Raw genomic sequence first — 52,662 nt, forward strand, 5'->3', positions numbered from 1 at the left:
CTCGCTTCATGTCGGCGCTGTGGCGGTAGGCGAAGGCGTTGTCGGTCATGACGCGTTCGATGACGGTGATGCCTTGGGCGGCGAAGTACGCCGCAGCCCGCTCCAGGAAGTCCGCGCAGGTGGGTCCTTTCTCGTCGGGCAGGACTTCGGAGTAGCCCAGCCGGGAGTAGTCATCGATCAGCGAGTGGACGTAGTCGTACCCGATCTTGTCCCGCTTGCCCTTGGCGGCCTGGGTGGCAGCCAACCCGTGAGCGCGCCACCCGCCCCCGTCAGGGATCTTGCCGAGCTTCTTGACGTCCATGTGCACCAGTTCGCCCGGATAGTCGCGTTCGTAGCGTTCCGCGCTCTGTTTCGAGGACCTGATCACCTCCCCGGTCATCGGGTCCAACTCGCGCAGGTACGGCATCTGGTGACGGCGCAGGATCCGTGAGACCGTCCGCGCCGGCACGCCCACCTTCGGTCCCAGGACGTCAGGGCCTTCACGGTCCGTGACCCGCGCTCTCAGGACGGCTTCCTCGACCTCGGGAGCCGTCCTGCGGGGGCTGGTGCGTGGGCGTGAGGATCGGTTCGCCAACCCGCCTTCCCCTTCAGCGGCGTGACGACTGATCCACGTCGCGACGCACTTGCGCGAGACCCCCATCGCCGCCGCGATGTGCGCCTGTTTCCATCCCTGCTGATGACGCTGGACGATCAAGCGGCGGCCATGAACAGTTAAACGGGCATTAGCGTGGGACACGAGAACCTCCGGGTTGGAGTGGGCCTTAGACAAGCCACATCCCACCCGGAGGTTCTCCCGCGTTCAAGCACCCACACTGCTACCAACCTCCTGGCCGGGTACATCTAGGGCGTGGGGCGTGCCGGGCTTCGTGGAACCGGGGAGGCAAACCCGGTTTGCTCGACTAGATTCATGGCCAGCAGATGTACGGCGAGTGAACGCGCCTCTCGCACGCAGGAGATCCATGACAGAGCAGGACCCGGGACCGACCGGCGGCGCCGACCGTCTCGATCGGCACCCGGCCATCGACTACGGGCTCGACGCCAAGGGCGAGCAATGGTTCCTCAAGGCGCTCCAGGCGGCCACGCCCGGGCTGACCTTCCTCCTCCAGCGCTTCCAGCGCGGCTGGCTGCGCACCGACCTGCTCGCGGGTCTCGCCGTCGCGGCCTATCTCGTCCCCCAGGTGATGGCCTACTCGGCGATCGTCGGCGTGCCGCCCGTGGCCGGCCTCTGGACCGCCTTGGCCGCCATGCTGGTGTACGCCGTGATGGGTGGCTCCCGGGTCCTCTCGGTCGGCCCGGAGTCGACCATCGCCCTGCTCACCGGCCTGGCCATCGCCCCGATGGCCGGCGGCGACCCGGGCAAGCTGGCGACACTGGCCGCTGCCCTCTCGCTCATCATCGGCTTCTGGTGCCTGGTCGGCAGGGTCCTGCGCCTGGGCGTGGTGGCCGACCTGCTGTCGCAGCCCCTGCTCGTGGGATACCTGGCCGGGGCGGCCGTGCTCATGGTCGTCGGCCAACTCGGCAAGGTCACCGGCACGACCGTGCAGGGCGAGTCGCTCGTCGACCAGATGGTCTCCTTCACGCGGGGCCTGAACGGCACGCACCTGGCCACGCTCTGGGTCGCGCTCGGCACGCTGGCGCTCATCCTGCTCATCCACTTCCTCCTCCCGAAGTGGCCCGCCGCCCTGATCGGCGTCGCGGCCGCCACGGTGGCCTACGGGGTCTTCGACTGGGGACGGCTGGGAGTCAAGGCGGTCGGGGCCGTGCCCGACGGCATACCGGTCCCGTCGATCCCTGTCCTGAGCGTCGGCGAGCTCAAGGCACTGCTGGTCGTCGGGCTCGGCGTGGCAGTCATGGCCTACAGCGACAACATGCTCATTGCGCGAGGCTTCCCGGCGCCCGCACTGCCCGGTGAGCGGCCGAGCGAGCGGGACGTGGACCCACAGTCCGAGCTCGTCGCCCTCGGCGGCGTCCATGTGGCCGTCGGGCTGATCGGCGGCTTCCCCGTGTCCTCCTCCGGGTCGCGGACCGCCCTGGCCATTGCGAGTGGTGCGCGCACACAGGTCTACTCGCTGGCCGCGGCGGCTGTCGTCGTGGTGGTCCTGCTCGTCGCCGGGCCGATCTTGCAGTGGATGCCGCAGGCCGCCCTCGGGGCCGTGGTGCTTTATGCCGCAACGAAATTGGTCCAGGTGTCGCAGTTCCGGAGGCTGTGGGGCTTCCGTCGCCGCGAGTTCGCCCTCGCGCTCGTGACCCTCTTCGGGACCGTCTTCTACGGAATCCTGGCCGGCGTGGGGATCGCGATCGCGTTGTCGCTGTTGGAGATGGGCATCCGGCTGGCCAGACCACACGACGCGGTGCTGGGTCGCGTGCCCGGCCTCGCGGGGATGCACGACGTCACCGACTACCCCGGCGCCCAGACCCTGCCCGGCCTCATCATCTATCGCTTCGAGGCCCCCCTCTTCTTCGCCAACGTCGGCGAGCTGCGCCGTCGCGTGCAACTCGTCATCGACCGCGAGACCGAGGCCTATCCCGACGCACCACCGCGATGGTTCCTGCTCAACGTCGAGGCCAACACCGAGGTCGACATCACCGCCGCCGACGGCCTGCGGGAGCTGCAGGGCGACCTCGCCGCCCAAGGAGTGCTCCTCGGCCTGGTGCGGCTCAAGCGCGATCTCTACGAGCCGTTGCGTCGCGCCGGCGTCGTCGACCTGATCGGTGAGGACATGTGCTTCCCCACGCTCCCCGTCGCGGAGGAGGCCTTCGTCGAGTGGGCCAGGACTCACCCCCGAGTGGTTGGGTGACCCCGGCCGGACCATTTTGTTTGTATGCCGCGGGGTCAGGTAATCTGCGTGGGCGCGCTCGCGCGCACGGCCAGGTAGCTCAGTTGGTACGAGCGTCCGACTGAAAATCGGAAGGTCGACGGTTCGACCCCGTCCCTGGCCACCACCAACGCCGCTGGTCAGACCGCCTCTGACCTGCGGCTTCCCATCTCCGGGCTCGTTGCGCCGTGGTGCCCGACTGCCCGCGAGTGACCGCCAGAGGCCCCCGTTGGCCGGGAGATGCGGCACGCGCGACAGTTGCTTGGCGGCGATCCGTTCTCCAGCGGCCACCCGGGAAACCGCGTAAGAGCCACCACTCCGCGGGACTCCTACCCTGCGGTGTGCTGCGCGCCCTGCACGACGCCGGCCGGGGCGTGCCCCGTGACGTGAGTGTGGTGGGCTTCGACGACATGCCCGAGTCCGCAAACTTCGTCCCACCGCTCACCACCACGACGCAACCTCACGACGCAGACTTCGCCACCGCGGGGCAACCGACACGGTGCGGCCGGCGACCATAGGCTGTTCAGGTGTCCCAGCCCTTGTCGCCGCGGCCGCTGACCACCCACCGACCACAGCGGGCCCGAGGCCACATCGCCGTCGCCACCTTTCTCGCCTGCGCTCTCAGTGCCTGCTCGGTCACGTGGACACCGGGCACCCAGACGTCGCCGACTGCCAGCACCTCTGCCGAGCCCTCATCCGCGCCGTCCGCGACTCCCACGCCCACCCCCACGGAACCGACCTGGCCGAGCGCGCAGGCCGTTGCCCAGGAGAACGCCAAGCCGGGCGAGGAAGGTTGGCTGACCGGCATCAGCGACCCACCGGGAGGCACGATCGAGGGCTTCACCGATCGGCCCAGTGTCCGCCCGGGTGAGTCGCTCAACGTGCGCATCCGCTCCAGTGATGGTCCGGTGATCGTCACGGCATACCGTTTCGGCCATTACGCGGGTGTCGGGTCCCGCAAGGTGTGGACCTCTCAGCCGGTCACCTCGGTCACCCAGCCGGCAGCCACCTACACGGCGGCCACCCGCTCCTGGTCGGCGTCCAACTGGAGCCCGTCGCTCACGCTCGACACCACCGATTGGCCACCGGGCAACTACGTCCTGCACCTGGCACCGAGCCGGGACCCACTGGCCAAGGGGGGCCTCATCCCGCTGACCATCAGGACCCCGACGATGAGGGGTGCCGTGGTCCTGATCAACGCCAACACCACGTGGGCGGCCTACAACCATTGGGGCGGCACCAGCCTCTACAGCGGCAAGACCGGCTACGCCGACCGTGGGTACGCCGCGTCGCTGGACCGCCCCATCGACTTCGGCGCGGGCACCGGCGACCTCATCGCCAACGAGCGCCCGCTCGTCATGCTCGCCGAGGAACTCGGACTCTCCCTGGGTTATGCGACCAACTCGGACATGCAGGCCGACCCGCACCTGCTCGACGGGGCGACCGCCGTGATCTCGCTCGGGCATGACGAGTACTACAGCCAGGCCATGCGCGACATCCTCGTCAGGGCCAGGGACTCAGGCACCAACATCGCCTTCCTCGGAGCGAACGCGATCTATCGGCAGATCCGTTTCGAGCCCACGCCGCTGGGGTCGGAGCGACTGGTCATCAACTACAAGGACGGGTCGCTGGACCCGATCATGGCGACCAACCCGAAGGCGAACACAGGGTCGTGGCGCTCTCCGCCCTTCTCGCGGCCGGAGAGTGACCTGACCGGGGTCTACTACCAGTGCAACCCGGTCAAGGCGCCCATGGTCGTGGCCGATGCGTCGTCGTGGGTGCTGGCCGGCACCGGTCTGAAGGTGGGCGACAAACTGGCCGGCCTGGTTGGTTCCGAGTACGACCAGGTGACCCCGAGCGCGCCGACGCCACGACCCATCGAGGTGCTCTTCCATTCACCGGTCACTTGCAAGGGGGACGCCCAGTTCTCCGATGTCGCCTACTACACGACCTCTTCGGGCGCAGGCGTCTTCGCCAGTGGTACGAGTTCGTGGGTGTGCGGGATCCAGGCCGATTGCAGCGAGCACGGCAAGGACCCGGGGATCGCCCGCACGATGCGCACCATGACGGTCAACCTGCTCACCACCTTCGCCGAAGGCCCCGCCGGGCGCAGTCATCCAGCGATGGACAACCTCGACGCGCTGAACATCTCGACCCGCACCATCCACGACCGAAAATGAGCGGTGGTGACCGTCGGATGTCTCCGTGGGTGAGACAGCCCCCGGGCTGGGTCATTCCCAACGCATTGCCAGCACTTTCGTCATAGAGTCATCCCATGGGGTTCTTCACCCGTGGGGGGATGAAGCACGCTGCCAAACGTGAGGCACGTGCGTGGTCAGGCCTGCCGGTTCGCGGACTGACAGCCCTGCTTCTCGTCGCGGCAACGACCGGGGTGGTCGTGTCCGCCGTTGGGGACGCCCCGGCGCAGACGACCCCGGATGCCACCGGGTCGTCACAGGCCTCACGCGGGTCCGAGCTCGCCGCCCTCGTCGCCCGCTCGGGCGCGCGCAAGTCGCCAGCATCGATCATCGCAGAGTCGATGGCCCAGGTGGAGAAGGATGCCCTGGCGGCCGAACACGCGACCGACCTCGCCCCCGATGAGGCGATCGTCGCCGATGCGCCACCGACCGCCGGCCACAGCATGCTCTTCCCGCTCGTGGCTCCCGTGACCTCGCCCTTCGGTTACCGCCTGCACCCCATTCTGGGCGACTGGCGACTGCACACCGGGGTGGATTTCGGGGCCCCCTGTGGCACGGCCGTCGTCGCCACCAAGGACGGGAAGGTCAGTTTCACCGGGCCTGTGTCCGGGTATGGCCTGAGGATCGTCATCGACAACGGCACCCTCGACGGCAAGACCCTGCAGACCGCCTTCAACCATCTGTCGGTCATCGGGGTGCGCCCCGGCCAGGACGTCAAGGCGGGTGACCCGATCGCCCGGGTGGGCAACACCGGCCTCTCGACCGGCTGTCACCTCCACTTCGAGGTCATGGTGGGCGGCGCCTACACCGACCCGATGCCCTTCCTCAACGGTTTGCCCTCGACGGCCGTCATGACGGTGCCCACCATCATGACCGCCTCACCTTCCCCTTCGCCCTCCCCTTCCTTGTCGCCGTCGCTCTCGCCGTCACCGAGCCCGTCCCTCACGCCGAGCCCGACACCCACTCCGACGCCGTCCCCGAGCACGACACCCACCCCGACGCCGTCCCCGAGCAAGACACCGACGCCGACGCCGACAGCCACGGCCACGGCCACGACGTCACCAACGCCCTCGACCAGCGCGCGCACCTCGTCATCACCGTCGGCGTCCGGCACCGGCTCGCCCTCCCCGATCGGCACAGCGACCCCCTGAGGTCGCAGGCCATCGACGGCGCCCGTGCCCGATAGTTCCGCACCCCGTCGTCCAGGGTGGGACGAGTATTTCGTCAACATCGCCCGGGCCGTCGCCGAGCGCAGCGACTGTCGGCGCCGCAAGGTCGGTGCCGTTCTCGTCGACACCGGTCGCCGCATCGTCGGCACCGGTTACACGGGGGCGCCGAGTGGTCACCCCGGTTGCCTCGAGGGAGCGTGCCCGCGCGGACTGCTGTCCTACGACGAGGTCAAGGAGTTCAGCGCCTATGACTCCGGCCCCGGACGCTGCATCAGCGTCCACGCCGAGGCCAATGCCCTGCTCTACGCACGCCGCGACCTGCGTGACTGCACTGCCTATGTCACCTGCCAGCCCTGCCCGACCTGTGCCAAGTTGCTCGCCGGCGCCGGCCTGTCGAGAGTGATCTACCCCAGGGACCAGGCCGATTGGCACAGCCCCCTGGTCTCCCTCGACCTCCACGACCCCGACGCGGTGGCCGACCCTCAACGCGCTTCGAGCACCACGTAACGCACGCCGAAGGGATCCCCCACCCAGGAGCGGTATGCCGTGGGGGCCGGATCCCGGCCGTCCGCCAGCAAGGCTCCGGCCAGGACCTGGAGGGGAGCCCGTCCCCCGAACCACAGCTGCTCCGCGAGCGACGGGTCGAGCGCCAGGAGCGCCTGAGGGTCCATCGGGCGGCCCAGCTGCGGATGACGGTCACCCGTGGTCTGCATCGGTGCCGGTGAATCACAACGGAACTCATCAGCGCCGACGGCTCGCGTCCACGCCGCATCCACCGTCAGGGAGCGCCGATCGAGGTGGCCGGGCGCCTTCTCGGTGCGGGTCGCGCAGCCATCAGCGACCACGACCAGGCCCAGCCGCAGATCACGCGGCTCGCCGACGACGAGAGACTCCCCGGCCGAGCGGCAGGCCTCCACCGAGGCATCCCACGGAACCTCGTGCACCCCATCGGCCTCTCGCGGAAGGAGTTCGGTGGCCACCCGCGCGCCGACGGACCGGCCGGAGTGGCGCCGGTCCGGGTCGCTGCCGCAGATCACGACGAGCCGATCCACCTGTGCCGCAACAGATTCGACGGCCTCCACGCAGGCAGACCGCAGGACGGGATCGGGATCGGTGCGGCCGGCATACTCCGGGAGCAGGAAGGGTGGCGAGGGCACCAGGGCCACGGCGGCGATCACATGAGCCCCCGGGTGGTGCGCAGGGGAAGCAGGTCACCGGCAATCACCGAGACCATGTCGAGGACGTCACGGGTCTCGCGGACCTCGTGGACGCGATAGATGTGCGCGCCCTGCCAGGCAGAAATGGCCGTGGTGGCCAGCGTCCCCGGGAGTCGCCCACCGACGTCACGGCCGAGTGACTCCCCGACAAAGTCCTTGTTGGACAACGACACCAGCACCGGCCAACCGAGCGCCACCAGTTCGTCCAGACGCCGGGTGCACTCCACCGAATGCCAGGTGTTCTTGCCGAAGTCGTGCGCGGGGTCGATGACGATCCGTTCCTTCTCGACGCCCGCCGCGAGCGCGCGCTCCGCCTGCCAGGTGAGCGACTCGATGACGGAGGCCACCACGTCGTCGTACTCGACACGATGGGGGCGGGTCCGCACGCGTTGGCCGCCGGTGTGGGTGAGCACCAGCGCCGCACCATGGGCCGCGACGACGGCCGGTACCTCGGGATCGACCCCGCCCCAGGCATCGTTGACGACATCGGCCCCGGCGGTGAGCACCGCGTCGGCCACCTCAGCGCGATAGGTGTCGACCGAGATCGTCAGGTCCCGGAACTCGGCACGGAGCCCTTCGACGAAGGGCACCACGCGCCGCAGTTCCTCGCCCACGGTCACCTCCTCCCCCGGTGCCGCCTTGATCCCACCGATGTCGACGAGGTCAGCCCCCTGGGCGACGGCCTGTCGCACCCGCGCATAGGCGGGCTCGTCCTCCCACGTCGCACCCTTGTCGTAGAAGGAGTCCGTGGTGCGGTTGACGATCGCCATGACGAGGCGGTCGTGCGCGGCATACTCCTTGCGCCGCAGGCGAAATCTCACGAATCGTCCTGGCGTCGCGGGTCGACCTCGGCCAATGGGTCGAGCGAGATCGCGGGTGGCCGTTCCGCGACGTCGACCTGTCGCCACCGCGCGGCGAAGCCGCCCTCGACGGGGTCGAACTGCTGCAACGCGACGACCCCGGCATCGGCGGCGGACCGCTCGCCGAGTCGGCGTTCGACAGCGGCCATGACCTGGACCGCCATCGGGCCGAGTGTGTCGTGACGGTGATGGCGATGGGCGCGGCGGCCGAGATCGACCTGGGCGATCGCCTCCGGCCCATGCGCGCTGGTCGTGTCGAGGAGGGCCGCGATCTCGACTCCGTAACCCACCGGCACGAACATCCGCGCGAACGCTGACCGACGGATCGCCCACTCCCCCGACAGCGGCTGGATGATGTGCGCGAGCTCCGGGGCGTTGAGCGCGAGCAGGGGCCGCGCGACCAACTCGGTGACCCGGCCACCGGTCTCGGCCTCGCGGCCGGTCGCGTCCAGGAGCGGTCGGTGGTAGACCGCCTTGACCAACTGGATGCCCGGCTCGAGGAGCAGTGGGCCCAGCAGGGCGGGCACGAAGTGCGGTCCCCACTCGATCAGATCGGCGTCCAGGAAGGCCAGCACGTCACCGGTCGTGATGTGGAGTGCCTTCCACAGTGCCTCGCCCTTGCCCTGAGCCGGGCCGAGATCCGGCCGGATGTCGCAGGCCCGGTGGACGATCGCTCCGGCCGATCGAGCGCGCTCGGCGGTGGCATCGACGCTGTCCGAGTCGATCACCACCAATTCATCGACCAAGGGCACCTCATCGACCCAGGCCCGGCGCACGACCTCGACCACCGAGCCCACCGTGCTCTCCTCGTCGCGGGCGGGGATGACGACGGTCACGTGGTGCCCGCCGCGGTGCTTGGCGGCGAGCAGGTCCTCGACACTCCACGTCGTCGGGTCGCGCACGTCGTCCGTCGAGGCAGGAGTCACGGGAACCACCCTAGGGTTTGGTATGCCGCGGGGCTCAGCCACCCGTGAATCGCGCCTCTCGCTTCTCGCGAAACGCCATGACACCTTCGAGGAAGTCGTCAGTGCGCAGCAGCGTCGATTGCCCGCGTTCCTCGCGGGTGAGGGTGTCCTCGAGGGACAAGGTGGCGGCGTTGATGGCCCGTTTGGTGGCCGTCGACGCGAGCGGCCCGCGACTGGCCAGAGCGGCGACCACGTCCTCGGCGCGCCGGTCGAAGTCGCCTGCCGGCACCATCTCGGAGACCAGTCCCCACTCCTGCGCGGTCGGACCGTCGAGTTTCTCACCGGTGAGGGCCAGCCGCATGGCCCGGGCCCGGCCGATGTTGGCGGCGACCAGCGCGGTGGCCCCACCGTCGGGCATCAGACCGATCCGCGCGAAGGCCAGCACGAAGGATGCCGCCTCCGAGGCGAGCACGTAGTCGCAGGCGAGGGCGATCGACACTCCGGCACCGGCGGCGACTCCGTGGACGAGCGCGACCGACGGGGTCGCGCCGTGGACGAGGGCACGCACCACCTGCCCAAGTCCCACCAGGGTTGCGTCGAGCTCGCCGGACCCACCCGGCTCGCTGTTGCCCAAGGCCGCACCCGAGCAGAAGCCGCGGCCGGCACCCGCCAGGACGATGACCCGCACCTGCGGGTCGATGTCGAGTCGGTGGATCGCGTCGGCGAGGTCGGCGAGCATCTGCGGATCGACGGCGTTGAGCCGGTCGGGAGCGTTGAGCGTGATCCGTCCGACCCCCGCCCGGGTGTCGACGAGCACGGTGTCTCCGTCGCTCACGAGGCTCCCCGGTTGTGCAGGCGCCGGCGATCGGCGATGAAGAGGTCGAAGGTGAGGCGTTCGATGGTGATGATGGCCGACTGCACCCGCTCGAGTTGGTCGACCAGACCACCCACCCGCTCGGCGCGATCGGGGGCTTCGACGAGGAGCCCGCGGTTGTCCATCATCTTCAGGCCCGTCTCGAAGAGAAGCGCGGACACGGGCTCGGCCGAGTCGATCCGGCGCTGCGCGAGGTACTGCTCACCCAGTGCCAGGGCCTCCTTGACGACGGCCGGGCGATCGATCGGGCCTTCCGTGCGTGAGACGACGTCAGCGACGATGAGGTAGGCCTCGATGAACGGTCGCAGCAGGAAGGACGCCGTCAGTGGAGCACGTCGCATGAGCAGCGCGCGCAGGTCCACCGGGTCGCTGGTCAGCCGTTCCTCCCAGTCCTTGCCGGCCCGATCGGCCTCGGTGCGCACCTGCTCGAGGAACTCACGGCGCTCGGTGAAGTAGAACTCGAACTTCAGCAGGTCGCGCAACTGCTGCACGTCCGCCCAGAAACGCTCGATCCGCTCGGCCGGTGGGGCCTGAGCGGCCATGACGATAGCCATCTCGCACAAGGCGCTCACGAGGAAGACGTGAATGATCGAGTTGCGATAGAAGGTCGCCTCGAGCTGTTTGTCGGTCCCGATGCGCCACACCGTGTCCCGCGCACCATCCACGCGGGTCACGATGCCGCCCGGGACGGCGAGGGCCTTGAGCGTCGACTCGACACCAGCGATGTCCTTGAGGCCCCGACCGCTTCCCACGACGGGCACGCCCCGACGATCCATGTAGGAGACGGCGGTCGACACCGCGGTGTGGACCTGACTGGTCGTCAGCGCCATCCCTCGCGTGCCGAGCAGCACACTCGTGACGAGCGCCACCGAGGTGACCGGGGTGGCCTCGTTGATCCTCCACGCGACCTCGAAGGCGGTCTTCTGCAGGGCGAGGCGGCGGGCATCGGCGTCGGTCGTCGTGGCCCCGCCGGGGGCGCCCAACGCGGCGCGCATCGACACCGGCTCGGGGAAGCGGACATAGATCTTGCCGAAGTTCCGCTCGCCCTGGGCCTTGATGAAACCGAGGAGCCAGGACATACCCTCTGCCGACTTTCGACCGCCCCGGGCGTAGTTGGCATACTCCCCGATCTCGTGCAGCTGGTCGAAGGTGATGGACACCGGCTGCAAGGAGATGTCGTCGACCCGGCCGGCCAGGTAGGCCTCAGCCGTGTAGCCGAGCAGCCCCAACTTGGGCGGGAGCATCTTGCCGGTGCGTGACCGCGTGCCCTCGATCGACCACGAGAGGTTGAAGCGCTTCTCCGCGAGGTATCCGACGAACTCCTTGAGCACGTACTTGTAGAGCTCGTCCCCACCGAAGCTGCGCCGGATGAAGATGGTCCCGCTGCGGCGCAGGACCACACCCAACGGCCCGAACGCCATGTTGATGCCGGCGAAGAGGTGCGGCAGGGGGAGCCCGTTCTCATGGAGGGCGACGTTGAGGACGGGTGTATCGAGGTTGGAGCGGTGCGACCAGAGGAAGATGACCGGAGTCCCGGACACGGTCTGCCGCAACCGATCCAGCTCGGCGGGGACCACGTCGATGTCCGGGTCGAAGCCGCGCTGGAAGACCATCCGCTGGATCCGCGGCACGAGGTCGACGAAGAGTCGACCCCACCCGGTGGCCAGCTCGTCGAGGATCTCCTCGGCCCGCGCCTCGGAGGCCTGATCGGGACCGACTCGCCGGGCGAGCTCCTGCAGCCCGCGGCGGAAGTGCGCCGAGTGGAGGATCTCCTCGGTGAGGAAGCCGGGTGACCGGAACTCCGGCCCGAGCACGGCACGGTCAGCGCGCTCGAGCGCCAGCCTGGCCCGGCGGGCCACGAAGCGGCCGAAGGCCTCGGCGTCGGCCGTTGCGCCCTGGTGCGATTCGGAATACCGCTGCTGCAGAAAGCCCACGGTGCCTGGGATCCCGGCGATGACCGGGGCGCGATCGGGATCGGCATCCGCGATGGAGCGTTGGTTGCGAGAGGCCGGGTCATATGGGTTGCGTCCGCGGAGCAGATCCGAGATGGCCACTCGCCGATTGCCGTCCTTCTCCCCCGGGCGCCACACCACGTGAGCCGGCAACAGCAGGACGTCGGGGTCGTCGAGGAGGGCGCCGAGGGCGGCATACGCCGCCGGTGTCCCGGAGAGCGGCGGCAGGGTGACCACCCGCACGTCACGATGCTCGGGCTCGACCTCCGATCGGACCCAGGCGCGCACCAGGGAGTCCTCGACCGGAGTCCGGGTCGAGGCGAGGACGACGACGTTGTCGTGGGAGCTCATGTCGTCATCCTCCGGTCAGTCGTGGGTCGGCATCGTCGGTCGGCCAGTCAGCCAGGAGGTCGAGGTATGCCGCGCGCACCTCGTCGATGCGCTCCGTGAGTTCCGCGCGGGTCCAGGCGGAGACGTCGATCGGGGGCAGGACCGCGATGTCGATGACCCCACGCTGCACGGTCAGGGAGTCGCGTCCGGCAATGTCGTCGGCGTTGCGAATGACGATGGGCACGATGGGGATGCCCGCCGACATCGCCATGACGAAGGCACCCTTCTTGAAGGGGCCCACCTCGTGCGTGTCCAGACGGGTGCCCTCGGGTGCAACGATGATCGAGAGTCCCTGTGCGGCAAGCTTTTCGACCTCGTGCATGGCGTTGACGGCCTTGGCGCTGTCGGCCCGGTCGATGAAGGCAATGTCCATCAGCCGCCCGAAGGTGCCGAAGAGCGGATTGGTCTTCAGCTCCTTCTTCGCGACCGCGGTGAAGTCGTGCTTGACGACGGCGGCCGCCATGAAGGCATCCATCTGGTTGCGGTGGTTGAAGATGAAGACAGCCGGCCGCTGCGCCTCGGCGTTCGCCGCGCCGAGGATCGTGAGGCTGACGCCGTGGCTGTCGAGGAGGAACTTGGGCCAGGTCGAGGTGAGGACGTTGAGCCCGTCCCACTTCCTACCGGTCATCGCCGCCCGGGCCGTGCCCAGAGCCGTGATCGGCCCGAGAGCGCCGAAGCCCACGGCAAAGCGCGCGGCGTTGGTGACCGCCGACGTCCCCCGGGAGCCATAGCGCGAGATCGGCCAACCCCGCCGCTCGGCCACTTTGGTCAGGTGCGGTCCCGGATTGGTCGGCCGAGGGTGCCCCACGAGATGCATGAGCGCGACGTCCTCGTCCCCGTCGGCGTAGAACCACGCCCGGGTCAGGTCGAGGCCGTGCTCGGCGGCATACCGCTGGGCTGCGGTCGCCTTGCCCTCACCCCAGATGATCGGGTCGACGACCTCGCCGGTGACCCGTCCCTCCTCATCGACGACGAACCGATTGCAGACCACCTCGTCGACGCCCAGGTAGGCGGCGACCGGCTCGACCTGCATCGAGGTCGCGGACGAGCAGAGGACGACGGTGTGCCCGCGCTGTTGGTGGGCGCGCACGAGCGCGCGTGTCTCGGGGTAGAGCAGGTCGGCGATCTGGTGCCGGAAGATCTTCTCCCCCAACGCATCCAGGTCGGTCTCCAACTGCCCCGCGAGCGCGCGCGCACCATCGGTGATGAGTTGGTCGAAACCGGCCCGACCGATCTGGAAGTCGATGGCCGTCGTGATCAGGCGCAGCGCCTCGGCCGCCTTGACCTCCCGCGAGCGTAGCCGCTCCTTGGAGTGCACAAGTGCCGTGAACCCGGCCACCAAGGTGCCGTCGAGGTCGAAGAAGGCGGCGACCGCAGGCCCCTCCTCGGAGGCGAGCACCTCGGCGACCGATCCGGGCCGTCGTGTCGTCGGGCTCATGCGCCGGCCCCCTTGCGGGCGGACGCCTTCTTCGCCGTCGCCTTCTTCGCCGTCGCCTTCTTCGACACCGTTGTCTTCTTCGACACCGTTGTCTTCTTCGGCGCCGGTGTCTTCGATGACGGCGTCTGCGATGCCGTGCTCTTCCGCGCCGACGGCGTGCGTTGGGCGGCGGGGGCAGTTTTGGCAGTCGCCTTGCGGGGGGCGCGAGGAGCAGACGGAGCGGGGGCGAGAACCTGCTCGAAGGCCGCGTCGAGGCACCGCTCGAGCAGGGCGACATCGCGGATCGCCTCCGGGTCATAGCGGACCGCGACGTCCAGTCGCTCGGGAGTCGTGACCGCCACGGAGGTGAGCGCGTTGCCGGGAACGGGCCCCACGGCATACCGCTCGACAACCGTGGCCTTGCCGACCGATCCCGCGGCCGCGACCACATGGCTGACCGCGACATCGGCACCACGCGTCGGGCGGGCAACGACGTCGACGAAGCCGGTGGGAAGCAGCGGCAACAAGCGGCCCAGGGACTCGACCCTGTCCTGACTCGGAGCGAGCGCGCGACGCAGCACGGCGGGGTGGCTGGCCGCCGTGATACCGAGGGAGGTCAGGGGCAGGCCGGACTCGGCGTGATAGGCGATCAGGGCCTCGCGGATCGCCGCAATGTGGGCACGCTGACCACCTCGATGCGTCGGGGCCCCGTCGGCACGGGACCGCGGGTAGGAGCGCAGGATGATGGCCCGTTCGGTCCCACGGCCAGCGAGCAGGGCCGAGCCCTGCACGGCAGCCGGCGGCGTCACAAGGCCCGCAGCACGGTCGACCGCGCCACGCCAGTCGGTGACGGCATGGATCGCGAGACTGCCGACCTCATGAACCCCACTGACCGCGAGACCCGCTGCGCGCCAAGGGAGTTCGCGGACGCCCTCGCGGGCCAGGTCGGCCGGTTCGAGATCGGTGGGCACCGGGATGGGCCCGAGGTCGGCACTGTCGTGGCGACTGTCGAGAGCGATGTCGAGAAGGTCGACGGGCACCTCCTCGACGCGCAGCAAAGGACTCGCGGCGGTGAGGATGGCTCCACCCTGACCGACGCCGTCAACGCAGAGGACTCGCCACAGTGGTGCGGCGGGGTCGAAGGGCTCGGCGAAGAAACGCTCGGCGAGCTCGAGCAGGGCGGCGCGGTCACCGGGTGCGGCCAACGCGATATGGCGCACGTGACGGTCGAGCACGAAGTCAGGGTCGATGACCCACCGCGGCTCGGTCGTCGCAAAACTGGGCTCGACGGGCCGGGACCGCAGCGCGGGGACAGAGCGGCTGGCTCGATCGATGCGCGTCCGCACGAGGGTCCAGTCCGGGGTCGAGTCCAGGACGGCGAGGCCACCGACCGTCGACCGCGAGCGCGGGTCACGGTCGCCGCGGAGCAGCACGCGGTCTTCAGGGCTGAGGCGAGAGGGTGTCATCGAGGCTTCACGGGTCGGGGGAAGGCGTTCCCCAGACCCTAATGGTCCGGGCGTGGCCTGCCCACCGGGTCGCGACGAAACGCACACCGCCAGCCCTCAGGCCTGGTGCAGCACACCGGCTGTGAGCAGGTCTCTCACCTGCTCAGGGTCGAACCCCTTCTCGAGGAGGTATGCCGTGGTGTCGGCTCCCGGCGCACGACCGGGCGTGGGTTCGCCAGGCGGCGTGGCCGAGAAGCGCGGGGCCACGCGCGGCATCCGAGGGCCGTCACCGAGGTCGACGAAGGTGTCCCGGGCCCGGTGGTGGGGATGGTCGGCCACTTCGGAGAGGGCGAGCACGGGTGCGACGCAGGCGTCGGTGTCGGTGAAGATCGCCGTCCACTCGGCGCGGGACCTGGTCAGGAAGCGCGCCGCGATGGCCGCCCGGTGCTGCTCCCAGTGCTCGCGGTCGTCCTGGCCGCCCTCGAGCTCGACCTCCAGGAGTCGCACGAACTCCTCGTAGAACTGCGGCTCGAGGCACCCGACGGCCATGTGGCCACCGTCGGCGCACGCGTAGGTGTCGTAGTAGGGACGCCCGCCGTCGATGACGTTGGCGCGGCGGGCGTCGACCCATTGCCCGGCGGCGAGCATCCCGTGGAGCATGGAGGTCAGGGATGCCGCGCCGTCGACCATGGCGGCGTCGACGACCTGGCCCGCGCCGGTCCGCTCGCGGGAATGGAGCGCGGCCAGGACTCCCATGACGAGGAAGAGCGAGCCACCACCGAAGTCGGCCACGAGGTTGGCAGGCGGCATCGGCTGGTCCGCAGGACCGGAGACGTGGAGGGCGCCGGAGATCGCGGCATACGTGATGTCGTGGCCGGCGCGCCGGCCCAGCGGTCCGTCCTGACCCCAGCCGGTCATCCGCCCGTAGACCAGGCGCGGGTTGCGTGGCAGGAGCACCTCGGGACCCAGGCCGAGGCGCTCGGTCACGCCGGGGCGCAGGCCCTCGATGAACACGTCGGCGGCGTCCGCCAGCCGGCGCACAACCTCGACGCCCTCGTCGGTCTTGAGGTCGACGGCGACGCTGGGGCGGGAGCGGTCGAGGCCGGCGAGGCCGACCTGGGGGGTGCCGTGGGCGGGTGGTCGATCGATCCGCACGACGTCGGCCCCGAGTTCGGCGAGGAGCATCGCGGCATACGGCGCCGGGCCGATGCCGGCGAGCTCGACGACGGTGAGGCCGGCGAGCGGTCCGCGGCGCTGGGTCATGGGGAAAACCTAGCGCGAAGGAAATAGTTGAAGATTCGAGTAAACGGGTCTAGAGTCCATCCTGAAAGTTCAACCGACAACCAAAAGAGGAAACTGACATGAGCGTCCCCATCCCGGCCGGCACCTACGTGATCGACCCGTCCCACACCGAGGTCGGCTTCGTCGCCCGTCACGCGATGGTCACCAAGGTCCGCGGCTACTTCCGCGCCGTCGAGGGTCAGATCGTCGTCGCCGACGAGTTCGCCAACTCCAGCGCCACCGCCACCATGAAGGTCGACTCCGTCGACACCGGCAACGGCGACCGCGACGGCCACCTGAAGTCGGCCGACTTCTTCGACGCCGAGAACACCCCGGAGATCACCTTCGTCTCCACCGGCATCAAGGACGTCAAGGGCGACGAGTTCACCCTCGTCGGCGACCTGACCATCAAGGGCATCACCAAGCCGGTCGAGCTCGAGACCGAGTTCAACGGTGCGGCCACCGACCCCTTCGGCAACGCACGCATCGGCTTCTCCGCCGAGACCGAGGTCGAGCGCGAGGACTGGGGCCTGACCTGGAACGCCGCCCTCGAGACCGGTGGCGTGCTCGTCTCCAAGAAGATCAAGCTCGTCCTCGACATCAGCGCCATCAAGCAGGCCTGAGCACCACCCCATTCGAGGTGTTACCGACACAGGATCTGTGTCGGTAACACCTCGATTCAGTTGGGGTGCAGCTCGCGCAGCCCCGGCAGCACCTGCTCGCCGAGCGTGCGCAGGAAGCGCTCCTGGTCGTGGCCCGGCCCGTGGAGCACGAGGTGGTCGAAGCCGAGGTCGGTGTAGAACCGGACCGCGTCAACGACGTCCTCCGGTCGAGACGCCACGATCCACCGCTTGGCCACCTGCTCGATCGGCAGGGCGTCGGCCGCCTCCTCCATCTCGCGCGGCGAGTGGATTGAGTGCTTCTGCTCAGCGCTCAGCGACAGCGGCGCCCAGAAGCGCGTGTTCTCCAGAGCCAGGTCAGAGTCCGGGTCCCAGGACACCTTGATCTCGATCATCCGCTCGATCGGTTCCCCCGCACGACCAGCCTTCGCGCGACCCTCGGCGACCGCGGGAATGAGCTCATCGGCATACAACTCCCGGCCCTTGCCCGAGGTGCAGATGAAGCCATCACCCACGCGACCGGCATACCGCGCCACCATCGGGCCGCCGGCTGCGACGAAGACCGGCACCGGCTCATCGGGCCGATCGAAGATCCGCGCGTCCACGGTCCGGTAGTAGTCCCCCTCGAAGGTCACCGACTCCTCGGTCCACAGCCGCCGCATGAGCCCGACCGCCTCACGCAGCCGCGCGAAACGCTCCTTGAAGTCCGGCCATCTCCCGTCGGCAACCGACCCGACAGCGATCTCGTTGAGCGCCTCACCCGAGCCGACCCCCAGGAACACCCGCCCGGGCGCCAGGCAGCCCAAGGTCGCGAACTCCTGCGCGACGACTGCCGGGTTGTACCGGAAGGTCGGCGTGAGCACCGACGTCCCGAGAACCACCCGTTCGGTGCGGGCCGCGACGAAGCCCAGCCACGCCAGCGCATTGGGCGCATGCCCGCCCGTCAGCCGCCACGGTTGGAAGTGGTCACTGATCGTCACCGAGTCCAGCCCCACCTCCTCGGCCAACACCGCGTATGCCGCGAGCTCACCCGGGGCGAATTGCTCCGCCGACGCCTTGTACCCGATGCGAATGCCCATGCCCGGTGACGCTACCCGCGGAAGGCAGCCCCGCGGCATACCCGTGAAGGACACCGTCGCGACGGGGCCGCTGAGGCGCGCGGCGGTCCTATCGTGAGGCCATGAAGCGGTCCCGTGTGGTCCTGGTCGTCGCCGCCGTGCTCGGAGTCCTCGCCGGGCTCCTCGTTCCGCTTCCGGACAAGGTCCTCTGGTCCACCCCGTTCCTCGTCGGCCTGGCCGTCGGCGAGCTCGTCTTCGCCGGGGCCACGCTCTGGCACGTCTTCCGGACCGATCAGCCGGAGACCGAGAAGGCGATGGCCGATGCGGACGGCGGCCGGACCGAGACCGACATCGTCGTCGTCATCGGGGCCCTCGCGAGCCTCGCCGGCATCGCCACCGTGCTCGCCTCGTCCGGGGACAAGTCGGTCGCCCCGCTGGAGGCGGCGATCTGCCTGGGCGCGGTCGCGGCCTCGTGGCTGGCGATCCACGCCGTCTACACGATGCGCTACGCCCGGCACTACTACGTCAACGAGCGCGGGTGCGTGGACTTCAACAACGACGACAAGCCGAGCCTGGCCGACTTCGCCTACCTGGCCTACTGCCTGGGCATGACCTACCAGGTGTCCGACACCGACCTGAAGACCAAGGGCGTGCGGCGCATCGTCTTCTTCCACACCCTGCTCTCCTACGTCTTCGGCACGGGCGTGATCGCCTCGACGATCAACCTCGTCATCGGCATGGCCCAGTGACCCGCTCGGCCTGCCCCAGGGCCAGGATCGCGGGCTGAACGGGGCGCGGCGAAATTTGCACCCCGCATGTAGTGTTGGACCCACGACATAACACGATTCCCGGGGCCGCTCCGTGGAGTCGAGACCGCCCCGGGCACTCGACGGGTCGTCTCGATGCTCACGATGCGCCTCCGGCTGATTCCCCAAGGGGGTCACGCCATGGGGCGCGGCCGAGCCAAAGCCAAGCAGACCAAGGTCGCTCGCGAGCTGAAGTACTACAGCCCGGACACCGACCTGTCAGCGCTTGAGCGAGAACTCCACCACTCCACCCCGTCCGAGCCCGTCGCCCGTGAGGACGGTCGCCGGTCCTACGACGAGGACGACGACTACGAGCAGTGGGCCGCCGGACGTCGTTGACGCCGCACCAGGACAAGTTCCGCGTGACGCAGAACTTGGCAGGTCACGCAGCGAGAGCCGCGCGACACGACAGTTTCCGCGTCAGGCAGGAGTTGTGGTTTAGCCGCTGACCAGCGGGTTTCTGCCATGCTCACGCCATGAGCACTGACACCGGGTCCGCCCAGGAGGTCCGTCGCCTCGGCGTCGAGACCACCGGCATCGAGATCATCACCGAGGCCGAGCGCACCGCGGCCCCCCGCGACCTCTTCTGGCCGTGGTTTGCCGCCAACGTTTCGGTCTTCGGCATTTCGTATGCCGCGTTCGTCCTGGGCTTCGGCATCTCCTTCTGGCAGGCGATCCTCGTCACCGTCATCGGCGTAGTCGTGTCCTTCGCCCTCTGCGGCATCATCGCGATCGCGGGCAAGCGGGGTTCGGCTCCCACCATGATCCTGTCGCGCGCTGCCTTCGGCGTGCAGGGACAGAAGGTGCCCGGCGTCATCTCGTGGCTGGTCTCGATCGGCTGGGAGACCTTCCTGGCCATCATGGCCGTGCTCGCCACCGCGACGATCTTCGACCGACTCGGCTGGGGTGGTGGGACCGCGACCAAGGTCATCGCCGCGGTCGTCGTGGCCGCGATGATCGTGCTGGCGTCGGTCGCCGGCTACCACATCATCATGCGGATGCAGTCAGTGCTCACCTGGATCACCGGCGCGATCACCATCCTCTACGTCCTCATGACCCTCACCCACATCGACTGGACCAAGATCTCGGCCATCCCCTCGGGCAGTCTCGGCGCGACGATCGGCGCGCTCGTCATGGTGATGACCGGCTTCGGGCTCGGCTGGATCAACATCGCCGCCGACTGGTCGCGCTACCAGCAGCGCAGCGCCAGCGGTGGCGCGATCGTCGCCTGGAACACCCTGGGCGGCGCCCTCGCCCCGGCCCTGCTCGTCTGCTACGGCCTCGCGCTCGCCGGGTCCGACGACAAGGTCAAGGACGGCATCGCGGCCGACCCGATCGGCACCTTGGCCACTCTGCTCCCGACGTGGGTGCTCGTGCCCTTCCTCACCGCGGCGATCCTCTCCCTGGTCTCGGGTGCGGTGCTCGGCATCTACTCCTCCGGCCTGACCCTGCTCTCGCTGGGTGTGAAGATCCCGAGGCCAGCAGCAGCCCTCGTCGACGGTGTCATCCTCACCCTGGGCACCTTCTACGTCGTCTTCGTCGCCAAGAACTTCCTCAATCCCTTCCAGTCCTTCCTCATCACCCTCGGGGTGCCGTTGGCAAGTTGGGCGGGGATCATGATCGCGGACATCGCCCTGCGCAAGAGCGACTACGACGATGACGCCCTGTTCGACGCGCGCGGCCGCTACGGCGCCTGGGATTGGGTGTCCATCGGCACCATGATCGTCACGTCGATCATCGGCTTGGGCCTGGTCGTCAACAACTTCGCCGCCGACGCCACGTGGAACAACTGGCAGGGCTTCCTCCTCGAGCCGCTCGGCCTGGGCACCTGGAATTCCACCGACGGCTACTGGGAGGGCACGTTCGCCTATGCCAACCTCGGCGTCCTCTTCGCCCTCGTCGTGTCCTTCCTCGTCACCTACGTCGCCCGCCGCGGGAAGGTCGCCGCGCAGGAGGGCCGGGCGTGACGGCATACGAACCCGCGAGCAAGGACGAGTGGCTGGTGATCATCGACCCGCAGGCGATCTTCGCCTCGCCCAAGGCCTCGGCGTGGGGCACCGACGAATGGGCCAAGGCGCAGCCACACGTCGTCGCGCTGGCCGAGGCGTTCGGCCCCTCGCGCACCGTCGTCACCCGCTTCGTCGCCGACCCGGGACTCGGCGGGTCATGGGCTTCGTACTACGACGAGTGGGAGTTCGCGCTCGTCCCCGATGACGACCCCCTGTATGCCGTGGTGCCCGCCCTGCGTGACGCCGCCGACCACGTGGTCACCGAGGCGACCTTCGGCAAGTGGACCCCTGCGCTGTGCGCGGTCATCGGCCACCAACCGTCCTTCGCCTTGGCAGGGGTCTCCACGGACTGCTGCGTCATCGCAACCGCGCTGCCCGCCGCGGATGCGGGTGCAACCGTGCGTGTCATCGCCGACGCCTGTGCCGGGTCCACGCCCGAGAACGGCGAGCGCGCGCTCGCCGCCATGGAACTCTTCGCACCCCAGATCCAGGTCGTCCGATGAGCGACTCCCCCGAGTCGAGGTCTTTGGCGGGGGCTGGGACCCCCGCCAAAGACCACAACTCTGAGGGAGTCGGTGTCGGCCGGGCACGCCAGTCCGCGATCTATCGCGAGGGCGTCTTCGGGCGGACCCCGAAGGTGCCCACCGACGCGGCCGAGCTGGAGATCCGCGCCAAGGGCGCGATGTCCCGCGCCGCGTGGGGCTACATCGCCGGCGGCGCCGGAGAGGGCGCGACGATGCGCGCCAACCGGGCCGCTTTCGACCGCTGGCAGCTGACCCCGCGGATGCTCCACGGGACGACCAAGCGCGACCTGACGACCTCGGTCCTGGGCACGGACCTGCGCGCGCCACTCATGCTGGCTCCGGTCGGTGCCGGCTGCCTGGTCACCGACGACAGCGACGTCAAGATCGCGCGGGGTGCCGCGGCGGCCGGGGTTGCCCTACGTCTTCTCCAACCAAGGCTGCAACGCCCTTGAGGAGTCCGCAGCCGCGATGGGCGACACCCCATGGTGGTTCCAGCTCTACTGGTCGACCGACGAGGGGCTTGTCGACTCCCTGATCGGCCGGGCCGAAGCCGCGGGCGCCCGCGCCCTGGTGGTCACTCTCGACACGACCACCCTCGGGTGGCGACCCCAGGACCTCAACATCGGGCTGTTGCCCTTCTCCCGCGGCCAGGGCATCGCGCAATACACCTCCGACCCGCACTTCCGCTCGATCGTCGCAGGGCGGGTGGGCGCGGCAGCGAACGCGGCCAAGGAGAAGGTCCGCCCCACGATCGGCGCCGTGAAGTCCCTCGTCCAGATGTCGCGGTCACACCCCGGCGATTTCCGCGAGAACCTCACCTCCCCAGAGCCACGCGCCGCCGTCGAGACCTTCCTCGACATCTTCTCCAACCCGGCCCTGTCGTGGGACCACATCGCCACCTTGCGCGACCGCACGACCCTGCCCGTGGTCCTCAAGGGGATCCTGCATCCGGACGACGCCCGCCGCGCCTTCGATCTCGGTGTCGACGGCATCGTCGTGTCGAATCACGGTGGGCGACAGGTGGATCGGTCGATCGCCTCCCTCGATGCCTTGGTCAACATCCGTGAAGCCGTGGGTCGCGAACCCACCGTCCTCTTCGACAGCGGCCTGCGCACTGGCGCCGACCTCTTCGTCGCGCTCGCCCTCGGCGCCGACGCCTGCCTGCTCGGGCGACCGCCCATCTATGGCTTGGCACTCGACGGCTCGGACGGTGTGGCGGCGGTCGTCGCGAACGTCCTGGCCGAGCTCGACCTGACGATGGGGCTGACCGGGGTCGCGTCGATCGCCGACCTCGTGCCGGGACTGCTGACCCGCGCCTGACGCCGACCCGGACCGCTGGGGCGGCAAAGGCCCGGTCCCGGTGAGACGGGCGGCCGGCTCCGCACGGGATGCCGCCCAGTAGCGGCGTTTGCCGCCCCGGCGGTGCACCCAGGTCACCACCTGACGTCGGCCCCGCAGGGCTTCCCCGGTTGGTGGCAGGCTTGGTCCCGTGCCCGGCCCCACCCCCCTTTCTTCGTATGCCGCGTTGCTCGCCGCCGCGGCGGGCGACCCCTTTGTCGAGCACGAGGTCGGGCCTGACCTGCTCGCGCCACCCCTGGCGCTCGGCGGAGCCGTCCTCTACCGCCGGATGACCCAGCTCGGCTTCACTGGGGCGGTCTGCCTGGGGCCGGCGCCCGACGTGCGCGCCCTCCTCCGGTCGGAGTGGCGAGGCCACCCGGGCTGGGCGGCGGAGCGGTCGATCACCGTCGAGGCGACCCACCGCGGGTTGCTCGAGGACCTCGGCGTTCGCGGGCTCGGCGAATGGCACACGATGTCTGCCCTCCCCGGCCAGCTGGACCTGCGGCCCGTCCCGGCAGGCGTCATGGTGGAGCGGACCCTCGCCAGGGATGTCGCCCGGGCGTTTGTCGGGGAGCACCACACGGCCCGCTGGATCACGCCCGACCCCGAGGGCGAGATGTGGGTCGCGGTACGCGCCAGGGGAACTGGGGAGCTGCTGGGCACCGGCCTCGCGGCATACACACCGAGCGGCGCGACGCGGCTCACGAGCATCGCGATCCACCGCGACCGCCGGTGCCAGGGATTGGGACGACTGGTCACCCAGGCGCTGGCCGAGGTGGGGTTCGAGCGGTCACCGGCGGTCGTCCTCGGCGTGGACCAGGACAACATCGTCGGTCGCACCCTGTACGCCGCGATGGGGTTCCGCCTCGACCACGAGCTCGTCAGCGGCATCCTCCCACCGGCTGCGCCTGTCAGTGGTCGTCGGGTAGCGTCGACTGCGACGGGAACGACCCGCGAATCGCAACGACAACGGGGACTGCCATGACCGAGCGCGAAGACCTCATCGAGACCCTGGACCGCCACCGCGGCTTCCTGCTGCACACGGCGGAGGGGCTGACCGAGGAGCAGGGGCGGACGGCGAGCACGGTGAGCGCACTGACCATCGCCAGCCTGCTCAAGCACGTGGCCGACACCGAGGAGCAGTGGATGGCCTTCGCCGCCCAGGGCGCCGAGGCGTTCGGCGGCTCGGGCGTCTACGAGTCCGACGTCGACTGGGACGCGGTCGAGGCCGAGGCGGCGACCAACGAGGGTGACTGGTCGGACAGCGAGTGGGAGGACACCCGCTTCACGCTCAGCGACGAGGAGACCCTCGATGTGTTGCGCGCCCGCGCGACCGAGGTGGGCGCGGCCACCGCTGAATTGCTGCGATCCGCCGACCTCGACCAGTCTCATCCCCTCCCCGAAGCCCCCTGGTTCGAGCCGGGTGCGAGCTGGTCCGTGCGACGAGTCGCCGTCCACATGATCGCGGAGATCGCGCAGCACGCCGGGCACGCGGACATCATTCGCGAGGCCATCGACGGCCAGAAGACGATGGGCTGAGCCCGAAGACTCAGGGACTCAGACCTCGAACCACGCGAGGGCAGGTTCGACCAGGCTGCCCAGCCAGACCTTGCCCTCGTGCTCACGCACCCCCGTCGCCATGTGCCATTTCGTCGCGTCGCACTCGATGTCGTGAACGACCTGGCCCTCGTCGTCGTATGCCGCGACCCGGACGGTCCGCTTCGGCTTGGGCTTGAGGTGCTCCGGTGCCCGCAGCACGGCGAGTTTGACCCACGGCTTGGCCTTGGTCTGCAGGAAGGTGAGCGCCGGATCGGTCGGTGAGGCATAGGTGACCCAGATCAGGCCGTCCGAGCCGCGCGCGATGTTGTCTGGATGCGCCGGCAGGTCGCTCGCGAAGAGGTCCCGCTCACCCTCGTGCGGACCCCGGAGCCAGACACGTCTGAGCACCCTGGTCCCTGTCTCGGCGACCACCACGAAGGAGGAATCCGCCGCGGCTGCAACGCCGTTGGCGAAGCACAGCCCCTCCAACACAACCTCGGGCTCGGACTCACCGACCGCAAGCCGCAACAGCCGCCCGGTGCGGGTGTCCTCGATGAGGTCGGACTTCCACTCCTCGATGCCCCACTTGGCACTGGAGTCAGAGAACCAGATCGTCCCGTCCGCTGTGATCGCGGCGTTGTTGCAGAAGCGCATTCGCCGACCGTCGACCGAGTCGGCGAGAACCTCGACCGCCCCGGTGTCCAACCGCATCGTGAGCAGCCCGCGGTGGGCGTCGCACACCAGGATGCGACCCTCGGGCAGCCACTCCAGACCCAGTGGTCGCCCACCGGTGTTCCCGATCCGACGGATCGTGTCGCCGTCCGAGCTGACCGCCAGGATGGAGCCGTCCGCCGTGCCCGTGTAGGCGGTGCCGTCGTGGCCGATGAGAACGTCCTCGGCGCCGGGGCCGGGCACGGGGACCACCGTGAGTTCGCGCATGACCGTCAACCTAGAGCAAACCCGTCAACCGCAGGACCAGAGCGCCGACACCCACGCCGCTGAGCCCGCACAAAATGCCGGTCGCTCCGTCGTGCCCACGCCAGAGGCCGCCGGCCAACGACGCCAAGCCCAGGCCGGTCACCCACCCAGCGACGAGAGCGGGCAGTGCCCGCAGGACGACACCCCACGGGCCGAGGTCTCCATCCAGTGAGGAGAGGGCCTCGAGGATCGCGCCGACAACGGAGAGTCCGACAATGAGCAGCAGGACGTAGGCGACCAGGGAGAGGGTTCCCACGGCCAGCACCAGGGCGGCCAGTGACATAGCGACTCGGGCCTGTTCGGGCACGCGCGGCCATCCTGACGCGCTCGGCCGAGTCACTGACATCCCTGCCTCCCGACCGTCAGATCATCCCGCGGCGCGTCAGCACCTCGTCGACGAATGCTCTGAGGACCGGCTTTGCGGCCTCGTTCGCGTACTTCACGCTCACGCTCCCCTTCCCGCCGAAGGCTCCCGGGATCTCCTCCCTGGTCTGCTGCACAAGGTCGAAGTCGATGGCGTGCACCGAGAAGTGCGCTTTCGCGGCCGTCATCATGACGTAGCCCTTGAGGTAGCTGTCCGCGAACTTGAACATCGGTGTCGACCGGAACATCGTCAACTCCAGACCGGGGCAGCGATCATGGACGTGCGCCCAGAATTCCTCCAGCCATGGCCGGCCCGCATCTGGTGCGGCATCGAGATAGGCCTGGGGGCTGTCGAGCATGTCCTGATCGTGTCAGATCGCGGCCGATCTCAGGGATCCGTCGAGCGCGGCTTCCAGCGAGTCGATGGTCAGGAAGCGCGAGGCTACGGCGCGCGGCCTTCTCCTCACCCTGATCGTCCACACCTGGTTCGGCTGGCTGCCCGCGTCCTTCCTCGCCTCGTGGGGCGCGATGGCGCTCACCCTGGCCGCGACCGCGAGCGCGATCGTCGGGCTGCACGCCCTCATCGGCCGCGCCGGCATCGCCGTCGGCGCGATCCTCACGATGTTCGTCGGCAACCCGCTCTCCTCCCTGGCCATGCCCAAGGAGCCGGGTGGGCGGTCGTCGGAGTCGCGCTCTCGCTCATCGGTCGTCACCGTGACGAGGAGGTCGTCCACCTCGAGGGCATGGTCGAGCCCGATCCTGCCTAGCGGTGCACGCCCACCAGTTGCACCGAGCCCCCGTCGACACCCTTTGCCCCGTGGATGACCTCGTGGCCGGCGTCGATCGGGGCTCGGTCGGCGTCGTGGACCTGGCCCATCACCCACGTGGCTATGCCGCGCGCGTCCAGGAACGCGGTGGTCGCGCCCACGGCATCTGCCGGGACGAGCGCGACGAAGCCGACACCCTGGTTGAGCGTCCGCTCGATGTCTGACTGGGGCACATTGCCGAGCGACTGGACCGTGGCGAAGACCGCTGGCGGCGTCCACGTCGCCCGGTCAACCCGCGCGTGCAGACCCTGCGGCAGCACCCGCGCGAGGTTCGCGGCGAGCCCACCGCCGGTGACGTGAGAGAGTCCGTGCACTCCGCCCCCCGCCACGACGGAAGGGTCACGGAGGAGGTCGACGAGGTCCGCGGCATACACCCGGGTTGGGGTGAGCAGCTCCTCGCCGAGCGTGCGCCCGAACTCGGCCACCTCGCGATCGAGCGCCCAGCCGGCGTGCGCGATGACGCGGCGGACGAGGGAGTAGCCGTTGGAGTGCAGGCCCGAGGAGGCGAGTCCGAGGATGACGTCGCCCTCGCGGATGCGGTCGGGGCTGAGGATGTCGGCGTATTCGACGACTCCGGTGGCGGCGCCGGCGCAGTCGTACTCGTCGGGGTCGAGCAGGCCGGGGTGCTCGGCGGTCTCGCCACCGACGAGTGCGACGCGGGCCTGCTCGCAGGCTCGGGCGATGCCGCCGACGATCGCCGCGATCCGCTCGGGGACGACCTTGCCGCAGGCGATGTAGTCGGTCATGAAGAGCGGCTCGGCTCCGCACACGACGATGTCGTCCACGACCATCCCGACGAGGTCGAAGCCGATCGTGTCGTGAATGTCGAGCGCTTGGGCGATGGCGACCTTGGTGCCGACGCCGTCAGTGGACGTGGCGAGCACCGGGCGGTCCATGCGGGCAATCGCGGTGGCGTCGAACATCCCGGCGAAGCCGCCCAGGCCGCCGAGCACTTCGGGTCGGGTGGCGCGCCGGACGGAGGCCTTCATCAACTCGACGGCCTTGTCTCCGGCCTCGACGTCGACGCCGGCCGCGGCATACGTGATCTGCTCGGTCACGGGCGCGCAACCGCCTCGGCGACCACGTCGACGGGCACTTCGAGTTCGAACAGGCTCTTGCCGAGCTTGTCCTCCTCGGGCAGCGGCACCGGGTAACTCCCGGTGAAGCAGGCCGTGCAGAGTCGCTCGGGCGCCTGGTTGGTGGCCGCGATCATCCCCTCCTCGGAGATGTAGCCCAGAGTGTCGGCCCCGATCGACCGGCACACCTCCTCGACGCCGATGCCCGTCGCGATCAGCTCAGCCCGCGTCGCGAAGTCGATCCCGTAGAAGCAGGGCCAGCGCACCGGCGGCGAGGAGATCCGCACGTGCACCTCAACGGCTCCGGCCTCACGCAACATGCGCACCAGAGCCCGTTGGGTGTTGCCGCGCACGATGGAGTCGTCGACGACGACGAGTCGCTTGCCCTTGATGACCTCACGCAGCGGGTTGAGTTTCAGCCGGATCCCGAGCTGACGGATCGTCTGTGAGGGCGCGATGAAGGTCCGCCCGACATAGGCATTCTTGACCAGGCCCTGGCCATAAGGGATGCCCGATTCCTGCGCATAGCCGATCGCGGCCGGCGTCCCCGACTCCGGCGTCGGCATGACCATGTCGGCCTCGATGGGGTGCTCACGCGCCAGGGTGCGACCCATCTCGACGCGTGACTCGTGGACCACCTGGCCGTTGATCGTCGTGTCCGGACGCGCCAGATAGACGTACTCGAAGACGCAGCCCTTGGGATCCTTCGGCGCAAAACGCCTGGACCGCAACCCATCTGCGTCGATCGCGAGCAACTCGCCCGGCTCGATCTCGCGAATGAAGGAGGCGCCGACGATGTCGAGCGCAGCCGTCTCGGAGGCCACGACCCAGCCGCGGTCGAGGCGACCGAGGACGAGCGGGCGGATCCCCTGGGGGTCGCGGGCGGCATACAAGGTCTGCTCGTTCATGAAGACGAAGCAGAAGGCCCCGCGCAGCCGCGGCAGCACATCGAGCGCGGCATCCTCCAGAGTGCGGTCCGGGTCATCGGCCAGCAGGGCCGTCACCAACGCCGTGTCCGTCGTGTTGCCGCGCCCGACCTCGCCCGGGTGCCCGGCCAGTCCGGCGCGCTCCTCGACCAGGTCACGCAACTCGGCCGAGTTGATCAGGTTGCCGTTGTGAGCAAGGGCCACCGTGCCGCCGTCGTGACCGCCCAGAGTCGGCTGGGCGTTCTCCCACGTCGAGCCACCCGTCGTCGAGTAGCGGCAGTGCCCGACCGCCAGGTGCCCGCGCAGCGAGGCCAAGGAGCGCTCGTCGAAGACCTGCGAGACCAGCCCCATGTCCTTGTAGACCAGGAGCCGCTGACCGTCCGAGGTCGCGATGCCCGCTGACTCCTGACCACGGTGCTGCAGCGCGTACAGCCCGTAGTAGGTCAGCTTGGCGACCTCCTCGCCGGGGGCCCAGACGCCGAAGACACCACAGGCATCCTGCGGACCCTTCTCACCGGGCAGCAGGTCGTGGGTCAGGCGTCCGTCTCCGCGAGGCACCCGTCGATTCTCCCATGCCGGGACGGGTATGCCGTGCGCCCCCGATCCCCCGCTGCCCGGGGTCAGCGGTTGCGGCGGTCCACGAGCACCGCGATGACGGCCGCGATCGTGCCGAAGAGCACGGCGCCGAGCATGCCCACGATGCCGATTCCGTCGCTGACCCCGTAGGTGTAGCCCTGCGGCATCGCCGCGGGCTTCTCGAGGACTCCGCTCCACGCGATCCAGGCGCCGACGAGGAAGCCCAGGATCGCACCGGTGGCGATGAAGCGAGTGAAGTTCGGACGCGTGGGCACGTCCGACAGGTTAACCCGACCACGGGACCCTGCTCACCGCAGGGTAAGCCCCTCGAGGACTGCTTCGTCACCGGCATACGGCCCGTCCGGTCGCGGCCAGTGGGAGACCACGTCGTCGAAACCAAGGGCCGCCGCCCGACCGGTCATCTCCTCGAAGACACCGACCGACGACAGCGAGAACTGCGGTGAGGAGTCCAGGGACAGCACGGCCCGGACCCCGCAGCGGCCGGCGGCGGCTTCGGCCTCACGGAACCGGCCCATGAGTCCCTCGACGTGGCCGAACCACGCCTCGAGGGTCTGGCCCGACCCGCCATAGGTGATCCAGGCATCGCCGCTCGACGCGGCCAGCGCAAGAGAGCGTGGTCCATTGGCGGCGATCCACAGGGGGATACGGTCTCGGGCGGGGCCGGGCAGGGTGCGGGCGTCGCGCACCGCATAGAAGTCGCCGTCGTGGTCGACGTGGTCCTCGCGGAGCAGCCGGTCGAGGAGCTCGACGTACTCGTGGAAGCGATCGACCCGCTGGCGCAGGGTGAGGTCCTCACCGAGGCGCTGGGCGTCCCCGTCGCCGCCGGTGCCCAGGCCGAGGAGGAAGCGGTCGCTGCTGATGTCGGCCAGACCGACCGAGTCGCGGAGCAGGACGTAGGGGTGCCGGTAGTTGGGTGAGGCGACAAACGATCCGAGGCCGATGCTGGTGGTCGCCATCGCGGCGGCAGCGAGCGCCGGAAAGGCCCCCGTCCACGGCGCCTCGGGCAGGCCGCCCCAGACGAGGTGGTCGTAGGTCCAGGCGTGGTCGAAACCGAGCGCCTCGGCGGCCTCCCACCGTGGGCGGGCCTCTCGCCAGGGCAGGTCGGTGAGGATGACGATGCCGTGCCGCACCTCAGAGCACCCCCGCCAAGGGAAGGTATGCCGCGAGGTCGGCTCGGGTGCCGCTCACCTGGAGGCGGCCGGACTCCCAGGCGACGTCCCAGTCCAGGCGTCCTGTCGCGACGGCGAGCCAGGTCTGCGCATCGGTCTCGACGACATTGGGCGGAGTGCCGCGGCGATGCACGGTCCCCTCGATGCACTGGACAGCGCCGAAGGGCGGGACGCGCACCTCGACACTGCGGCCCGGGGCGCGCTGCCCGAGCTCCTCGAGCGTGTAGCGCACCGCCGTGGCCAGCTCCTCGCGGCCGAGGTCAGGGGTCTCCAGCCAGGCGGCGAGCGCAGCGCGGCCGGCGGGGACCGGCGTTCGGCGGCGAGGCGGCATACCCGTCATCCAAGCACTTCGCCAGTCGACACCTTGATCTTTACCTTGTCTTTAACTTTCGCCTGTTCCCGGGCCACCCACTCTGGGGCAGAGTTCGGAGGGTCTCTCGACCTGCGCGGCCGAGAACGACCCTGACACGGAGGACTTCTTCATGCGACAACACACCAAGGTCGGCGCACTCGTCGCCGGCGCCGCGCTCATCTCGGCGGCGGCGCTGGCCACCCCCGCGAGCGCAGGCAACAACCTCGGGGGCGCCCCGATCCCGGCCGGTTCGACCCCGGTTAACCTGCTCACCGTCAACGACTTCCACGGCCGGATCGACTCCGGCGACCTGACGGGCAAGCTGGGCAAGAACTTCGCCTGCACGATGATCACCCAGCGCGCGGCCCTGGGCGCCTCCAACACGGTGACGGTGGGCGCGGGCGACCTCATCAACGCCTCGACCTTCGCCTCGCAGGTCCAGCACGAGGAGCCCACCATCGACTTCCTCGGTGCCGTCGGGCTCCAGGTGTCGAGTGTCGGCAACCATGAGTTCGACTCCGGCTTCGCCGACCTCACCGGCCGGATCATCCCGCGGGCCCACGAGCACGGCTTCGAGTACGTCGGCGCCAACATCTACACCAAGGGCACCAAGACCCCGGCGATGAAGTCCTACGAGGTCTACACCGTCAACGGTGTGCGCGTCGGCGTCGTCGGTGCTGTCACCGCCGAGACCCCCAACCTCGTGGCCGGCCTCGGTATCGCCGGGCTCGACTTCGGCGATCCTGTCGAGGGCGCCAACACCGTCGTCAACCAGCTGACCGACGGCGATGCAGCCAACGGTGAGGCCGACGTCGTCGTCGTCGCCTACCACGAGGGAGGCCCCTACTCCTCGACGACGGGCACGCTGGCCGACCAGATGAAGGTGCCGGTCTTCGCCCACCTGGTCAACGACACCTCGCCCAAGGCCGCGGCCATCATCCAGGGCCACACCCACCAGGCCTATGTGTATGACGTGCCCGTCCCGGGCGCGACCGACGGCTCGACCCGTCCGGTGCTCCAGACCGGCAACTACGCCGCCAATGTCGGCAAGATCCAGTTCGGGATCGACACCTCGACGATGAAGGTCGTCGGCTACAACGCGGGCAACGTGCCGGTTGTCGCATACTCCCCCACCTGCGCTGCCGATGCGCAGTGGCAGCGGGCCGCGGCCATCGTCGACGCCGCAGTCACCTACGCCAAGCCGATCGCGGCCCAGCCGGTGGGGAAGATCACCACCTCGATCACCCGCGCCTACAACAACGGCGCCGAGGACCGTGGGCGCGAGTCCAGCCTGTCCAACCTCATCGCCCAGCAGATGGTCGAGTCGGTGAACGCCACCGGCAACAACCACGCCGACATCGGGATCATGAACCCCGGTGGTGTCCGCAACGACCTGCCCTACGGCACGGACGGCACCATCAGCTACGGCCAGGCGGCGGCCATCCTGCCCTTCGGCAACACGTTGAAGACGGCGGACTACACCGGAGCGCAGGTCAAGCGAATCCTCGAGGAGCAGTGGCAGCCGGTCAGCGCGTCGCGGCCTTTCCTCGCCCTGGGCCTGTCGAAGAATGTCACCTACACCTACGACCCGAACCGGGCCCAAGGCGACCGGATCTCCGGGATCTACCTCGACGGCACTCCGATCGACCCGGCCAAGGTCTACTCGGTGACATCGAGCAGCTTCCTCGTGACCAACGTGGGCACCGCACCCGACAACTTCGCGACGATGCTCCAGGGCGCCAACTACCGCGACACCGGCCTCTCCGACGGGAACGCCTTCGTCGACTGGCTGAAGGCGAACAGCCCGGTCTCGCCGTCGTGGGTGCAGCACGGCGTCGGCGTCATCGGCACCCCGGCCGTGACCGGGAGCAAGAACGGACCGCAGACGATCACGATGCGGCTCGAAGGCTTTGACCTGACAAGTCTGGGTTCCCCGGCCAACAGCACCGCGTCGATCCGGATCAACGGCACGGAGGTGGCGACGGCGACGATCACGCCCGTCATCAACACCACCCCCATCCCGTCTCGCAAGGGTGTCGCCGAGATCTCCTTCACCTTGACCAAGCAGCAGTTGCTGCCCTGGACCAAGGGCAACGGGCACCGTGACGTCGACGTCATGATCAGTGTCGTGGCCGACCCGACCGGGACGGTGGCCTATGTGCCGATGAAGGTCAGCAAGGGCTGACACCCTGAGCGCATGACCCACGATCGCCCCGGCGAGATCATTCCCGATGGTCACGCCGGGGCGATCGTCATGCTCGACGGCCAACCCCAGTCCCACGTCAACGTGACCGACCCGACGGACCTCGGATTCGAGTACGTCGAACTCATGGCGACCGCTCTCGACACGTATGCCGTGGGGCTGGCTCCGCCTCGCACGGTGACGCATGTCGGGGGTGCCGGACTGACTCTGCCGCGATGGGTCCAGCACCGCTGGCCGGGGACGCCGCAGGTCGTGCTGGAACCGGATGCCGCGCTGACCGAGCTCGTGCGGCGGGAGTTGCCGCTGCCGCGAGGCCACCGGATCCGGGTGCGGGCGGTCGACGGGCGACGCGGGCTGGCGGCCCTGGCCCCTGCGTCTGCGGAGGTGATCGTCGTGGATGCCTATGCCCAGGGGTGCGTGCCCGCTGAGCTGGCGGGTATCGAATGGTGGCGTGACGTGGCGCGCGTGCTGGCCCCGAGCGGGATGCTCCTGGCCAATCTGGCTGATGAGCCGGACCGTCGGTGGACCGGCCGGGTCGTTGGTGGCGTTGTCGAGGCGGGATTGACCGAGGTGGACCTGCTCGGCACCCATGACGTGCTCAAAGGGCGACGCTTCGGCAACCTCGTGCTCGTGGCTCGACGCCACGGGGTGGTCGCCGGGCCGGAACTGGCGCGGGCCGTCGCCCGGGGCACCCTCCGGGCGGGGACCCGCCGACCCGGCCCCGCGGCATACGGGAAGGGGTTCAGTGACACGGACGCCGAACCCTCACCCCCGCCGCCCGACCTCGGCCGCTGGCGCCTCCGCTAACCCTTGTGTCCGGCAAGAGGACGGCATACCAACCACCTTGCCGGACACAAGGGGAGGGGTCCGAGTGAAGCTCAGGCGACCCACACGCGGGCGTTGCGGAACATCCGCAACCACGGGCTCGCCTCGTCGATCGGCCCATCGGTCCACGACAGTTGCACATTGCGCTGCACCCGCTCGGGGTGCGGCATCATCGCCGTGAACCGGCCGTCCGGCGTGGTCACCGCGGTCAGTCCGTCCGGCGAGCCATTGGGGTTCACCGGGTATGCCGCGGCCGGCCTCCCAGCTCCGTCGACGTAGCGCGCGGCCCGGAGCACGGCGACTTGGTCCCCCCGGGCCGAGAAGTTCGCGAACCCCTCGCCGTGCGCGACCGCGATCGGGAGGCGTGACCCGGCCATTCCGGCGAGAAGGATCGAGGGCGACTCGAGGATCTCGACCTGGGACAGGCGCGCTTCGTACTGCTCGGACCGGTTGCGGGTGAACCGCGGCCACGCCTGCGCCCCGGGGATGTGGTCGGCCAGCGCCGCGAACATCTGGCACCCGTTGCAGATCCCCAACCCGAAGGTGTCCTCGCGGTGGAAGAACTCGTGGAAGGACTCGGTGAGCCGCTCGTTGAAGAGCACCGAGCGCGCCCACCCCTCACCCGCGCCGAGCGTGTCGCCATAGGAGAAGCCGCCGCAAGCGACCAGTCCCACCGCGTCGGCGAGGTCGAAACGACCCGACTGGAGATCGGTCATGTGGACGTCCCACGCTTCGAAACCGGCCCGGTCGAAGGCGAAGGCGGTCTCGACATGACTGTTGACGCCCTGCTCGCGCAGGATCGCGACCTTGGGCCGCGCGCCGAGGTTGAGGTAGGGAGCCGCGACATCGTCACGCGGATCGAAGGCGAGGTCGACGACGAGCGCATCGTCACCGCGACCGACGGCGGCGTGCTCCTCATCCGCGCAGGCCGGGTTGTCCCGCAGCCGGCTGATCCGCCACGACACCTCGTCCCAGGCCTGGGCCAGGTCGTGCACCGACTCGTCCAGCGCGTCCGACTCCCCGATGCGCACGCGGACCCGCCGCTCGGCCGTGGCGACACCGACCCGGGAAGAGAGGTCGCCCAGCCCGTGGACGGCGAGCAGGTCGAGCGCCTCCTCGGCCCGCTCGAGCGGCACCCCGAGCACGACACCCAACTCCTCGGCGAAGAGCGCCTCGCGCGAGGCCACCGTCACGTCGACCCCCACCCCACCCGCAAAGGCCATCTCGCACACGGTCGCCCACAGGCCACCGTCGGAGCGGTCATGGTATGCCGCGGCAATTCCCCTCTCCCGCAACGCACCCATCGCGTCGGCGAGGGCGAGCAACCGGATCGGATCGTCGAGGTCGGGCACCTGCGCGCCGAACGATCCGTTGACCTGGGCCGCGATCGAGCCGCCGACCCGGTCTCGCCCCATCCCGAGGTCGACGAGGATCAGGGCTGACCTCCCAGCGAGTTCGGGGGTCAGCGTCCCGCGCACGTCGGGCAGCGACGCGAAGGCGGTCACGACGAGCGACACCGGCGACACCACCTTGCGGGCCTCGCCGTCCGGCGCTGTCCACGTCGTCCGCATCGAGAGCGAGTCCTTGCCGACCGGCACGGAGATGCCGAGCGCGGGGCACAGTTCCATGCCCACGGCGTGGACCGTCTCATAGAGCGCAGCGTCCTCACCCTCCTCGCCACAAGCGGCCATCCAGTTGCAGGACAACTTGATTCCACTCAGGGCGGAGATCGGCGCGGCGAGGAGGTTGGTCAGCGCCTCCCCCACGGCCATCCGTCCCGAGGCGGGCGCGTCGATCGCGGCGAGGGGCATCCGCTCCCCCGTCGCCATCGCCTCGCCGGCGAACCCGGAGAGGTCGGCCAGCGTCACGGCCACATCGGCGACCGGGACCTGCCATGGCCCAACCATCTGGTCGCGGTGCGTCAGACCACCCACGGTCCGGTCGCCGATGGTGACGAGGAAGCGCTTGGAGGCGACCGATGGGTGCCGCAACACGGCATACGCGGTCTGGCGCAGGTCCCCCGCGCCGAGGTCGACCTCGTCCCCCGAGCGCGCCACGGTCGTCACGTTGCGGGTCATTCGTGGCGGCTTGCCGAGCAATACCTCCATCGGCATGTCGATCGGGTGGTCCCCACTGCCTGCCGACGGATCGACGAGTCGCAACTGCCCGTCACCCGTCGCGACGCCAACCACGGCATAGGGGCAACGCTCACGGTCGGCAAGAGAAGCGAAGCGGGACAACGATTCAGGGGCGATCGCGAGGACATACCGCTCCTGGCTCTCGTTGCACCAGATCTCCTTGGGTGCCAGGCCCGACTCCTCGAGCGGGACGGCAGCCAGGTCGAAGCGCGCGCCGAGCCCCGCACCGTCCACGAGCTCCGGGAAGGCATTCGACAGCCCACCCGCGCCGACGTCATGGACGGCGAGGATCGGGTTCTCGTCCCCCATCGACCAGCAGTGGTTGATGACCTCCTGGGCCCGCCGCTCGATCTCCGGATTGCCCCGCTGGACCGAATCGAAGTCCAGCTCAGCGGCATTCGCACCGGCAGCCATTGACGACGCCGCGCCACCACCCATGCCGATCCGCATTCCCGGACCCCCGAGTTGCACGAGCAGGGTGCCCTCGGGGAAGAGCACCTTCTCGGTCATGTCCGCGCTGATCGTGCCCAGACCACCGGCGCTCATGATCGGCTTGTGGAATCCGCGGTGCACCCCGTCCACGGTCTGCTCGAAGACCCGGAAGAAGCCGCCGAGATTCGGCCGACCGAACTCGTTGTTGAAGGCGGCCGCCCCGATCGGCGCGTCGAGCATGATCTCCAAGGGAGTCGCCAAATGGTCAGGCGCGGCGAAATCGCCTGTCTCCCAGGGCTCGTTCGTGCCGGGCAGATGGAGATTCGACACCGCGAAACCGGCCACACCGGCCTTGGGCTGCGATCCACGACCGGTGGCGCCCTCGTCCCGGATCTCCCCACCGGCACCCGTGGCCGCCCCCGGGAAGGGTGAGATCGCCGTCGGGTGGTTGTGGGTCTCGACCTTCATCAGGACGTGCGCGACACCCTCGCGCGCGGCATACGGGCTGGGTTCGGACTGCGCGACCGGCAACCAGCGCGAGCGCTCCCCGCCCACCATGACCGACGCATTGTCCTTGTAGGCCACGACCGTTCCCTCGCCGGCGACCGCCTCGGTGTGCCGGATCATCCCGAAAAGGCTGCGCGGGCGCGCCTGGCCGTCGATGACGAAGTCGGCGTTGAAGATCTTGTGCCGGCAGTGCTCGCTGTTGGCCTGCGCGAACATCGTCAACTCGACATCGGTCGGGTTGCGGCCCAGACCGGTGAAGGCCTCCGCCAGGTAGTCGATCTCGTCCTCCGACAGGGCCAAGCCGTATGCCGTGTTCGCACCGTCCAGCGCGGCGCGCCCCTGCCCGAGGACGTCGACGCGCTCCATCGGGGAGGCGTCCCGCTCGTCGAAGAGGTGGGCCGCGTCCTCGCGGTGACGCAGGACGGACTCGGTCATCCGGTCGTGAAGGATCGCAGCGCACGACTGCCACTGGTCCTGCGCCAACTCGGCGCCGTGCAGAGTGAACTCGGTGACCCGCTCGACCCGCTCGAGGACAAAGCCGCAGTTGTGGGCAATGTCGGTGGCCTTGCTCGCCCACGGACTCACCGTGCCCAGTCGCGGCCCGACGACGACGAGGGAGGACGGCCCGTCCGGCCCGGCGGCATGCGGGTCACCGTAGGTGAGCAGGGCGGCCACCCGGCCCGCGTCCTCGAGGGGGCCGGCGCTGCGCACCCAGTGCACGTGGCGCGCAGAGACTGCGCTGATCTCGGGCGTGATCTCCTGCAGTCGGGCCAGGAGCGCGGTGGCTCGGAAGTCGGACAGGGCGGTTCCGCCCTCGAACACGGTCAGCACGTGGTCGTGCGAGGTCATCGAGCAACTCCCGGGGCGGGCGAGTGGGCCGAGGGCAAGTCTATCGACGCCCGTGCAGCGACCGACCGGGCGCCCAGCGCGTCACACTGCACTCGAAGGCCACGCTCGAGCGCGGACTCGACGTCGGGATTCACACTGGTATGCCGCGAGGTCACCGGGCGAAGGTGGTTCCCGTGAGCCGTTCGTAGGCCTCGACGTACTTCGCGCGGGTCCGTTCCACGACGTCCTCGGGCAACGGCGGGGGCGCCTCCCCTGACGCCTTGTCCCAGCCCGACTCGGGTGAAAGCAACCACTCACGCACGAACTCCTTGTCGAAGCTGGGCTGAGTGTGTCCGGGCTCCCACTGGTCGGCGGGCCAGAACCGAGATGAGTCCGGTGTCAGCACCTCGTCGGCCAGCACCAGCTCACCGTCGACGACACCGAACTCCACCTTGGTGTCAGCGATGAGAATCCCGCGCTCGGCCGCGATCTCGTTGCCCCGAGCCAGGATTGCCGTCGTCAGCTCGCGCGCCCGGGCGGCCAGGCCACTCCCGATCGCGGCCTCCACCGCGGCATACGACATGGGTTCGTCGTGCTCCCCCTGGGGGGCCTTGGTCGACGGCGTGAAGATCGGCTGGTCGAAGCGCGACCCGTCGACGAGCCCTTCCGGGAGGCGTATGCCGCTCACGTGGCCGTCCGCGGCATACTCCCGCAAGCCTCCACCCGTGAGGTAGGCGCGCGCCACGCATTCCACCGGCAGCATCTCGAGGCGACGGACGAGGACCGCACGTCCGGCCACCTCGGCAGGGACGTCCGTGGACAGCACATGGTTGGGCACGATGCTCGCCAACTGCTCGAACCACCACAGCGAGAGCTGGGTCAGCACCGCGCCCTTGTCGGGAATGGCTGGTTCGAGGACGAAGTCGAAGGCCGAGATCCGGTCCGAGGCGACGAGCAGGAGTTGGTCCTCGCGAGCCCGACCGTCGTCCCCGATCGGGGCATAGAGGTCTCGGACCTTGCCCGAGTAGAGGTGGACGAACCCGGGGAGTCCCGGGGCAGGATCGGCGATCGACATGCCCGTCAGTCTGTCAGCCGTCGCGTGCTCGACCACATGAGCCTTACCGTTGCATAGGCTTCCTATGTATGTTGGTCTCATGCCCCTCGACCAATCCGCCGACCGCCTGCTGCGTGCCTCGGCCCGCCTCTCCCGCTGGGCCACCCGTCACGCCAGCATCGACATCCCCTATGCCCAGGCCCGCCTCCTGGCGCTCATGGATGACCACGGCCCGATGCGCATCACCGCCCTTGCCGAACACGACAACACGTCGCAACCGACCATGACCACCCAGGTCCAACGCCTCGTCGACCAGGGGTGGGCCCGACGCCAACCCGACCCCGTCGATGCACGAGCCACCCTCGCCAGCCTGACCCCCAGCGGTCAACGAGAGCTCGATCGCCTCCGCGCCGCCCGCGAGGCAACCCTCGCGCCCGTCCTCGCCCGCCTCCACCCCACCCAGCGCGCAGCGGTCCCGGCCGCTGTCGCCGTCCTCGAAGCCCTCCTTGCCGCCGCTGCCGACGAGTCCACCGCCACACGCCAGGAAGCCTGACCCATGTCCTTGTTCCGCCAACCCCGTCCCGTGCTGGCCGTAGCCTTCGCCTGCGTCATTGCCTTCATGGGCATCGGCCTGGTCGACCCCATCCTCAAACCAATCGCCGACGACCTCGGCGCCGGTCCGGCCCAGGTGTCCCTGCTCTTCACGAGCTACATGGCCGTCATGGGATTGACCATGCTCGTCACCGGCTGGGTGAGCAGCCGCCTGGGCGCCAAGCGCACATTGATCCTCGGTCTGGCCATCATCATCATCGGCGCGGGCCTCGCGGGCTCGATGGACAGCATCGGCGGAATCGTGGGCTTCCGCGCGGTCTGGGGGCTGGGCAACGCCCTCTTCATCGCCACCGCCCTGGCCACGATCGTCGCCTCGGCACGCGGCTCGGTCGGCCAGGCGATCATCCTCTACGAGGCCGCCCTCGGTCTGGGCAGCGCCGCCGGCCCGCTCCTCGGCGGCGCCCTCGGCGGGATCTCGTGGCGCTACCCGTTCTACGGAATCGTCGCCCTCGTCGGCGGCAGGCCGGGTCAGCCCGGGACGCTGACCTCGCCGTCGATCGCCCGGCGCGCGATGTCGGTGCGGTGGTGCGAGCCGGCCAACTCGATGCGGCCGACCGCGGCATACGCCCGATGGCGGGCCTGCTCCAACGTGGGCCCGGTCCCGACCACGGAGAGCACCCGTCCACCAGCTGACACGAGGACTCCGTCGTCGTCCAGGGCCGTGCCGGCATGGAGCACGTATGCCGTGCCCTCGCCTGCGTCGATCGTGTCGCCTTCGTCGGTGAGCCCGTCGATCGGGTCGCCGGTCCGTGGCGCGGCCGGGTAGTTCTCGGCGGCCACGACGACGGTCACCGCCGCGTTGTCGCGCCAGCGCAGCGGGTCGACGTCGATCAGTCGGCCGGTGGCGGCGGCCAGCAGGAGCTGCGCCAGCGGGGTCTCGAGGCGGGCCAGCACGACCTGGGTCTCCGGGTCGCCGAAGCGTGCATTGAACTCGATGACCCTCGGCCCGCGCGAGGTGAGCGCGAGGCCCACGAAGAGCACGCCGACGAAGGGCGTGCCGCGCCGACGCATCTCGTCGAGGGTTGGTTGTGCGACCCGGGCCACGACGTCGGCGGCGAGGTCGACCGGCGCCCAGGGCAGCGGGCTGTAGGCGCCCATGCCACCGGTGTTGGGGCCGGCATCGTCGTCCCCGACCCGCTTGAAGTCCTGCGCCGGCACCAGGGGCACGGCGGTCGTGCCGTCGCAGAGGCAGAAGAGCGACACCTCCGGTCCGTCGAGGAACTCCTCGATGACCACCCGACCGTCGGGTTTGGCCAGGCAGGCGGCCGCATGGGCGAGCGCGACCTGGCGCTCGGAGGTGACGACGACGCCCTTGCCGGCGGCCAAGCCGTCCTCCTTGACCACATGCGGGGCGCCGAAGGCATCGAGGGCGTCCTCGACCTCGGCCAGGGTCGAGCAGACGTGGGCCAGCCCGGTCGGCACCTCGGCGGCCGACATGACGTCCTTGGCGAAGGACTTGCTCCCCTCGAGCCGCGCCGCCTCGGCCGTCGGCCCGAAACATGCAATCCCCTCCGCGACAAGGGCATCGGTCACACCCGCGACCAGCGGTGCCTCAGGGCCGACAACGACCAGATCCACGCCCAGCTCCGTGGCCAGGGCCACCACGCCCTTCGGCGAGGTGGGGCCGCCCTCGATGTCGCGACAGAGCGCAAGGGCCGCGATGCCGGGGTTGCCGGGCGCAGCGATCACGGCATCCACGGCGGGGTCGGCACTGAGGGACCGGACGAGGGCGTGCTCACGCGCACCGCTGCCGAGGACGAGAACCTTCACGAGGACGACCCTAGCGGGGAGCAGAAATGAGGAAGCGACGGACCCGGGGAGCAGGGGGGTTAATCCCCGGGGCCGTCGCTTCCGTCTGCGTGGCGCTCTCGGTCTTGGGGGGAAGACCGGCGCTCTGCGTAGACATCGACGAGGTCGATGACTCGACAGTAGGCGTTGGCCGCGTTCATGTAAAGTTCAACCATGTCGGATCAAGGACAGTGTCGGAAATCCGTCACTTCCGCTGGGGGGCGAGCGAGGTGAGCACGGTCGAGGGTTGGGCACGCGCGTCCGACCCCCGCCTCGCTCTCTACGAGGCACTCGTCGGCCTCACCCAACCAAGTCGGGTGGCCCTCGAGCAGCTGGGCTTCGCCGGCCCTCTCCTCGACGTCGAGCTCCCCCGCCTCGCGGAGTCCGGGCTGGTCTCCCTCCTCGATGACGGCACCATCGCCGTGGCGGACCCCCAGGTCGCCATCCCTCGGTATGCCGCGGAGCTGGAGCGCCTCGCCGCCTCCTCGCGCTCGGGGTTGGGTGCCCTCGCCGACCGCTACCGGGAAGCCCAGGACGCCCAGGAGCGGGCGGCGACCTTCGACGTCACCCTCACCAGCGGCATCGGCGAGTTGGACTACACGCGCGCCCAGGTCCTGCGGGCCGCCCGGACGTCGATCGAGTTCGTCGCGGCGCGCACCCCCACCAATGACCATCTCGTCCTCAGCGGCGGCCCCGACGACATCCTGCTTCGAGGCGGCCTGACTCGCCGGCTCGTCCTCGACTCCTCCATCCTCGATGTCGAGGGCACGACCAAGGCGCTGGCCAGGCTGACCGAGACCGGCGCCCAGGTGCGCCTCATGCCTACCCTGGCATTGAGTGTGCTCGTGACGGATCGCTCGATCGCCATCGTGGACATCACGAACCACGACCCGTCGGGCTACGGCTGCATCGTCGTTCGTCACACTCCCCTCGTCATGGCCCTCAACGAGTTGGTCGACGCGAGCTTCGCGGGCAGCACGGAAGCACCCAGAGCGCGGGCAGATGCACGCAGTCGCTTCGGCGCCCGGCAGGCCCAGACGCTTGCCCTCCTCGCCGCCGGAGCGACGGACTCGACCATCGCCCGGCAGGTCGGTGTGTCACAGCGAACCGTGGAGCGCTTCGTGCGCACGATCCTCGACGACCTCGGCGCCTCGACCCGCTTCCAGGCCGGGGCGCAGGCAGAGCGGGCCGGGCTGCTCTGACGCCGCCTGGTCGCGGGGATAAACTTGGATGTTCCCCAGTTCGGGCGCGGGGGCGCCCACGGCACAGGAGACTCGAGAAGTTCGTGACCGCGAGTTCATCGCTTCGCCCAGATCTCGGCGATGTCGCCGCCACCGAGGTGGCCGCTGAGCAGGCCCACGTCGACCGGGTGTATGCGGAGTTGGCCAAGGCCGACGCCCGGGCCGCCAGCGTCGCCGCCGAGGGTTTGGCCCGCGGCCGCACCGATCGCACGGGGGATGTCCGTGACGAGGAGATGACCGGTCTCTTCGAGCGCGACGCCCTCATGTATGCCGCGGCACGTCGGCGCGCGACCCTCGAGAAGCAGTACGAAGGGCTCGTCTTCGGGCGGCTGGACCTCGGCGAGGAGCACTCGGAGCCCGGGGAGCGCGAGGTGCGCCACATCGGTCGGCTCGGGGTCCGGGACGACGACTACGAGCCGCTGGTCATCGACTGGCGCGCACCCGCCGCGGCGGCCTTCTATCGAGCCACGCCAGTGGAGCCGATGGGTGTCCTGCGGCGCCGGGTCCTGCGTTGCTCGGGCTCTCGGGTCATCGGCGTCGAGGACGACCTCATGGTGCCGGAGGCACCCGAAGACCTCGTCGTCGTGGGTGATGGGGCGCTCATGGCTGCTCTCACCCGCAGCCGCGGTCGGCAGATGCGCGACATCGTGGCGACCATCCAGGCGCACCAGGACGCCGCGATCCGGGCCACCTCACGAGGAGTCGTCGAGATCAGCGGTGGTCCCGGCACCGGCAAGACGGTGGTGGCGCTGCACCGCGCGGCATACCTGCTCTACTCGGAGCGCCGCCGTTTCGAGAGTGGTGGGATCCTCGTGGTGGGACCGTCGGCGGCCTACACGGCATACATCGAGAGGGTCCTGCCCAGCCTGGGCGAGGACTCGGTTGCGCTGCGCGCCCTGGGGGACCTCGTCGACGGGGTGACCGCGACCCGCATGGACCACCCCGAGGTGGCGGCGGTCAAGGGCAGCCTGCGCATCCGGCGGCTGCTCGCCCGTGCCGCCGGCCGGCCGCCAGAGGGTGCCCCGACCGTCTTCCGCGCCTTCATTGCAGGCCATGCCGTCAGGCTCGACGAGCCCCAACTGGCCGGGCTGCGCAAGAGGGTGCTGCGCGGCCATGCGCACAATCTCGCCACGGATCAGGCCCGCGAGGCCCTGGCCCAAGCCGCCTGGGAATCGGTGCGCCTGGGAGAGCGCGAGCACTTCCTGGACGCCTTCGACTCCTCGCGCGATGTCGACGAGTTCATGGCGGCCTGGTGGCCGCAGGTCGATCCGCGCGAGGTCCTGCTGCGCCTGGTCGACACCGACGACGTCTCGCGCTTGGCCGGGGGTGTCCTCACCCATGACGAAGCGGCCGCCGTCGCGGTGAGCAACCGGGAGGCCTTGGAGGAGGGCACCTGGTCGGTCGCCGATGTGGCGCTCATCGACGACCTCGCGGCCCGGTTGGGTCCGGTCCAGGAGGCCGCGGCCGAGGAGGTGGGCTTCTACGACATCGAGGAGCTCGACGACCTGGGAGCCCACGGCGTGCAGGACGTGCAGGTCGGCGGCATGTCCCGGATGGCGACACGAAGCAACGCCGTCATCACCCCGGTCGATGCGCGAGAACGGTTGTTGCAGGGCCGGATCGAGCGGCCGACGTCCTATGCACACGTCCTCGTCGACGAGGCCCAGGACCTCTCGCCGATGCAGTGGCGCATGTTGGGCCGCAGGGGGCGTTCGGCCTCGTGGACCGTGGTCGGCGATGCAGCCCAGGCCTCGTGGGGGGACCTGGGCGAGGCGCTCGAGGCGCGGCGAGCGGCATACGGCTCACTGCCGATCCAGTCCTTTCACATGGACACCAACTATCGCAACGCGCGCGAGATCTTCGACTATGCGCGGCGCGTGATCCTTCCCGTCGTTCCTGATGCGGACATCCCCAATGCGGTGCGCGAGACCGGGATCGATCCGCGTGAGATGGTCATCGACGGATCAGTCGAGCGTCACGTCGGGATGGCCCTCGAGGAGCTGCTCCAAGAGGTCGACGGCTCGATCGCCATCATCCCGCCGACGCGCTGGCACGACCGGCTTCGTGTCTTCGACGGCGCCGGTGACGGGCGGGTGCAGGTCATCGACCCGCTCTCGACCAAGGGCCTGGAGTGGGATGCGACGATCGTGCTCGATCCGGAGGGCATCGCGCAGGAGTCACCCGGCGGCGCGCGCGTCCTCTACGTGGTGCTCACCCGCGCCGCGCACCGGATGTCGGTCCTCCGCCCGCACAACCCAACTTCTGCGTGACGCGGAACTTGTCCTGACGCACGGCTATTTCTGCGTCCACACCCAACTTCTGCGTGACGCAGAAGTTGGGGTTCAGGCGTCGAGCAGGGGGAATCGTTCGATGATCTCGTGCCGCCCCGGGCCGACACCGATGGCGGACACCCGCGCGCCGATGAGCTCCTCGACTCGCAGCACATAGGCCTGAGCAGCGGCAGGCAGGTCCTCGAAGGTGCGACACCCCGAGATGTCCTCCCACCAGCCGTCCATGAGTTCATAGATCGGCTTGGCGTGGTGGAAGTCGCTCTGCCCCATCGGCATCTCGTCGAAGCGGACCCCCTCGACGTCGTAGGCGACACAGATCGGCACCTGCTCGAAGCCGGTCAGCACGTCGAGCTTGGTGATGACGAAGTCGGTCACCCCGTTGATCCGCGTGGCATAGCGGCCGATGACCGTGTCCATCCAGCCACAGCGGCGCGGTCGCCCGGTCGTCGTGCCGTACTCGACGCCCGTCTTGCGCAGCGTCTCACCGTCGTCGTCGAAGAGCTCGGTCGGGAAGGGACCCTCCCCCACGCGCGTCGTGTAGGCCTTGAGGATCGCGATGACGCGCGACACCCGAGTTGGGGGGATGCCGGAGCCGGTGCACGCCCCGCCCGCCGTCGCCGAGGACGAGGTGACGAAGGGATAGGTCCCGTGGTCGACGTCGAGGAGCGTCGCCTGGCCCGCCTCCAGCAACACGTTCGAACCAGCGTTGAGCGCCTTCTCGAGCTCCAACGCGGTGTCACGAACCATGGGTCGCAAGCGCGCGGCATACGAAAGGAGTTCTGCGACAACGAGATCGACGTCGACGGCCCGCGTGTTGTAGATCTTGACGAGCACCTGATTCTTGACGGCGAGGGCCGCCTCGACCTTCTGGCGCAGGATCCCTTCGTCGAAGAGGTCCTGGACGCGGATGCCGATGCGATTCATCTTGTCGGCGTAGGTCGGGCCGATGCCGCGACCGGTCGTGCCGATCTTGCGCTTGCCGAGGAATCGCTCGGTCACCTTGTCGAGGGTGCGGTTGTAGGGCGCGATGATGTGGGCGCTCCCGCTGACGATGAGGCGGGAGGTGTCGACGCCACGCGCCTCGAGCCCGTCGAGCTCCTTGAAGAGCACCTCGAGATCGATGACGACGCCGTTGCCGATGACGGGCACGACGTTGGGCGAGAGGATGCCGGAGGGCAGCAGGTGCAGTGCGTACTTCTCGCGCGTGCCGTCTTCACCCTCGATGACGACGGTGTGGCCGGCGTTGTTGCCGCCGTTGAATTTCACGACGTAATCGACGTCGCTGCCCATGAGATCGGTCGCCTTGCCCTTGCCCTCGTCGCCCCATTGGGCGCCCACGAGCACGATCGCCGGCATCGAAGTCCCTTCCGTTGCGTTGTGCGCACCGCTCCCCTGGGTATGCCGCGGGGTGCCGCGCCGCATGCGTGAGGCCTCGCGCGACGCGAGGCCTCGGTGCACCCCAGCCTAGCGCCCCACGATCGACGTCGACTTCTCTCGCTGACCAACAGCCAGACCCAGTTGGTAGCGCGTATCCGCACCGTGGACGGCCATGATCGAGGCAATGCGACGCCGCACCGTACGCAGGCCCAGACCCATGAGACGCGCGATGACCTCGTCCTTGAAGCCCAGGGCGAGCAACTCGAGCAGGCGGTCGTCGTCCTTGTGATCACCAAGGGCCGCGACAATCGGCTGGGCATGGGCCCACAGCAGGTCGAAGTAGGCGGCGTGCAGGCGCACGACGAGGGGGTCGCGCGAGATGACATACCCGGCCTCGGGAATCCCCCACTGCGCCAAGGCCACGACGGCCTCGTCACCGAAGACGGCGAACTCGGTCTCGACATCGGGCAGCATCCGCTGCACCTCACCAACCGACTGCCACGACTGCATCCAACGCACCGATGAGGGGGAGTCGAGAACGTGCGCCGGGTAGAGAGTGCGCTGCACCATGCCGGCCCGCATCCGGTCCTGGGTCTCGCGCATGTTGGCCTCATCGAGGGCCGGCCCCTCGTCGAGGAGCATGACGAGGTTTCGGAGCTCACCCTGGAGGCGAGCGGTGAGCCCGGCGACGGTCGGCGCGGCGAGGTCCGGCAGGAGCGCCTCCCACGCCGAACCGGCGATCCCGCCCGGAGGAGCCACGACCAGGCGGAGCAGCTCGTTGACGCGGGCCAGGTCGCGTCGGCGCGCCTCCATGCGCACCGTCTCCTGGGCCAGCATGGCGGCGAGTTCCTCGCGGGCCTGTGCGGCGGTCGCCACGGTGGTGGCCGCTGGTGGCGTCGGTCGCGTCATCAGAACCCCTCCAGATTTGGCATTTTCCTGCCACGTGCACCTTAGTGCCTCTTTTTTGGAGACTGTGCATGCACAATGGTCGTGTTGCCGCGTTGCAGGGGACGTTCGCAACATGCTGCGCCTCAGTGCGCGAGCTCCTGGCAGGGGGCTGAAGGGGCCTGACCCAACAAGGGTCGGGCCCCTTCCACTGTCCCGGCCCGTCTGTGTCGGCTTGCCTGTCCCAGCCCCCTGACTGGTGCGTCCTCAGAGGTCGAGCGCGCGGGCTCCCTCGGCCGACGATGCGCGCAGGAACTCCTCACAGCGGTGGCGCTCGTCCTCCTCGCCGATCTCCCGGGCCGCCTTGGCCAGTGCCGCGAGCGCGCGCAGGAAGCCCCGGTTCGGCTCGTGCTCCCACGGGATCGGTCCCTGCCCTCGCCACCCGGCGCGGCGCAGAGCGTCGAGCCCCCGGTGGTAGCCGGTTCGCGCATACGCATAGGCCTGCACCGGGTGGTCGGCCTCGAGCGACGCCTCGGCCAGGACCGCCCAGGCCAGACTCGACGCCGGATGGGCGGCAGCGACCCGGCCTGGCCGCTCCTCACCGGCGGCGATCATCGCGGCGGCCGGGTCCTCGGGCAGCAGGGTCGGCGGGATTCCGAGCAGGTCAGTCATGGGCCGAGCCTATGTCCCTCCACGCGTATGCCGCCCGCTCACCGAGGGTGAGCGGGCGGCATACATGGTCATCGCCTTGCGTCCGGCAGGTGGCCGCTCCAGGCGCCAACCTGCCGGACGTCACGGTGAGGGTCAGGCGTGCGTGCCCGCCGAGCGCAGGTTCTGGCAGGCCTCGACGACGCGGGCGGCCATGCCGGCCTCGGCGTCCTTGCCCCACGCACGCGGGTCGTACTGCTTCTTGTTGCCGACCTCGCCGTCGATCTTCAGGACGCCGTCGTAGTTCTTGAGCATCCAGTTCGCGACCGGGCGAGTGAAGGCGTACTGCGTGTCGGTGTCGACGTTCATCTTCACCACGCCGTAATCGACGGCGTCGGAGATCTCCTGCGGCAGCGAGCCCGAGCCGCCGTGGAAGACCAGGTGGAAGGGCTTGGACCCGGCGGCCAGGCCCAACTCTGCCGCGGCGGCGTCCTGCGCGGCCTTGAGGACCTCCGGGCGGAGCTTGACGTTGCCCGGCTTGTAGACGCCGTGGACGTTGCCGAAGGTGAGCGCGGTCATGTAGTAGCCGTTCTCGCCGGACCCGAGCGCACGCACGGTGGCGATGGCGTCCTCGGGCGTCGAGTAGAGCTTGTCGTTGATCGCGTTCTCGACCCCGTCCTCCTCGCCGCCCACGACGCCGACCTCGATCTCGAGGATGATGTTGGCCGCCTTGCAGGCCGCGAGCAGCTCCTCGGCGATCTGCAGGTTCTCGGCGAGCGGCACGGCGGAGCCGTCCCACATGTGGCTCTGGAAGATCGGCAGGCCGCCAGCCTTGACGCGCTCGGTGCTCGCCGCGATGAGCGGGCGGACGAAGCCGTCGAGCTTGTCCTTCGGGCAGTGGTCGGTGTGGAGGGCGATGTTGACGGGGTAGTTCTTCGCGACCTCCTCGGCGTAGAGGGCGAGGGCCTTGGCACCGGTCACCATGTTCTTGATCGTCGAGCCCGAGGCGTATTCCGCGCCACCGGTCGAGACCTGGATGATGCCGTCCGAGCCGGCCTCGGCGAAGCCACGGATGGCGGCGGTCACGGTCTGGCTGGAGGTGATGTTGATGGCCGGGTAGGCGAACGAGCCGTTCTTGGCCCGGTCGAGCATGTCGGCGTAGACCTCGGGGGTGGCGATGGGCATTGCTTCTCCTCGTGAGCGGGATCACTTTCCGCCTCCGATCCTCCCACTCGGCGGGTGACGGCGCGCAAGGGATCGGCACATGGACGGATCGCCCGCCGTCTTCCCACGGATCGAGACGCCGCGGGTCTCGGCGCGGCAGGATGCGCTCCATGGACGTGGGGGCGCTCGCCGAGGCGACACCGGACAGCCGCAACCGGGTCGTCGACTTCCTGCGGGCCCTGGCGATCCTCGTCGTGGCCTTCGGGCACTGGACCGCGGCGGCCGTGGTCGTCCGCGACGGCAGCCTGGTCCCCGACCAGATCCTCAACCTGGCCACCTGGACCCATCCGTTGACGTGGGTGATCCAGGTGATGCCGGTCTTCTTCATGGTGGGCGGCTACGCGAATGCGTTGTCCTGGCGCTCTGCTCGCCGTCGCGGCGAGGGGTATGCCGCGTGGTTGCGTTCGCGCCTGCGTCGCCTCGGCACCCCCGTGATCCCGCTCCTGATCGTGTGGCTGGCCATCGCCTCGATTGCGTATGCCGCGGGCGTGCCGGGCGGAACCCTGCGCACCGCCTCACAGGTGGCGCTGGTGCCGACGTGGTTCCTCGCCGCCTACGTCATGGTCGTGGCGCTCGCGCCGGCGGCCCTCGCGCTGTGGGAACGACTGGGGTGGTGGGCCGTGGCCGGGTTCCTGCTGCTGGGTGGCCTGGTGGACCTCGTGAGCATCCGGACCGGGAGCGATCTGTCAGGTTTCCCGAACTATGTCATCGTGTTCGGCGCGGTCCACATGATCGGGTTCGCCTGGCTCGACGGGCGACTGCACGGCATACGAATTCGGTTGCTGCTGGCCGCGATCGGTGCGGTGGGCACTGTCCTGCTCGTCTGGCTCGGCCCCTACCCGGTGTCGATGGTGGGCCTGGACAACGCCACTTTCAACAACTCCTTCCCGACCCGTGTCACCCTCGGCTTCCTCGGGCTCCTGCAAGGTGGCCTGTTGCTCGCTCTCGAGCCGGTGCTCGAGCGGTGGTTGCGCCGGCCGAAGCCGTGGCGGTTCACGATCCTCGTCAACGCGCGGATCATGACGCTCTACCTGTGGCACCTCACGGCGATGGTGCTGGTCATCGGGGTCTCGTTGGCACTGGGCGGTTTTGGCTTGCACAGCGAACCGTTGTCCGGGGCCTGGTGGGCGACACGGCCACTCTGGTGGGCCGTGCTCGCGGCGGTGACGATCGGCTGCATCGCCGTCTTCGGGCGCTTCGAATCACCGGCCAAGGATGAGCGGCCGGCCCCGCCCGCGTGGCTCGCCGTCCTCGCCTGTGTCGCCATGTGCGCGGGTCTCGGCGTGATGGCGATGTTCGGAATCGTCGACAGAGACGGGGTGAACTGGTGGTGGCCACTCGTGCCGATCGCGGGTCTCACCCTGACCGGGATGATCCCCTTGGGTCGAGGACGCACGGGGTCGTCGTCGTCACTTGGTGCAGGCCGAGCCGGGTGAGGATCGGCCGACTGTCTGGTGAGGTGTCCACCCGCACGTAGGGGTGTCCGGCGTCGAGGGCCAGGCGTGCCCGGTATGCCGTGAGGGCGCGATAGAGCCCCCGCCCGCGCCACTGCGCATGCGTTGTCCCACCCCACAACCCGGCGAAGTCCACACCCGGCGTGAGCCGGAGCGCGGCATACGAAATGACGCGTTGGAGCCCGCCAATCTCCTCGGCGAGAACGGGTCTGAGCAAAGCGGGGTCGCGTTCCTGCTCCGCCCGCAGCGCGTCGTTGACCCAGCTCGACGCGGTGCCCCACACCCCGTCCATGAGGACGCGGACCCGTTCCCAGTCCTCGCCGGCGAACTCACGGATCCGCACGCCCTCCGGTGCCGCGATGTCATCGACCAGGTCAGCGGCCTCACCGAGCATGACGACCTCGACGTCGCCGGCCTCGAACCCGTGCCGGACGAGTCGATCGACGAGGTCGGCCGGCTCGTCGTCGGCATAGGTCTTCCACTCGAAGGCCTGGCCACGCCCGGTGAAGAAGTCGACTTCCGCAGCGATCGCTGCCTCGATCTGCTCCTCGTCGTCCCCGAGCCCGAGGGGGGACTCGATCGTCGCGCCGTCCCACTCGGGATTCTCGGGATAGGTGCGATGGACCAATCCGACGCGTTCGGTGATGTCGAACGGTCCGCCGTCCTTCTGGGCCAGCCGGACCTGTCGGCGGAACTCGGCGAGGAGAGCCTCGGGGGTCACCGTCAGTCCTTGCGTTCGGAGAGGAAGTCGAGGAAGGACAGTACCTGGGCCTCGGTAAGGCCGTGACCGAGGGGTTTGGTGGACAGGCTGCGGATCTTGGGCGATGGTCGGAACTGGACCTCGACCGGCACGTGGACGACCTCGGTGGACAGGAAGACCGGCATCACGCACCGGTGAGGCGAGACGTCCCGCCGGCGGCACTCGCCGAGGCCGAGGCCATCGAGGGCGCCAAGCGTGGTGACCGCCACGCAGTGACATCGCTCAGGCGTGTTGTTCGATCCATGCGTGCATGGCGATGGCCGCGGCGGCGCCGGCGTTGATGGAGCGGGTCGACCCGAACTGCGTGATGTGCAGGATCACCTCGCACACCTCGCGCATCGCGTCTGACAACCCGGGCCCCTCCTGGCCGAAGGCGAGCACGCACGCCCGCGGCACGGCATACCCCTCGATGGGGATGGAACCGGGCACGTTGTCGATCCCGAGGATGGGTATGCCGCGACCCTCGCCCTGGTGCGCCGCCCACGTGGCCAGGTCGTCGGCTGTGCCGTGATGGATCTCGTGCTGGTAGCGATCGGTGACCATCGCGCCCCGACGGTTCCAGCGACGCTTGCCGACGATGTGGAAGGCGGCGACATTGAAGGCGTTGGCGGTGCGGACGATCGAGCCGATGTTGAAGTCGTGCTCCCAGTTCTCGATCGCGATGTGCAGCGGGAAGCGAGTGCGGTCGAGGTCGGCGACGATCGCGTCGTGCCGCCAGTAACGAAAGCGGTCCTCGACGTTGCGCCGGTCACCCTCGCGCAGCAACTCGGGGTCGAGGCGCGCGTCCTCGGGCCACGGGCCCGTCCAGGGACCGACGCCCACTTCTCGCTCCGGTGACTCGACCACAGCGCCACGATAGGGCGCGTCCAGCGCGCACCCAGAGAAGGCCCATACCCTTGTCAGGTGATCGCCGACGTGCTGACGATGCTCCCTGCTGCCCTGCCCACCTCGCTCGGCCCGAGCTGGATGGACCCCGCGTGGCTCCTCGAGCGCTTCGGCACCGAGTTCTTCGTCATCGCTCTGGTCATCGTGTTCATCGAGTGCGGCCTGCTCTTCCCGATCCTGCCCGGCGACTCGCTGCTCTTCGCCGTCGGCCTGTTCGTGGCCGGCGGCAACCTCCACGTGAGCCTCCCCGTGGCCCTCGTCGGGCTCTTCGTGGCCGCGATCGGCGGCAACATCGCGGGCTACGAGATCGGGAGAGCCATCGGACCGAAGTTGCGCCAGCGCGACGGGCGCATCATCAAGCGCAAGTACTTCGACCAGACCGAGAAGTTCTTCGACAAGCACGGCAACAAGGCCCTGGTCATCGGTCGCTTCGTCCCGATCGTGCGCACCTTCGTGACGGTCGTCGCGGGCATCGGCCGGATGGACCGCAAGCGCTTCTTCACCTGGTCGGCCGTGGGCGCCGTCCTCTGGGTCTTCGGCCTCGTGCTCGCCGGCTACTTCCTGGGCGCGGCCTTCCCCGTCCTCGGCGAGCAGATCGACAAGGCGGTCATCGTCATCGTCTTCCTGTCCGTGCTGCCGATGCTCTTCGAGTGGTGGAAGCACCGCAAGGAGGCCAAGGAACTCGGCGAGATCCGCGAGGAGATTGTCGACATCGTCAAGGACGAACTCGACTGATCTTGGGCCGACCGAAAGCTCACAATTGTGCAGTTTCGGGATCAGCCGACCGAAAACTCACAATTGTGC

Annotated in this window: 49 protein-coding genes, 1 tRNA gene and 2 pseudogenes; 23 read left to right on the forward strand and 29 right to left on the reverse strand. The window is 69.4% G+C overall.

All coding sequences use genetic code 11. The features are described 5' to 3' along the window. On the reverse strand, window positions 1–736 hold a 736-nt coding region (locus BN10_RS16300; protein ID WP_233354284.1), incomplete at its 3' end, for a leucine zipper domain-containing protein. Between the two features lie 223 nt (window positions 737–959). Here BN10_RS16300 and BN10_RS07160 point away from each other — a divergent pair. The 6 genes and pseudogenes from BN10_RS07160 to BN10_RS07180 all read left to right on the forward strand — a co-directional run bounded on the left by BN10_RS07160 (window position 960) and on the right by BN10_RS07180 (window position 6,690). After that, entirely contained in the window at window positions 960–2,798 is a 1,839-nt protein-coding gene (locus BN10_RS07160; protein WP_010850548.1) for a SulP family inorganic anion transporter, read from the forward strand. A 68-nt stretch (window positions 2,799–2,866) separates the two neighbouring features. Next, window positions 2,867–2,943: transfer RNA gene (locus BN10_RS07165), tRNA-Phe, on the forward strand. Window positions 2,944–3,154: 211 nt separating this feature from the next. Next, window positions 3,155–3,286 (forward strand): annotated as a pseudogene (locus BN10_RS18075) (substrate-binding domain-containing protein); the annotation flags it as partial. Window positions 3,287–3,343: 57 nt separating this feature from the next. Further along, window positions 3,344–4,996, forward strand: a complete 1,653-nt coding sequence (locus BN10_RS07170) for a N,N-dimethylformamidase beta subunit family domain-containing protein (RefSeq protein ID WP_010850549.1) — start codon at window positions 3,344–3,346, stop codon at window positions 4,994–4,996. Between the two features lie 95 nt (window positions 4,997–5,091). Next, on the forward strand, window positions 5,092–6,165 hold the full coding sequence (locus BN10_RS15700; RefSeq protein WP_010850550.1) for a M23 family metallopeptidase: 1,074 nt from the start codon (window positions 5,092–5,094) through the stop codon (window positions 6,163–6,165). 24 nt (window positions 6,166–6,189) lie between these two features. Continuing rightward, complete coding sequence (locus BN10_RS07180; protein WP_010850551.1) at window positions 6,190–6,690, forward strand: deoxycytidylate deaminase; 501 nt, start codon at window positions 6,190–6,192, stop codon at window positions 6,688–6,690. On the opposite strand, the gene BN10_RS07185 is transcribed toward BN10_RS07180, so the two are convergent. From BN10_RS07185 to BN10_RS07220, 8 genes are all read right to left on the reverse strand, one after another. Continuing rightward, window positions 6,666–7,349, reverse strand: coding sequence for a class III extradiol ring-cleavage dioxygenase family protein (locus BN10_RS07185; RefSeq protein ID WP_156917165.1), 684 nt, complete (start codon window positions 7,347–7,349; stop codon window positions 6,666–6,668). The genes BN10_RS07180 and BN10_RS07185 overlap by 25 nt on opposite strands. Before the next feature lie 8 nt (window positions 7,350–7,357). Then, window positions 7,358–8,221, reverse strand: a complete 864-nt coding sequence (folP, locus tag BN10_RS07190) for a dihydropteroate synthase (RefSeq protein ID WP_010850553.1) — start codon at window positions 8,219–8,221, stop codon at window positions 7,358–7,360. Then, entirely contained in the window at window positions 8,218–9,186 is a 969-nt protein-coding gene (locus BN10_RS07195) for a glucosyl-3-phosphoglycerate synthase (protein WP_010850554.1), read from the reverse strand. Before BN10_RS07195 ends, folP begins: the two co-directional genes overlap by 4 nt. A gap of 34 nt (window positions 9,187–9,220) precedes the next feature. Beyond that, a complete protein-coding gene (locus BN10_RS07200) occupies window positions 9,221–10,000 on the reverse strand; it encodes an enoyl-CoA hydratase-related protein (RefSeq protein ID WP_010850555.1) in 780 nt (259 codons plus the stop codon). After that, window positions 9,997–12,342 (reverse strand): glycerol-3-phosphate 1-O-acyltransferase, encoded by a 2,346-nt coding sequence (locus BN10_RS07205; protein ID WP_010850556.1) that lies wholly within the window; start codon window positions 12,340–12,342, stop codon window positions 9,997–9,999. Before BN10_RS07205 ends, BN10_RS07200 begins: the two co-directional genes overlap by 4 nt. Before the next feature lie 4 nt (window positions 12,343–12,346). Then, window positions 12,347–13,819, reverse strand: coding sequence for an HAD-IB family hydrolase (locus BN10_RS07210; protein ID WP_156917166.1), 1,473 nt, complete (start codon window positions 13,817–13,819; stop codon window positions 12,347–12,349). Beyond that, window positions 13,816–15,264, reverse strand: coding sequence for a wax ester/triacylglycerol synthase domain-containing protein (locus BN10_RS16310; RefSeq protein WP_010850558.1), 1,449 nt, complete (start codon window positions 15,262–15,264; stop codon window positions 13,816–13,818). Before BN10_RS16310 ends, BN10_RS07210 begins: the two co-directional genes overlap by 4 nt. A 96-nt stretch (window positions 15,265–15,360) precedes the next feature. Further along, window positions 15,361–16,506: a CaiB/BaiF CoA transferase family protein gene (locus BN10_RS07220; RefSeq protein WP_010850559.1), complete on the reverse strand. Its 1,146-nt coding sequence runs from the start codon at window positions 16,504–16,506 to the stop codon at window positions 15,361–15,363. A gap of 98 nt (window positions 16,507–16,604) precedes the next feature. Here BN10_RS07220 and BN10_RS07225 point away from each other — a divergent pair, with 98 nt between their 5' ends. Then, entirely contained in the window at window positions 16,605–17,147 is a 543-nt protein-coding gene (locus tag BN10_RS07225) for a YceI family protein (RefSeq protein ID WP_010850560.1), read from the forward strand. Window positions 17,148–17,203: 56 nt separating this feature from the next. Here BN10_RS07225 and fgd read toward each other — a convergent pair whose 3' ends face one another. Further along, window positions 17,204–18,223, reverse strand: coding sequence for a glucose-6-phosphate dehydrogenase (coenzyme-F420) (gene fgd, locus BN10_RS07230; RefSeq protein ID WP_010850561.1), 1,020 nt, complete (start codon window positions 18,221–18,223; stop codon window positions 17,204–17,206). A 101-nt stretch (window positions 18,224–18,324) separates the two neighbouring features. Here fgd and BN10_RS07235 point away from each other — a divergent pair, with 101 nt between their 5' ends. From BN10_RS07235 to BN10_RS07265, 8 genes are all read left to right on the forward strand, one after another. Then, entirely contained in the window at window positions 18,325–18,951 is a 627-nt protein-coding gene (locus BN10_RS07235; protein ID WP_010850562.1) for a DUF1345 domain-containing protein, read from the forward strand. Window positions 18,952–19,149: 198 nt separating this feature from the next. Further along, entirely contained in the window at window positions 19,150–19,347 is a 198-nt protein-coding gene (locus tag BN10_RS07240; protein ID WP_040752894.1) for a DUF3073 domain-containing protein, read from the forward strand. Window positions 19,348–19,484: 137 nt separating this feature from the next. Then, entirely contained in the window at window positions 19,485–20,975 is a 1,491-nt protein-coding gene (locus tag BN10_RS07245) for a purine-cytosine permease family protein (RefSeq protein ID WP_010850564.1), read from the forward strand. Continuing rightward, a complete protein-coding gene (locus BN10_RS07250) occupies window positions 20,972–21,520 on the forward strand; it encodes a cysteine hydrolase family protein (protein WP_010850565.1) in 549 nt (182 codons plus the stop codon). Before BN10_RS07245 ends, BN10_RS07250 begins: the two co-directional genes overlap by 4 nt. Next, on the forward strand, window positions 21,517–21,993 hold the full coding sequence (locus BN10_RS18080) for an alpha-hydroxy-acid oxidizing protein (protein ID WP_010850566.1): 477 nt from the start codon (window positions 21,517–21,519) through the stop codon (window positions 21,991–21,993). Before BN10_RS07250 ends, BN10_RS18080 begins: the two co-directional genes overlap by 4 nt. After that, a complete protein-coding gene (locus tag BN10_RS07255) occupies window positions 21,935–22,861 on the forward strand; it encodes an alpha-hydroxy-acid oxidizing protein (RefSeq protein WP_324603519.1) in 927 nt (308 codons plus the stop codon). The genes BN10_RS18080 and BN10_RS07255 overlap by 59 nt, the downstream gene beginning before the upstream one ends. Window positions 22,862–23,030: 169 nt before the next feature. Beyond that, the gene (locus BN10_RS07260; protein WP_010850568.1) at window positions 23,031–23,864 is read left to right on the forward strand and encodes a GNAT family N-acetyltransferase; all 834 of its coding nucleotides are present in this window, start codon (window positions 23,031–23,033) and stop codon (window positions 23,862–23,864) included. Next, complete coding sequence (locus BN10_RS07265) at window positions 23,861–24,418, forward strand: DinB family protein (RefSeq protein WP_010850569.1); 558 nt, start codon at window positions 23,861–23,863, stop codon at window positions 24,416–24,418. Before BN10_RS07260 ends, BN10_RS07265 begins: the two co-directional genes overlap by 4 nt. 18 nt (window positions 24,419–24,436) lie before the next feature. Here BN10_RS07265 and BN10_RS07270 read toward each other — a convergent pair whose 3' ends face one another. The 9 genes from BN10_RS07270 to BN10_RS07310 all read right to left on the reverse strand — a co-directional run bounded on the left by BN10_RS07270 (window position 24,437) and on the right by BN10_RS07310 (window position 30,685). After that, on the reverse strand, window positions 24,437–25,357 hold the full coding sequence (locus BN10_RS07270; protein ID WP_010850570.1) for an SMP-30/gluconolactonase/LRE family protein: 921 nt from the start codon (window positions 25,355–25,357) through the stop codon (window positions 24,437–24,439). Between the two features lie 10 nt (window positions 25,358–25,367). Then, window positions 25,368–25,703, reverse strand: coding sequence for a hypothetical protein (locus BN10_RS07275; RefSeq protein ID WP_156917167.1), 336 nt, complete (start codon window positions 25,701–25,703; stop codon window positions 25,368–25,370). A 55-nt stretch (window positions 25,704–25,758) separates the two neighbouring features. Next, entirely contained in the window at window positions 25,759–26,118 is a 360-nt protein-coding gene (locus BN10_RS07280) for a hypothetical protein (RefSeq protein WP_010850572.1), read from the reverse strand. Window positions 26,119–26,130: 12 nt separating this feature from the next. Continuing rightward, window positions 26,131–26,493: a hypothetical protein gene (locus BN10_RS07285; RefSeq protein WP_040751044.1), complete on the reverse strand. Its 363-nt coding sequence runs from the start codon at window positions 26,491–26,493 to the stop codon at window positions 26,131–26,133. Window positions 26,494–26,522: 29 nt separating this feature from the next. After that, window positions 26,523–27,644 carry a phosphoribosylformylglycinamidine cyclo-ligase gene (gene purM, locus BN10_RS07290; protein WP_010850574.1) on the reverse strand — a complete coding sequence of 374 codons (1,122 nt, stop codon included), beginning with the start codon at window positions 27,642–27,644 and terminating at the stop codon, window positions 26,523–26,525. Next, a complete protein-coding gene (purF, locus tag BN10_RS07295; RefSeq protein ID WP_010850575.1) occupies window positions 27,641–29,146 on the reverse strand; it encodes an amidophosphoribosyltransferase in 1,506 nt (501 codons plus the stop codon). The genes purM and purF overlap by 4 nt, the downstream gene beginning before the upstream one ends. 62 nt (window positions 29,147–29,208) lie before the next feature. Further along, window positions 29,209–29,439, reverse strand: a complete 231-nt coding sequence (locus tag BN10_RS07300; protein WP_010850576.1) for a hypothetical protein — start codon at window positions 29,437–29,439, stop codon at window positions 29,209–29,211. Window positions 29,440–29,472: 33 nt separating this feature from the next. Further along, window positions 29,473–30,315 carry an LLM class flavin-dependent oxidoreductase gene (locus tag BN10_RS07305; protein WP_010850577.1) on the reverse strand — a complete coding sequence of 281 codons (843 nt, stop codon included), beginning with the start codon at window positions 30,313–30,315 and terminating at the stop codon, window positions 29,473–29,475. A gap of 1 nt (window position 30,316) precedes the next feature. Then, window positions 30,317–30,685: a sterol carrier family protein gene (locus tag BN10_RS07310; RefSeq protein WP_010850578.1), complete on the reverse strand. Its 369-nt coding sequence runs from the start codon at window positions 30,683–30,685 to the stop codon at window positions 30,317–30,319. A gap of 151 nt (window positions 30,686–30,836) precedes the next feature. Here BN10_RS07310 and BN10_RS07315 point away from each other — a divergent pair, with 151 nt between their 5' ends. Together BN10_RS07315 and BN10_RS07320 are read left to right on the forward strand one after the other, a co-directional pair. Further along, complete coding sequence (locus tag BN10_RS07315; protein ID WP_010850579.1) at window positions 30,837–32,891, forward strand: bifunctional metallophosphatase/5'-nucleotidase; 2,055 nt, start codon at window positions 30,837–30,839, stop codon at window positions 32,889–32,891. Between the two features lie 12 nt (window positions 32,892–32,903). Next, window positions 32,904–33,716 (forward strand): spermidine synthase, encoded by an 813-nt coding sequence (locus BN10_RS07320; protein WP_010850580.1) that lies wholly within the window; start codon window positions 32,904–32,906, stop codon window positions 33,714–33,716. A 71-nt stretch (window positions 33,717–33,787) separates the two neighbouring features. Here BN10_RS07320 and purL read toward each other — a convergent pair whose 3' ends face one another. Continuing rightward, a complete protein-coding gene (purL, locus tag BN10_RS07325) occupies window positions 33,788–37,660 on the reverse strand; it encodes a phosphoribosylformylglycinamidine synthase (protein ID WP_010850581.1) in 3,873 nt (1,290 codons plus the stop codon). Between the two features lie 151 nt (window positions 37,661–37,811). Next, a complete protein-coding gene (locus tag BN10_RS07330) occupies window positions 37,812–38,714 on the reverse strand; it encodes a phosphoribosylaminoimidazolesuccinocarboxamide synthase (RefSeq protein ID WP_040751046.1) in 903 nt (300 codons plus the stop codon). Window positions 38,715–38,793: 79 nt separating this feature from the next. Between BN10_RS07330 and BN10_RS07335 the strand changes: the two genes are divergently transcribed. Both BN10_RS07335 and BN10_RS16315 read left to right on the forward strand, forming a co-directional pair. After that, window positions 38,794–39,246 (forward strand): MarR family winged helix-turn-helix transcriptional regulator, encoded by a 453-nt coding sequence (locus tag BN10_RS07335; RefSeq protein ID WP_040752899.1) that lies wholly within the window; start codon window positions 38,794–38,796, stop codon window positions 39,244–39,246. A gap of 3 nt (window positions 39,247–39,249) precedes the next feature. Then, window positions 39,250–39,759 (forward strand): annotated as a pseudogene (locus BN10_RS16315) (MFS transporter); the annotation flags it as partial. 14 nt (window positions 39,760–39,773) lie between these two features. Here BN10_RS16315 and purD read toward each other — a convergent pair. Then, window positions 39,774–41,075 carry a phosphoribosylamine--glycine ligase gene (purD, locus tag BN10_RS07345; RefSeq protein WP_010850585.1) on the reverse strand — a complete coding sequence of 434 codons (1,302 nt, stop codon included), beginning with the start codon at window positions 41,073–41,075 and terminating at the stop codon, window positions 39,774–39,776. Between the two features lie 248 nt (window positions 41,076–41,323). Here purD and BN10_RS07350 point away from each other — a divergent pair, with 248 nt between their 5' ends. Further along, window positions 41,324–42,295 (forward strand): helix-turn-helix domain-containing protein, encoded by a 972-nt coding sequence (locus BN10_RS07350; protein ID WP_198014026.1) that lies wholly within the window; start codon window positions 41,324–41,326, stop codon window positions 42,293–42,295. Between the two features lie 83 nt (window positions 42,296–42,378). Further along, window positions 42,379–44,604, forward strand: a complete 2,226-nt coding sequence (locus BN10_RS07355) for a HelD family protein (RefSeq protein WP_010850587.1) — start codon at window positions 42,379–42,381, stop codon at window positions 44,602–44,604. Between the two features lie 72 nt (window positions 44,605–44,676). On the opposite strand, the gene BN10_RS07360 is transcribed toward BN10_RS07355, so the two are convergent. From BN10_RS07360 to fbaA, 4 genes are all read right to left on the reverse strand, one after another. Beyond that, the gene (locus BN10_RS07360) at window positions 44,677–45,981 is read right to left on the reverse strand and encodes an adenylosuccinate synthase (RefSeq protein ID WP_010850588.1); all 1,305 of its coding nucleotides are present in this window, start codon (window positions 45,979–45,981) and stop codon (window positions 44,677–44,679) included. A 108-nt stretch (window positions 45,982–46,089) separates the two neighbouring features. Further along, window positions 46,090–46,911 (reverse strand): helix-turn-helix domain-containing protein, encoded by an 822-nt coding sequence (locus BN10_RS07365; RefSeq protein ID WP_010850589.1) that lies wholly within the window; start codon window positions 46,909–46,911, stop codon window positions 46,090–46,092. 243 nt (window positions 46,912–47,154) lie between these two features. Then, the gene (locus BN10_RS07370) at window positions 47,155–47,559 is read right to left on the reverse strand and encodes a DUF3151 domain-containing protein (protein WP_010850590.1); all 405 of its coding nucleotides are present in this window, start codon (window positions 47,557–47,559) and stop codon (window positions 47,155–47,157) included. Window positions 47,560–47,691: 132 nt separating this feature from the next. After that, window positions 47,692–48,720 carry a class II fructose-bisphosphate aldolase gene (gene fbaA, locus BN10_RS07375; protein ID WP_010850591.1) on the reverse strand — a complete coding sequence of 343 codons (1,029 nt, stop codon included), beginning with the start codon at window positions 48,718–48,720 and terminating at the stop codon, window positions 47,692–47,694. 149 nt (window positions 48,721–48,869) lie between these two features. On the opposite strand from fbaA, the gene BN10_RS07380 reads away from it, so the two are divergent. Further along, entirely contained in the window at window positions 48,870–50,195 is a 1,326-nt protein-coding gene (locus BN10_RS07380; protein ID WP_010850592.1) for an acyltransferase family protein, read from the forward strand. On the opposite strand, the gene BN10_RS07385 is transcribed toward BN10_RS07380, so the two are convergent. From BN10_RS07385 to BN10_RS07395, 3 genes are read right to left on the reverse strand one after another with little or no spacing between them, the layout of a single operon-like run. Then, window positions 50,116–50,934 carry a GNAT family N-acetyltransferase gene (locus BN10_RS07385; protein ID WP_010850593.1) on the reverse strand — a complete coding sequence of 273 codons (819 nt, stop codon included), beginning with the start codon at window positions 50,932–50,934 and terminating at the stop codon, window positions 50,116–50,118. The two genes, BN10_RS07380 and BN10_RS07385, sit on opposite strands and share 80 nt — an antisense overlap. Before the next feature lie 2 nt (window positions 50,935–50,936). After that, window positions 50,937–51,182, reverse strand: a complete 246-nt coding sequence (locus BN10_RS07390) for a hypothetical protein (RefSeq protein ID WP_010850594.1) — start codon at window positions 51,180–51,182, stop codon at window positions 50,937–50,939. Between the two features lie 13 nt (window positions 51,183–51,195). Beyond that, window positions 51,196–51,819, reverse strand: coding sequence for a TrmH family RNA methyltransferase (locus BN10_RS07395; RefSeq protein ID WP_010850595.1), 624 nt, complete (start codon window positions 51,817–51,819; stop codon window positions 51,196–51,198). 57 nt (window positions 51,820–51,876) lie between these two features. Between BN10_RS07395 and BN10_RS07400 the strand changes: the two genes are divergently transcribed. After that, window positions 51,877–52,593, forward strand: coding sequence for a DedA family protein (locus tag BN10_RS07400; RefSeq protein ID WP_010850596.1), 717 nt, complete (start codon window positions 51,877–51,879; stop codon window positions 52,591–52,593). Window positions 52,594–52,662: the final 69 nt, after the last annotated feature.

Origin of the sequence: Phycicoccus elongatus Lp2, assembly GCF_000367525.1 — a bacterium.
Lineage (GTDB): Bacteria > Actinomycetota > Actinomycetes > Actinomycetales > Dermatophilaceae > Phycicoccus_A > Phycicoccus_A elongatus.

Coding starts and splice junctions, on each gene's coding strand:
- BN10_RS07160 (WP_010850548.1), top strand. CDS start 960: ATGACAGAGCAGGACCCGGGACCGACCGGCGGCGCCGACCGTCTCGAT.
- BN10_RS15700 (WP_010850550.1), top strand. CDS start 5,092: ATGGGGTTCTTCACCCGTGGGGGGATGAAGCACGCTGCCAAACGTGAG.
- BN10_RS07205 (WP_010850556.1), bottom strand. CDS start 12,342: ATGAGCTCCCACGACAACGTCGTCGTCCTCGCCTCGACCCGGACTCCG.
- BN10_RS07210 (WP_156917166.1), bottom strand. CDS start 13,819: ATGAGCCCGACGACACGACGGCCCGGATCGGTCGCCGAGGTGCTCGCC.
- BN10_RS16310 (WP_010850558.1), bottom strand. CDS start 15,264: ATGACACCCTCTCGCCTCAGCCCTGAAGACCGCGTGCTGCTCCGCGGC.
- BN10_RS07220 (WP_010850559.1), bottom strand. CDS start 16,506: ATGACCCAGCGCCGCGGACCGCTCGCCGGCCTCACCGTCGTCGAGCTC.
- BN10_RS07225 (WP_010850560.1), top strand. CDS start 16,605: ATGAGCGTCCCCATCCCGGCCGGCACCTACGTGATCGACCCGTCCCAC.
- fgd (WP_010850561.1), bottom strand. CDS start 18,223: ATGGGCATTCGCATCGGGTACAAGGCGTCGGCGGAGCAATTCGCCCCG.
- BN10_RS07235 (WP_010850562.1), top strand. CDS start 18,325: ATGAAGCGGTCCCGTGTGGTCCTGGTCGTCGCCGCCGTGCTCGGAGTC.
- BN10_RS07240 (WP_040752894.1), top strand. CDS start 19,150: ATGGGGCGCGGCCGAGCCAAAGCCAAGCAGACCAAGGTCGCTCGCGAG.
- BN10_RS07245 (WP_010850564.1), top strand. CDS start 19,485: ATGAGCACTGACACCGGGTCCGCCCAGGAGGTCCGTCGCCTCGGCGTC.
- BN10_RS18080 (WP_010850566.1), top strand. CDS start 21,517: ATGAGCGACTCCCCCGAGTCGAGGTCTTTGGCGGGGGCTGGGACCCCC.
- BN10_RS07265 (WP_010850569.1), top strand. CDS start 23,861: ATGACCGAGCGCGAAGACCTCATCGAGACCCTGGACCGCCACCGCGGC.
- BN10_RS07270 (WP_010850570.1), bottom strand. CDS start 25,357: ATGCGCGAACTCACGGTGGTCCCCGTGCCCGGCCCCGGCGCCGAGGAC.
- BN10_RS07280 (WP_010850572.1), bottom strand. CDS start 26,118: ATGCTCGACAGCCCCCAGGCCTATCTCGATGCCGCACCAGATGCGGGC.
- BN10_RS07310 (WP_010850578.1), bottom strand. CDS start 30,685: ATGCCGCCTCGCCGCCGAACGCCGGTCCCCGCCGGCCGCGCTGCGCTC.
- BN10_RS07315 (WP_010850579.1), top strand. CDS start 30,837: ATGCGACAACACACCAAGGTCGGCGCACTCGTCGCCGGCGCCGCGCTC.
- BN10_RS07320 (WP_010850580.1), top strand. CDS start 32,904: ATGACCCACGATCGCCCCGGCGAGATCATTCCCGATGGTCACGCCGGG.
- purL (WP_010850581.1), bottom strand. CDS start 37,660: ATGACCTCGCACGACCACGTGCTGACCGTGTTCGAGGGCGGAACCGCC.
- BN10_RS07330 (WP_040751046.1), bottom strand. CDS start 38,714: ATGTCGATCGCCGATCCTGCCCCGGGACTCCCCGGGTTCGTCCACCTC.
- BN10_RS07335 (WP_040752899.1), top strand. CDS start 38,794: ATGCCCCTCGACCAATCCGCCGACCGCCTGCTGCGTGCCTCGGCCCGC.
- BN10_RS07360 (WP_010850588.1), bottom strand. CDS start 45,981: ATGCCGGCGATCGTGCTCGTGGGCGCCCAATGGGGCGACGAGGGCAAG.
- BN10_RS07365 (WP_010850589.1), bottom strand. CDS start 46,911: ATGACGCGACCGACGCCACCAGCGGCCACCACCGTGGCGACCGCCGCA.
- BN10_RS07370 (WP_010850590.1), bottom strand. CDS start 47,559: ATGACTGACCTGCTCGGAATCCCGCCGACCCTGCTGCCCGAGGACCCG.
- fbaA (WP_010850591.1), bottom strand. CDS start 48,720: ATGCCCATCGCCACCCCCGAGGTCTACGCCGACATGCTCGACCGGGCC.
- BN10_RS07380 (WP_010850592.1), top strand. CDS start 48,870: ATGGACGTGGGGGCGCTCGCCGAGGCGACACCGGACAGCCGCAACCGG.